Source organism: Micromonospora sp. A200, assembly GCF_029893845.1.
Lineage (GTDB): Bacteria > Actinomycetota > Actinomycetes > Mycobacteriales > Micromonosporaceae > Micromonospora > Micromonospora purpureochromogenes.
Genome location: NZ_JARXXY010000029.1, coordinates 1 through 57,671 on the forward strand (window position 1 = coordinate 1; position 57,671 = coordinate 57,671).

The following is a 57,671-nucleotide window of genomic DNA, read 5'->3' on the forward strand; positions in this document are numbered from 1 at the left end:
GCACAGCGACACGCGCGGTGCGGTGCACGACCCGCTCGGCGGCGGGATCCCGACGGCGAGGCATAAACCGAAGCCAACACCACCCCTACGACATTTTCCCAACCCGACCCCACCCGGCCAACGTTTGTGGACACGGCACTAGCTCGCCGGGTTCGCGGCAGAAGTCGGTGCGGCGGGCGCTCGTTCTCCGGCGCGGGGCGCACCGGCGGCCGCCCGGACCGGCGTCCGGCTCCGCGGCCTTCTCCTCGGGAGTCGCCGGCGAGGGACGACCTGATCCCGCCGATCCGACCTCGAGGGGAGGCGGACCGGCGGGACCCGTCGGTCTCGACAGGTTGCCGCGCGGCAGACCCCGCGGCGATCGCCGGATCAGGGTGCCGACGCGGTCAGCGGGTACGCAGCGGGGCGAGCGCGGTGCTCCAGGACACGACCTGGTCCAGCGTGGTGGTGAGCGCGTCCTGCTGGAACTGGGTCGGCTTGAAGACGCTGAAGTTCTCGAAGTCGGTGAAGAGCGACAGCGCCACCTGCGCGCGCACGTCGGCCATCTGGAGCTCGCCGGCGATCAGGCGGAGGTGCTCCACGGCCCGGGTGCCGCCGGCGGAGCCGTAGCTGACGAAGCCGACGGCCTTGTTGTTCCACTCGGCGTAGAGGAAGTCGATGGCGTTCTTGAGGGCACCCGAGGTGGAGTGGTTGTACTCGGGGGTGACCATCACGAACCCGTCGAACGACGCGATGGTGTTGGCCCAGCGGATCGTGTGCGGCTGGGTGTACTGGCCCATCGCCGGCGGGTACGCCTCGTCGAGGTGCGGCAGCTGGTGGTCGAGCAGATCGACGAGCTCGAACTCCGCGTCGGAGCGCTGCTTGGCGACCTCGAGGACCCAGCGGGCGACGGCTTCTCCGTTACGCCCCGGGCGGGTGCTACCGAGAATGATTCCGATCCTGGTCATGGCGGTGCCTTTCAGAAGTCCTTGACTGGCACCGTGAAGGCTAGCCACTGCTTGCTTGGTCAAGCAATTATCAGGCCCGTGCCAACCGTCACAGCGGCGGCCGGCGATTGTTTGGTCAAGCAACTAGAATGGGTGGCATGTCCGGTAACTCCGCCACACCTCTGCGACCTCTCAGCCCTGACGAGGAGGCGCTGGTCCGCGCCCTGGGCCAGCTGATGTACGTCCTGCCCCGGGCGATCGACGCCGACATGGTCGGCGCACACCAGTTGCCCTTCACCGAGTACAACGCCCTGCGGATCCTCTCCGAGGCGCCGGACCGGCGATTGCGGATGAACGAACTCGCCGCCGCCTGCCAACTCTCCCTGAGCGGGATGAGCCGCACGATCAGCCGCCTGGAGACCCAGGGCCTGGTCGAGCGGGTCCGGAGCGGGGAGGACGCGCGGGGCTGGAACGCCGTCCTCACCGATGCCGGCTTCGCCCGCCTGGAGGAGTCCTGGCCGAGCCACCTGGCCGCCGTGCGGCGGCGGTTCCTGGACCACTTCGAGGGCTTCGACCTCGCCCGGTTGGCCAGCGCGTTCCAGCGCGTCGGCACGGCCGACTGAGCCGCCTCGACGTCGCGATCCCCGGGCCGAGGTGGCACACCGAGCCGCCACCGGCTCCCCCCAGGATCACGCCGACCCCTGGGTGTTGTGGGCCAAGCTCGTCTGGGCGGTGGACGGCGCCGAGGCGGCGATCGCGGTGGCCCGCGAGGCCACCGCCCACGTCGCGCCGGCCAAGAGCCTCTTCTCGGTGTACCAGCAACTCGGCGGTTACCTCAACGAACGGCGGCGTACCCGGGAAGCCATCGCGGCGCTGCGCCAAGGTGTGGACCGCGCCCGGGGCAACACCGAGCGACTGGCCGCGCTGGCCGCCCAGTACGCGGCCGGCGCGCCCACCGACGACCTGCTCGAGGAGGTGGTCGCCTGGTTGCGGGAGAAACCGGAACTCGAGGTCCAGTACCGGTTGGCGCAGGTGTACCTGCTGGAACGCGGGCAGCGCTGGCACCAGGCGCTCGCGCTTCTCGCCGACGGTCGGCGGTTGAGCCCGAGATACATCAACTTCTCCCTGCACGAGGCGCTGTGCCACCTCGCGCTCGGCGACGCCGGGCGGGCCCAGGAGGCCGTCGACAACTACCCCGCCCAGAAGAGCTTCTCCACGTCGTCGGCCTCCACCTGGTGCGCGGCCCTCGTCGCCCTCCAACTCGGCCGGACCTCGGACGCGTCGGAACTGGTCCGGACCTATCTCGGCAGCGACGTCGCCGTCTCGGCTCCGGACGGGATCCGCGCGCTGTTGCTCCACAGTTGGGACACCAGCGTCGGCCGCCTGGACTTCACCTCCCCGCCCTCGTTGGTGTTTCCGATCCTGCCGCCCGCCCTCAGCGGCCTGTCGACCATCGCCATCCGGCCGCAGTACGGCGACCCCGTCCTGCCTCGGCAGCAGCCGGGCGGTGCCGGGGCGACCCGGGACGGCCGGCCGCACGTCCTCGCACTGGCCACCGAGTGGTCCTCGTCGCTCGGCGGCCTGAGCACCTTCAACCGGCAGTTGTGCGGCTCGCTGACCGCGCACGCCCGGGTGACGTGCGTGGTGTTGCGAGCCACCGACGAGGAGCGCCGGGACGCCACCTCGGCGGGCGTCACGCTGATCGAGGCGCCGGAGGCGCCCGGAGCCTCGGACGTCGACCGGCTGTCCCGCCGGCCGCCGCTTCCCAAGGGCACCGTTCCCGACGTGATCATCGGACACGGCCGGTGGACCGGCCCGGCCGCCCACCACCTGGGCGACGACTTCCCGCACGCCAAGCGCCTGCACTTCCTGCACGTCATTCCCGACGACATCGAGCGCCACAAGGCGGACCGCGGGGTACAGGTCCCGCAGGAACTAGTAGTACATCCGCGGCCCGACCGCCACGGCGCGGTCGGCCTCGGCGCTGAGCGCCAGCTCGACCTCCTGCCGTTCCTCGGCGAGCACCCCCGCGTCCAGGCTCGCGGCGTCGACCCGGCGCGGTTGATCCGCTTCGATCCCGGCATCGACCTCGGCGTCGGACCTCCCCGCCAGCCACCACAGGGCCGGCCCTGGACGGTGCTCCTCGTCGGCCGGACGGAGGACGACCGACTGAAGGGGCTCGACCTGGCGGCGCGCGCCTTCAACCTGGCGCGCCGCCGGCGTGGCGCCGGCACTCCCCGGGTCGAACTCCTCGTCCGCGGCGCTCCTCCGGAGACGTGCTCCACTCTGGAGGACCGGATGCGGGGCTGGGCCGCAGACGCGTCGCTGCCGGTGCGGGTGCGCCCGTACTCGACCAGGGCGGAGCGGCTGGCCGCCGACCTACGGGCGGCCAGCCTGCTCCTCATGCCCTCCCGGGCCGAGGGCTTCGGCCTCGTGGCGGTGGAGGCCATCCTCGCCGGCACGCCGGTGCTGGTGAGCAGCGAAAGCGGCCTGGGAGAGCTGCTGGAGGAGCGGCTCGGGCCGGAGGAGGCGGCCCGGATCGTGGTACCGACGACGGGTGACGACGAGCGCGACGTCGAGAACTGGAGCAACGCCATCGACGGCGCACTGCGCAACCGGGAAGCGGAGTTCCCCGGGATCGCCGAGCTTCGCGCCCGGCTGGCCAGGGAACTGCCCTGGTCCACGGCGACCGCCACCCTGCTGAACCGCGTCCTGCACGCGGCGGACACCAGGCCGCCGGCGCCCCGGTCACCCGAGGAGTCGCCGTACGAGCAGCCGGCGGCACCGCGAGCCTGACCGCGAGGAGCCGGACCCGGGTCCGGAGGGCTGCGCCGCACCGGGTCTTGGCCACGAGCGCAGTGTCGCCGGTTTTTGGAATCAGTCAAGATCGTGTACAGGCGGCGTCGCCCACCCCCTCTACAGGTCGTGATCGGCGATCCCAGCCCGAGCCGGCCCGGCCAGAGCCCGCCGGCCCAACCTGCCGTGGAGCGGCGGGCGACCGGGCATGGTCGCGGCCGGATCGGGAATCGCAGGGCCGCCAGCAGGACCGACGGAGGAGACACGCCATGACGGACCCATCGCGCACCGGGTCGACCAGTGCTCGGCCACAGTCCTCGCCACAGGAGCGGGACCTCGGGCCGGCCGGCGGCGGCTTCGCCGTCGTGGAGATGTTCACCTCCCAGGGCTGCAACAGCTGTCCCCCGGCGGAGGAACTGCTGACCGAGATCGAACGCGAGGCCCGACAGGAGGGACAGCCCGTCTACGCCCTCGGATTCCACGTCGACTACTGGGACGACCTGGGCTGGCCCGACCCGTTCGCCGACGGGGCGTACACCACGCGGCAGGGGGCGTACGCGCGCGCCTTCGGCTCCGGGGGGTTGTACACCCCGCAGATGATCGTGAACGGCACCGTCGAGTTCGTCGGCTCCGACCGCCGACGGGCGGCGACCGCGATCGCCGCCGCCCTGACGGAGGCAGCCACCACGCCGCTCGCGCTCTCGGTCGAGGACGCCGCCGGGGGTGACGGGCACCGGGTGGTGGTGGACTACCAGGCCGAGCGACCACCGGGGCGGGCGGTGTTGAACGTGGCGGTCGTGGAACGCGGCCTGGAGAACGACGTCCCCCGGGGCGAGAACGCCGGGCGGACGCTGCGGCAGGACAACGTGGTGCGCGCCTTCACGTCGGTGGGCCTGGACGCCCCGAGCGGCCGGGTCGAACTGGCGGTGCCACCGGACCTCGATCCCGGACATGCCTCGGTGGTCGGCTATGTGCAGCACCACGGCAATAAGGCGATCGTCGGCGCCACGGCCGTCGAGGTCTCGCCCGGATGAGGCGGTGATGTCCCCGCCGTGGGTCATCGGCCGGCCGGCGGCCTGTTGGCCTTGCGCAGCCCGAGCAGGGCCACCAGGGCGAGCAGGATGACGGCGACGGCGTACTCCTTGGCTGTCCGGAGCAGGCCGCCGTGAACCACGAGGAAGCCGGCGATGACGGTGGGCAGGCCGAAGCCGACGTAGCAGACGATGTAGAGCAGGGAGAGCACGCTGGCGCGTTCGTGCGCCTCTACTAGCGGCACGATCGTCTTGAGGCTGCCCTGGAATCCGCCACCGAAGCCGACGCCCCCGAACGCCAGCCCGACGAAGAATCCGGCGACGGATTCGGTGGTGACCGACACCAGCGTGATGATCATGCCCAGGATGAGAGCGCTGATTCCGGTGAGCATCACCGTCCGCGCGGGGGCGTTGCGCAGCAGCAGGATGGCGACGGTCCCGAAGACGGCGAAGACGAAGACGACCAGGCCGCCGGCCACGATCGAGCTCTCCATGAGGGCGCGGGTGAGCGCCGGACCGAGCGCGCCGAAGAAGCCGGCCAGCGCCCAGACGGAGAAGACCACCGGAGCGACGACGAGTACCGGCGCGTGTACGGCGCGGGGCAGGGTGATCTCCGGTCGAAGACTCTGCAGCGCTCCCCTCATCGGCGTGACCGTCTCCCCCATCAGCACCACCCCGACGCCCTGGATCAGCAGGACGACGAGCAGGACGACGTACACCAGGCGGGTCGGCGCGGGGAAGAACTGGATGAGCACCGCCGAGAGCAGGGCACCGGTCCCGGTCCCGATCCCGGGGGCGATCGAGTTCGCGAGCGTGCCGCGTGCGGGGTTGATGTCGAGCATGGCGGCCCCGACGGCACCGGTGGCGGCGCCGGCCGCGAGCCCCTGTACGACGCGGGCGGCCACCAGCGTGGGTACGCCGCCGGCGAAGACGAAGATGACCAGCGCGATCATCTGGATCGCGATCGCGACCAGCAGGACCGGCCGCCGCCCGACGTGGTCGGAGAGCTTGCCGAAGGTGAGCAGGGACGCCAGCACCGCGAGGGCGTAGACGGCGAACACCACCGTGGTGGTGATCGGCGAGAAGTGCCAGCGCTCCTGGTAGATCCCGTACAGGGGGGTCGGGGCCGCCGAGGCGGCCAGGAACGACACCAGGATCGAGGCGAGCAGAAACAGGGCGACACCCGGCGAGAGCCGCCCCTGTCCGGCGTTCTGCATCAGACGTGCTCCTCAGGTGAGCTGCGAGCGGCGGTCCGGCGCGGTCGATCCGGACGCTCTCCCGCTGAAAGGCCGCAGCGGAGTACCCCTTGCGCCACGTCGCACGCGACGTGAATGGCGCATCTCTTCGCGCGACTTCCGCGCGGCGTTGGACAAGGCGGCCGATCCCGGTCAGCCGGGGGTGGCCGCGGCGGGGCGCATAGGCCCGGTCGCCTCGGGAAAATGCTGCGTATGGCCAGGTACACGAAGCCCGAGCTGAGGAACCAGATCAAGGAAGAGCTGCAGGCTTCCGACAAGGGCGGCAGGCCGGGGCAGTGGTCGGCGCGCAAGTCGCAGCTGCTCACCAAGGAGTACCAGAAGCGGGGCGGCGGCTATCAGGGCCCGAAGGATGAGCGGCAGAAGTCTCTGCAGCGGTGGGGCGCCGAGGACTGGCAGACCAGGAACGGCGCCACCCGGGCCCGCAAGGGCGGCGAGACCAAGCGTTACCTGCCCAAGCATGCCTGGGAACGACTCTCGGAGGACGAGCAGCGCGCAACGGACGCCAAGAAGCGCGAGGCGTCCAGGTCCGGCCGGCAGTTCGTCGCCAACACCGCGCCCGCCAAACGCGCGCGCAAGGAGGCCACGTCGGTCGACCGGCTGTCGGAGGTGACGGTCGCCGAGGCGGCCGGGCTGGTCCGTGGTCTCGACACCGACGAGCTCAAGGCGGCGCTGAAGCAGGAACGCGCCGGCAAGAACCGCAAGACGCTCGTCCAACGGCTGCAGTCGGAACTCAAGCGCCGCTGACTCCGGGCGGCGCCGCACCACATCCGGGATATCGCGTACGGCGAGAGCCAGCCCGGGATCCGTTGCGCGGCCACCATACCTAGAACTACTATGCATTGCAGTTCTAGGGTTAGGTGGTCACATGCACATCACCAAGGATCTCGTCGCGGCCTCGGCGACCCCGCTCGTGCTGGGGATCCTCGCCGAGGGCGACAGCTACGGCTACGCGATCCTCAAGCAGGTCAACGAGTTGTCGGGCGGGCAGCTGGAGTGGACCGACGGTCTGCTCTACCCGCTGCTGCACCGGCTGGAGCGGTTGGGGCACGTCGAGTCGGCCTGGGAGACCCCACCCGGGGGCCGCCGCCGCAAGTACTACCGCATCACCGACCAGGGTCGGGCCGAGCTCGCCGAGCAGCGCCGCCAGTGGGCCGCCGTCGTCGACGCCCTGCGGGGCGTCTGGAACGCCACCCAGTCCATCACGCCGATCACGGCACCGGCCTGAGAGGCGGGACGATGAGCGTCAACAGTGACAACGATCTGGAGGGCCAGATCGCCGAGTGGCGGGCCTACACGCACCGCCGCCGGGAGCTGCACCACACCGATGCCGAGGAGCTGGAAGACCACCTGCGCAGCCGGATCACCGAGCTGACCGAGGCGGGCCTGCGTGCCGACGAGGCCTTCCTCATCGCGGTCAAGCGGATGGGCAGCCTCGACGAGCTGTCGCGGGAGTTCGCCCGCGAGCATTCCGAGCGGCTGTGGAAGCAGCTCGTACTGCCCGGGGAGCCGGACACCCCCGCCGCCGCCCGTACCCGGCGGGAACTGCCCGTCATGGTGCTCTGCGCGGCCGTCGCGGCGCTCTCGATCAAGGTGCCGGCCCTGTTCGGCCTCGACCTGGCCTCGGGCGACCACGGCGCCTTCTACGCGCGCAACGTCAGCCTGTTCGCGCTACCGGCGCTGGCCGCCTACTTCGCCTGGCAACGCCGGGTCGGCCCGCGCGTCATCGGGGTGCTCGCGGCGCTGTTCGTGCTCGGCGCGGTCGCCGCGAACGCGTACCCGCTGGCGGACGACTCGCAGACCCTGGTGCTGACGGCGATCCACCTGCCGCTCGCGCTGTGGCTGGTGGTCGGCGTCGCCTACGCGGGTGGCGACTGGCGTTCGGACCGGCGGCGGATGGACTTCATCCGGTTCACCGGGGAATGGCTGATCTACTTCGCCCTCATCGGACTGGGTGGCGGCGTGCTCGCCGCCTTCACGGCGGGCACCTTCAACGCCATCGGCCTCGACGCCGAGGGATTCATTCAATCGTGGCTGATGCCGTGCGGCGCCACCGCCGCGGTCATCGTGGCGGCCTGGCTGGTGGAAGCCAAGCAGAGCGTCATCGAGAACATGGCGCCGGTGCTGACCCGAGTCTTCACGCCGCTGTTCGCGGCCGCCCTGCTGGCCTTCCTGGTCGCCATCGTCTGGACCAGCAACGGCATCGACGTCGAGCGGGACGCGCTCATCCTCTTCGACCTGCTGCTGGTCGTCGTGCTGGGCCTGCTGTTGTACGCCATCTCCGCCCGTGACCTCACGGCCCGGGCCGGTCTCTTCGACCGCCTGCAGCTCGCGCTCGTCGTCAGCGCCCTGGCCATCGACGCCCTGGTGCTGCTGGCGATCACCGGCCGGATCACCGAATGGGGCTTCAGTCCGAACAAGACCGCGGCCCTGGGCGAGAACGTCATCCTGCTCACCAACCTGGCCTGGTCGGCCTGGCTGTTCCTCGGCTTCGTCCGTGGCCGCATGCCCTTCGCCCGCCTGGAACAGTGGCAGACCCGTTACGTGATCGTGTACGCGGTCTGGGCCTGGACAGTCGTCCTCGCCTTCCCGCTCCTGTTCGACTTCGCCTGATCCCGGATCCGATCCCGCTCAACCCCGTCCGGGTACCCGGACGGGGTTGAGCGTCTCAGCCGAGCGTGCCGCAGACGCGGAACGACGGCGGTCCGCCGCTACTCCACCTCCGCCGCCGCTGTCGAGCTGAAGGCAACATCTGCCCCCGTCGACCCTCTTGACCCCGGAATGCCGGTCCGCTTAGGTTCATCAATCAAAAAGGTCTCTTTACTAATTCTCTCCACCGTCGTGGGAGTGCCGATGCGACCGTTCCGTCACCGCCGCCTCACCGCCGTCGTCGCCCTGGCGACCATGCTGGTCACCGCCGCCCCGCCGGCGGCCGCCGGCGCGGACGACAGCAGGAACCGCCGTGCCGGATACCACCGGGTCGGCTACTTCACCCAGTGGGGCATCTACGGCCGGGCCTTCCCGGTGAAGAAGCTCGACACCTCCGGGGCGGCAAGCCGCCTCACCCACGTCAACTACGCCTTCGGCAACGTCAGTGAGGACGGGCGCTGCTTCGTGGACGGCGGGCCGGGCGAGGGTGACGCCTGGGCCGACTACCAGCGTCCCGTCCCGGCGGAGGAGAGCGTCGACGGCGTCGCCGATGCCTGGGGCGAACCGCTCAACGGCAACTTCGGCCAGCTGGCCAAGCTCAAGGCCAAGCACCCCGGCCTGCAGGTGATGATCTCGCTGGGCGGCTGGAGCTGGTCGACGTACTTCTCGAACGCCGCCCGCACCGACGCCTCCCGCAAGGCGTTCGTGGCCTCCTGCATCGACCTCTACCTCAAGGGCAACCTTCCGGTCCTCGACGGTGGCAGTGGCGGCCCGGGTGCCGCCGCCGGCGTCTTCGACGGCATCGACCTCGACTGGGAGTGGCCGAACTGGCCGGGTGAACCGGGCAACGTGGTCCGCCCGGAGGACCGGCAGAACTTCACGAAGCTGGTCGCCGAGTTCCGCCGGCAACTCGACGCCTACGGCCGGACGACCCGCAGGCACCACCCGCTGACCGCCTTCCTGCCGGCCAACCAGGCGGCCATGGACGCCGGATACGAGGGTCGCGAGATCTTCCGATACCTGGACTTCGCCACGGTGCAGGGGTACGACTTCCACGGCGCGTGGGACCCGGTGACCAACCAGCAGTCGGCGCTGCGCGTACCGTCCGGAGCGCCGGACAACCCGGACTTCTCCGCCGAGGTGGCGATCGACGGCTGGCTCGCCCGCGGTGCGCCGCGCGAGAAGCTGGTCCTGGGCATCCCGTACTACGGCCGTGGCTGGACCGGCGTCAGCGGGAGCGGCAACGGTCTCTTCCAGCCCGCGACCGGGCCCGCGCCGGCCACCTTCGAGGCCGGGTACGAGGACTACCGGCGGCTCAAGACCCTGGCCGGCAACGGCTTCACCGTCCACCGCGACCTTCGTGCCGGGCATGCCTGGTTGTTCGACGGCACGACCTTCTGGACGTACGACGATCCGGCGGTGGTGTTGCAGAAGACGCTGTACATCCGGCGGGCCGGCCTGGCCGGAGCGATGGTCTGGTCGTTGGACGGCGACGACGACAACGCGACGTTGACCAAGACGATCGGCCTCGGGCTTGCGACGCCGTAGCCGCGCACCGCGGCGGTCGTAGCGCTCCTACCAGCGGCAATCCCCCGGGACGGCTGGTGCTGCCGGCGGCGGAGACGGGGAGGTGACGTCAGTGGCCCGGCCGGTCGGACGCCCACCGGTCGAATTCTTCGCGAACGGCGGCGGCACCGGCCGGCACCACCTGACTCGCGGTGGCGGAGACGGCGTCCTCCATCTCGTCCGCCAGCCAGGCCGGGCCACTGCCGGCCGCCCGCAGCTGCGTCAGGCCGGCCCGACCCAGCACGACGGCGGCGACGAAGTAGCCCCCGGTGAGTCCCGCGGTGGCCAGCTTGCGGGGCAGGAAGGTCTCCAGCAGGCGCAGCGCGGTCGCCGAGGCAGCCCCGGCTCCCAGGACCACGCACCCGGCGGCGGTCGCGAGCAGCGCCAGGCCGACCCCCGCCGGACGAACCGCCCTCAGCAGGTGCGTGCGTACCTCGCGGACCTCCGCCCGCACCACCTCCGCCACCTCGGAAGCCAAGCGGTCGGTCGGACCGGCCGCCCGTCCGATTCCGCCGGACCGTCCCGCTGCCGCGTCACTCATGGGTCCGCTCCTCCTCCGTTGGGGGCAGCCGCTTACCCATGAACGTCACCGCCATACCTGTCCCGACGCCGTGGGCGGAAGCGGGGACAAAGGTGAGAAGGTGGCTGCGGGAGTCGAGCTGTGCCCGGAAGCGGTCATCCGGCTCAGCGGTGCATGTGCAGGCGGATCGTGGTGGCACCGGGCCTGGTGTGGACGCGCACGAGATCGCAGAGCTGGTTGACCAGGACGAGTCCTCGGCTGCCCGGCTGCCGTGGCGGCACGGGAAGCCGGCCGGCGAGCGGATTCGTGATGTGCCCGGTGTCGGTGAGCTGGCAGATCAGGCGCGTACTGTCGGTCCAGACCGCGAGGGTACCGCCCCCGGTGGTGTGTCTGACCGTGTTCGCCGCCAGTTCGTTGACCGCCAGGGTCAGGTCGGAGACGCGGTCCGGGTGCAGCCCGGCGGCGACGGCGTGCGCGGTCACGAACCGGCGGATGGCCGGGAGAGCGTGCACGTCGATGGCGATGGTGGTCGCCCGGGCAGGCGGATCCGGCAGCGGCAGGTTGAACCCGGCGGCCACCGCGACCGGGTCCGCGTAGTACGGGCTCGCCCACTCCGCACCGTCCTTCTGCAGGACCGGGTGGGTGCGGCAGGCGTCGTCGAGCCAGCTCCGGTCCAGGCGACTGGTGTCGTAGGGACAGAGGATGGTGGCCGGCCGGCCGGCGAACGCCGCGTTGATCAGGGCCTCGTGCTGGGCGCAGGCCGGGTATTCGACAGCACTACGGCCGGCCCAGATGGGTTCGCCGATGATGCGTACCCGCTTGCCCGGATGCGCGGCGGCGAAGGCGAGCAGGACGCCGGGAATGATCCGCCCCGGGTTGCGCCCGGCCTCGCTCATGTCGTGCAACTGCACCCGGTCCGCGTCGACGCCGAGCGCGGTACGGATCTGGTGGAGGTTGTCCCCCGGTACCGCCACCATGACCGGCTCGTCGGCGGCGAGGCCGGCGTGGATGAACGGCACCGTGCCGGCCAGGTACTCCTCGCGGTCGCCGTAGAAGAGGGCGGGGTGGACGAAACTGTCGGTCCTGGTGGCGACCGAGATGCTCATGCGGCAGCCTCCGAGTGCGTGGTCCAGCCGCCTCGTCGGGCCACCGCAGCGTCAGTCCGGATACCTGGTTGGCACCGGTCAGCTGAAAGTGTACGGGCGGCGCGACGTAACGGCCGGTCAGACCCGACCCGGCCCTGGCTGCCGCTGCGGGCCCGGCCCTGGCTGTCGCCGCTGCCGGAGCGGACGAGTCCCGCCGGCGGCGGCCCGGCGTTGACGGTCGACGCCCGGGCCCGGGCGGGACCTGCCGGTTGCCTGGATGGCGAGCAGGGCGATGTCGTCGGTCGGCTGTTCGCCGGCGAGCGTGGTCATGATGCGGGCACAGACCGCTTCGGCGGCACCTGGTTCGAAGGCCGCGCAGAGCCGTTCGATGCCGGTGTCGATGACTTCGCCGCGGCGTTCGACGAGCCCGTCGGTGTAGCAGACCAGCACCGCCTCGGCAGGGAACGCGACCTCGGTGTATCGGCGGGCCGGTCGATCCGGGCGCACGCCCAGTGGAAGATCGACTGGAAGGTTCAGCGTATCGGCCGACTGTCCCGGTGCGGCCAGCACGGGTTGCAGGTGCCCGGCGAGGGACATCCGGATGGTGGTGCGGTCCGGGGAGATCATCGCGTACAGGACCGTGGCGAGGTTCCCGGCCTCGAAATGGTGGATCTTGCGGTCCAGCAGCGTCAGCGCGCTCGCCGGATCGTCGCAGATCAGGGCGTACGCGCGCAGCGCGCTGCGCAGGCGCCCCATCACGACCGCCGAGCGCAGCCCGTGTCCCGACACGTCCCCGATGACGACGCCGAGCCAGCCGGACGGGAGGGTGAACACGTCGTACCAGTCGCCGCCCACGCCGGCGTCGTGGCCGGGCACGTAGCGGGCGGCCATGTCCACGCCGGGCGCATCGGGCAGGTGGGTGGGCAGCAGGCTGCGTTGCAGGGCGAGGGCGGCGGTGCGGTCGATGCTGCTGGCCCGGCTCCGGCTGGCCAGGCTCGCCCGATCGGCGGCGAGTTGGAGCACCTGCACGTCGTCGTCGGTGAATCGGTGCGGCTGGAGGCAGCCGACGTGCAGCACGCCGATCACCTCGCCGCCGGCGAGCATGGGCACACCCAACAGGGAGCAGACCCCTCTGTCGAACAGCGCTGGGTCGTCCGCGGCCGTGACCTCGTCCAGCACGACGGGCTGCTTGTCCCGGGCGATCCGGCCGGCGAACCCGCGGCCGACGGAGATCCGCGAGCCCGGCCGGACCTCGTCCGCCAACCCTCTCTCCGCGGTGGCCACGAACTGCCGGGCGTGCACGTCCAGCAGCAGAATGGCGGCGGTGTCGACCCGCAACACCTCTCCGACCCGGTCGAGGAGTTCGTCGAGAAGATCGTCGACGTCAAGCTTGGACAGCGCCGCGTCGGTGATCGCCTCGATCCGGCGCAGCCGCTCGTCGCTCCCGCCACCCTGCACGCCAATCACGGGCAGAAGCCTAGTCCTTGCCGGGCCCGGAGCAGCCCCTCAGGAGCGCCACCGGCAATGTCATCCTGCTGATCTCGGGGTGGCTCAGCCCGACGAATCGGTCATCGGGGTGACCGGCGCTCGTCCACCCCCGGCAGGTGGTGCGGGCTGATTGGCCGGCTCCGCCGCCGCACCGAGCAGAACGTCCCCTACCGCACATCGACGGAGACCGGCGCGCTGAGTCGGCCCTCGTTCCCGCTGCGATCCAGGCCGGACACGCAGTAGGAGAGCGAGCGGTCCGCGGGGGCGGTGCGGTCGACCCAGCCGGTCCCCCGGGCGGTGCCGACGAGCCGGGCCGCGTCGCCGTCCACCCGGTAGACGGCGAAGCTCGCGGCACCGTCTCCGCGCCAGGTCAGCGCCACCCCGCCGGCGTCGCGCCGCGCGCCGGTGATCGCGGGTACGGCGGGCGCCGCCGCCGGTAGCTGCGCCATCGCGGGCACCAGCGCCGGGCCTGCGTAGTGCGCTGCGCTGTAGCGGCTGACCGCGCCGAGCTTGTCGGCGCGCACCTGGCGGGCGCTGAAGTGCACGCTTCCGCTCACCCCGTGCCGGCGGTTGAGGGCGAGCTGGCGGTCCAGCTCGGCCGGGTCGCGCCAGGCGCCGCGCTCCCCCACCCGGTAGTCGGCCTGGCCGATGTAGAGCTGCACCCGGGTGCCCTGCACCGTGGCCGCCCACCACGGCAGCAGCTTGGCGTAGTCGGCCCGGTCGAACCCGATGTGCCAGTAGAGCTGCGGCACCACGTAGTCGAGCCACTGCTGTCGGACCCAGAGCCGGGTGTCGGCGTAGATGTCGTCGTAGCTCTGCAGACCGGCGGTCGGTGAGCCGGCCGGGTCGGTGCGCTTGTTGCGCCAGATACCGAACGGGCTGATGCCGAACTTGACCCACGGCTTGATCGCCTTGATCCGCTCGCTCATCTCGCGGACCAGCGTGTTCACGTTGTCCCTGCGCCAGGCGTGCTTGTCCGCGAACCGCCGGCCGTACCGGGCGAACGCCGCGTCGTCCGGGAAGTCCTGCCCGGCCTCCGGGTACGGGTAGAAGAAGTCGTCGAAGTGCACGCCGTCGACGTCGTAGCGCTGGACCGCCTCCAGCATCGAGTCCTCGACGAACGTGCGCGCCTCCGGGATGCCGGGGTTGAAGTAGAGGCGACTGCCCGGCCGGTCGGCGCTGGGATAGGTCACCACCCAGTCGGGGTGCCGCCGCAGCGGGTGCGTCGGCGCCAGCTGGTCCAGCCGGGGGCCCGGCCCACCGACGGTGGCCGGCTGCCCGCCCCGGTACGGGTTGAACCAGGCGTGGAACTCCAGGTTGCGGGCGTGCGCCTCGCTGACCATGAACTCCATCGGGTCCCAGCCCGGGTCGCGGCCGTCGCGGCGTCCGGTCAGCCACTCCGACCAGGGCGCGTACTTCGACGGCCAGAGGGCGTCCCCGCTGGGCCGCACGTGCACGAAGACGGCGTTGTGGTTGCGCCGCACGGCCAGGTCGAGCCAGCCCCGGAACTCCGCCCGCGCCGCCTCGGCCGGCAACCCGCGCCGGCTCGGCCAGTCGATGTTGTTCACCGTCGTGATCCACATGCCGCGCAACTCGCGCGGCGCCCGCGCCGCCCGGTCGGCGCAGCTGGGAGCGGCGGGCGCCGGGCCGAGGGCGGCCACGGCGCCGCGATCGTCGTCGACGACCCGCTCTCGCACGGACCAGGCGCCGACCGCGACCGCCAGGGCGAGCGCGGCGACGACGGCGATGAGTGCGCGGGTACGACGGCGGTGAGCGGGCGGATCGGCGGCGGGCATTGCCCCAGTCTGCCCAGTGCTGCCCTGCGGGGTGAACCGGGTGGAGGGTTACTTAACGGTCAGCTAAGGCCGGTGGGTCCACCGGGAAGTCGTCCCGGAGGTTTCCGGCGTCACCTCGCCACGCTGCTACCCGACCACAATTCCGGTGGCGGTCCGGGACCGGCCGTTGCGAGACTCTGCTCTGTGCGAGAGCCGGACCGTTTCCGCGCCGCCGTCCGCACGTGGGCAGCCGGCGGCACGGACGCCGTGGCGGCGGCCGCGGTGGCCCGCGAACTGGCCGAGGACGGCCTGGCAACGGTCGTCCTCGTCGAAGGGGTCAGCGACCGGAGCGCGGTGGAGGCGCTGGCCGTCCGGCGCAACCGGGACCTGGCCGGCGAGGGCGTGTGCGTCCTGCCGATCGGCGGCGCGATGAGCGTCGGTCGCTTCCTGCGACTCTTCGGCGCGCAGGGGCTCGCCGTGACCATCCGGGGGCTCTGCGACGAGGCCGAAGAGGGCTACTTCCGGCGCGGGTTGGAGCAGGCCGGCCTCGGTAGCGACCTGACCCGCCCCGGAATGGAGGCGTTGGGCTTCTACGTGTGCGTCGCCGACCTGGAGGACGAGCTGATCCGCGCGCTGGGCACGGCCGGGGTCGAGCGGGTCCTGGCGGCCGAACAGGATCTGGCCCGCTTCCGGGTCTTCCAGAACCAGCCCGCGCAGCGGGGACGCGCGATCGAGCGGCAACTGCGCCGCTTCATGGGTACGACCAGCGGTCGAAAATCCCGGTACGCCCGCGCGCTCGTCGACGCCCTCGACCCGAACCAGGTACCCCGGCCGCTGGATCACCTACTCGGGTCCCCCTCCTGACCCCCGATCCGGCCCGCCTGCGCGGTGGACGCCCCCGAGGGACGTACCTCAGCGCAGCCGCCGGGCGGCGAACCTGGCGGGTGGCGCGGCGATCGCGTCCTGGGCCGCGATCAGCTGGATCTCCCGGGTCCCGGCCGCGAGGGTCGCCTCCAGTACGGCGAAGACGGAGGCGATGGTGCGTTCCAACGCCGTGGCGGGCGAACCCGTCGTCCACAGGTGCGCGAGGTACAGCGCCGCGGTGACGTCGCCGCCGCCGTTGGGGCTGATCGGCAGCAGCGGGGTGGTCACCGCCCAGGCGCCCTCGTCGGAGACGGCCACCACCTCCAGCGACCCCACCGGCACGTCGCCGTGGAGGACGCTGGTGACCAGGACGTGCCGCGGTCCCGTCTCGCGTACCACGTCGACCGCGTCCAACAGCTCCGCCAGCGAGTTGGTCGCCCGGCCGGCGAGGAAGTCCAGCTCGAAATGGTTCGGGGTGATGATGTCCGCGCGCGGGACGACGGTGTCCCGCAGGTACTCCGGAATGCCCGGCCGGACGAACATCCCGCGGCCGGCGTCGCCCATCACCGGATCGCAGCAGTACACCGCGTCCGGGTTGGCGGCCTTGACCTTGTCGACCGCGTCGAGGATCACCGCGCCCATCGCCGGGTCACCCTGGTAGCCCGACAGCACCGCGTCGGCGGTGCCGAGGACCCCGCGGTCGCCGATACCCGCGACCACCTCGGCCACGTCGGCCGGCGCCAGCAGCGGCCCGCGCCACGCGCCGTACCCGGTGTGGTTGGAGAAGTGGACCGTCACCACCGGCCACACCTCGTGCCCGAGCCGCTGCAGCGGGAAGGCGGCCGCGGAGTTGCCGACGTGGCCGTAGGCGACCGAGGACTGGATGGAGAGGATCTTCACCGGCTCATCATGGCGCTTGGCGCCGGCACCGCCCGTACGGCCCGCCGGTTCTGTCGGGTGACCCACTCACCGGACGGACCGGCTCAGCGACGCCCTGTTGGCCGGCGCGCAGCCCTGTCGGGCGCCGGCTATCGGACCTTACGAGTGGATCGCACCACGATGTCGTCGTACTCGGGGTGCTTGCCCAGCCACTTGTCGAGGAACGGGCAGATCGGCACCACCGTCCGGCCCCTGGCCCGCGCGTCGTCCATCACCGCGCGAGCGAGGGTCGATCCGAGGCCCCTGCCCTCGAACTGCGGATCGACCTCGGTGTGCGTGTAGGCGATGATGGTGCCGGTCAACTGGTAGGTGACCACGCCGGCCAGCGCACCCGACTCGTCCCGCGCCTCGAACCGCTCCCGCTCCGGCGCGTCATTCACGGTGAACTCCACTCCACCATCGAAGCACGGCTGCCTGCGGAACCGGGTGTGAGGCCGGCAACGCTCCCGGGCACCACGGCCCGGACGAACCGGGTCGTCGGTGCTGGCTCACCGGGGCGTCAGTGCGCTGCCACGACCACCGCTTCCGGCGCCAGGCCGGCGAGCCGGGCCGGCCGCACGACGACGAGCAGCACCGCCATCGCCGCCACCATGCCACCGGCGACGACGAGAGCCATGGCCACCGCGCCGGTGCCCAGCACGCCCACCAGGGGCGCGGCCAACGCGCCGACGCCGAACTGCACGGCGCCGAGCAGGGCGGAGGCGGTACCGGCCGCTTCCCCGTGCCGGGACAGGGCCAGGGCCGGCGCGTTCGGCATCGCCAGGCCGGCCGCCGCGAGCACCACCCACAACGACACGAGCAGGCTCGGCAACCCGCCGAGGCCGGTCGCGGCGAAGGCGAGCAGCGCCAGTCCGGCCACGGTTCCCACGCCGAGGGCGACGACGAGGATCCGCTGCGGCGAGTGGCGGCGCAGCAGCCGTACGTTGAACTGGGTCGCCGCGATCAGTCCGACCGCGCCCGCGCCGAAGGCCAGCCCGAACTGCTGCTCGTCCAGCCCGTACTGCTGTTGCAGGACGAACGAGGAGCCGGCGACGTAGGCGAACAACGCCGCCATGGCCAGCCCGGCGACCAGCACCAGACCCACGAACGTCCGGTCCCGCAGCAGCCCGCCGTACACGGTGAGCGTCGCGGCCACCCCGCCGCGCCGACGACGCTCGGCCGGCAGCGTCTCACGCAGGCCGAGCGCGGCGACCACGACCAGCAGCACACCGAAGGCGGCCAGGGCCACGAACACGCCACGCCAGTCGGTCCAGCGCAGCAACCCGCCACCGAGGGTCGGCGCGAGGATCGGCGCCGCCCCCATGACCAGCAGCAGCCGGGAGAGCAGCTTGGCGAAGGCCGCGCCGTCGAACAGGTCCCGCACCACGGCCATCGCGACGACCGAGGCAGCCGCGACGCCGAGGCCCTGCACCACCCGCAAGGCACCGAGAACCGCGACGTTCGGTGCGACGACGCAGAGCATCGACGCCACGACGTGCAGCGCGATGCCGGCGATCAGCGGCGCGCGTCGGCCGACGGCGTCGGACAGCGGGCCGATCAGCAACTGGCCGACGGCGAGGCCCGCCAGCGTGCCGGTGAGCGTCAGTTGGACCGCCGCCGGCGTCGTCCGGAAATCGGCGACGATCGCGGGCAGCGCGGGCAGGTACATGTCGATGGTCAGCGGACCCACCGCGATCAGCGACCCGAGCACCAGGACGAGCCGCAGGCGTTGTCGAGGGGTCATCAGGTCGCCCGGTGTCAGCGGGACCGCCCGCCGCTTCGGGGCGTCGACGGTCATCGGGTCGTCTCCGATCGGCCGTCACGGAGCCGGGCGGGGTGCGGGGCAGGAGTCACACCTGAATCCAAATCCGGATCCGGTGATCTGATTCCCCATCGCCGAACAGGTAACGCAGGTCACAGCCGGGCGACGGCGGTCAACCGGCGATCCGGCAGCGGATTCCGGTGGGTCAGGCCAGGTTGGCCCGCCTCGCCGCCTGGCGCCGCAGTTCGTGGCGGGCCAGGGCGTTCTTGTGCACCTCGTCGGGTCCGTCGGCGAAGCGCAGGGTGCGGATGCGGGCGTAGGCGCCCGCCAGCGGGAAGTCCTGGGAGAGGCCGGCGGCGCCGTGCACCTGGATCGCCTTGTCCAGGATCCACAGGACGGTCTCGGGGGTGGCGATCTTGATGGCCTGGATCTCGGTGTGCGCGCCCTTGTTGCCGACGGTGTCCATCAGCCAGGCCGTCTTGAGCACCAGCAGTCGCAGCTGCTCGATCCGCACCCGGGACTCGGCGATCCAGTCGCGGATCACCCCCTGCTCGGCCAGCGGCCGGCCGAACGCGGTCCGCTGCTCGGCGCGGGCGCACATCAGCTCGACGGCCTGCTCGGCGACGCCGATGGAGCGCATGCAGTGGTGGATGCGCCCGGGGCCGAGCCGGGCCTGCGCGATCGCGAAGCCGTCGCCTTCGCCGCCGATCAGGTTCTCCACCGGCACGCGTACGTCGTGGAACTCCAGCTCGGCGTGCCCGCCGTGGTCGTGGTCGTCGTACCCGAACACCTCCATGCCCCGCTTGATCACCAGGCCCGGGGTGTCCCGTGGGACCAGCACCATGGACTGCTGCCGGTGCCGCTCGGCGTCCGGGTCGGTCTTGCCCATGACGATGAGGATCCGGGCGTTCGGGTTCATCGCGCCGGTGATCCACCACTTGCGGCCGTTGATCACGTACTGGTCACCGGACCGCTCGATCCGGGTCGAGATGTTCGTGGCGTCCGAGGACGCCACGTCCGGCTCGGTCATGGCGAACGACGATCGGATCCGACCGTCCAGCAGCGGCTCCAACCACTGCTTGCGCTGCTGCTCGGTGCCGAACATCGCCAGCACCTCCATGTTGCCGGTGTCCGGGGCGGCGCAGTTCAGGGCGGCGGGCGCCAGGTGGCTACGCCCGGTGATCTCCGCCAGCGGGGCGTACTGCAGGTTGGTCAGGCCGGCTCCGTGCGTACCCGGCAGGAAGAGGTTCCACAGCCCGCGCTTCCGCGCGGCGGCCCGCAGCTCCGCGAGCACCGGCACCGCGTCCCAGGCCCAGCGGTTGCCGAGCTGCCCGAGCTGCTCGTGGAAGGCGTGCTCCGCCGGGTAGACGTGGCTGTCCATGAAGTCCAGGAGGTTGTCCCGCAGCCCCTCGGTCCTCGGGTCCAGGGCGAAGTCCATCAGTGCTCCTTGAGGTAGGTCAGGCCCGCGTCGAGCAGCAGCTCGGTGACCTCGCCGAGGCGCTCGAAGCCGGAGCCGACGGTCTGGCCGCGCAGGTGCCGGTAGTGGATGCCCTCGAGGATCGCGGCCAGCTTGAAGGCCGCCAGCCCGAGGTGGAAGCCGAGGGGCGGGAGGGGGCGGGTGCTGCTCGCCGCGTACCGGTCGAGGATCTCGTCCTCGGTCAGGAAGCCGGGCGCGGACGAGGCGTCGGCGACGGCCACTCCGACGAGCCGCCCGAGGCGCTGGTAGAGCACCAGCAGCGCCAGGTCGGTGAGCGGGTCGCCGAGGGTGGCCATCTCCCAGTCGATGACGGCCGCGAGGCGGTCGCGATCGTCGGTGAGGACGTTGTCGAGGCGGTAGTCGCCGTGCACGATGCCCGGCGTCGACTCGCTCGGTACGCCGGACGCCAGGCGGGCGTGCAGCTCGTCGGCGGCCGGCAGGTCCCGGCAGTACGACGCGTCGAGCTGCTTCTTCCAGCGACTCACCTGCCGAGCCAGGAAGCCGTCCGCCCGGCCGAAGTCGGCCAGCCCCACGGCCACCGGGTCGACCGCGTGCAGCGCGGCCAGGGTGTCGACCAGCCGGGTCGAGATGACCCGGGTACGTTCCGCACCGAGCCGCTCGAGCTCGGCCGCGTGCCGGTACGCCGTGCCGTCGACCCGCTCCATCACGTAGAACGGGGCGCCCAGCACGTCGGCGTCGGAACAGAGCGCGTACGTCTTCGGCACCGGCACGTCGGTCGTCCACAGCGCCGACATGACCCGGTACTCCCGGCTCATGTCGTGCGCCGTGGCCAGCACGTGCCCCAACGGCGGCCGCCGGACGATCCAGGTCCGCCGCCCGTCACCGACCTCGTAGGTGAGGTTGGACTTGCCGCCGGCGACCAGCCGGGCGGTGAGCTGCCCGGCCGCCTCGGGAACCGCGGCGGCGAACCAGTCGGCGAGTCGGGCCAGGTCGAGGCCCGGCGGGTCGGGCCGCTCGTCGGCGGTCACGGCACCAGGATGCTGACGGTCTCGACCACGCACGCCGGCTTCTCGGCGCCGGCCAGCTCGACGGTCACCTTCGCCGTGAGCTGGTAGCCACCGCCGCCGGGCAGCAACGACAGCAGCTCCACTCCGGCCCGCACCTGGGAGTCGACGGGGACCGGGGAGGGGAAGCGGAGCTTGTTGGCGCCGTAGTTCACGCCCATGCTGAGCCCTTCCACCTTGTACACCTGCCAGACCAGCATCGGCACCAGCGACAAGGTCAGGTATCCGTGCGCGATGGTGCTGCCGAACGGGCCGTGCGCCGCCTTCGCGGGGTCGACGTGGATCCACTGGCGGTCACCCGTCGCCTCGGCGAAGGCGTCGATCTGCTGCTGCGTGACGGTGTGCCAGTCGGAGTAGCCGAGGTGGGTGCCGACCGCCTGCTCCAGCTCATTGATGCCGTGGAAGACCTTCATCATCTCTCCTTTCCCGGTCAGGCCTTCGGCCCGCCGGCGACGTACAGCACCTGGCCGGACACGAAACCGGCCCCCTCGCTGGCGAAGAACGACACGGCGTGCGCGATGTCCTCCGGCGTGCCGGTGCGGGCGACGGGGATCTGCGCCGCGGCGGCGTTCTTGAAGTCCTCGAAGGCCATGCCGACCCGCTCCGCGGTGGCGGCGGTCATCTCGGTCTCGATGAAGCCGGGGGCGATCGCGTTCGCCGTGACCCCGAACTTCCCGAGTTCCAGGGCGAGCGTCTTGGTGAAGCCCTGCAGGCCGGCCTTGGCGGCCGCGTAGTTGGCCTGACCCCGGTTGCCCAGGGCCGAGGTGCTGGACAGGTTGACGATCCGCCCCCAACCGGCCTTGGTCATGTAGCCCTGCACGGCACGGCTCATCAGGAACGAGCCACGCAGGTGCACGTTCAGGACGGCGTCCCAGTCGTCGGCGGTCATCTTGAACAGCAGGTTGTCGCGGGTGATGCCGGCGTTGTTGACCAGCACGGTCGGCCCGCCCAGTTCCTCGGCGATCCGGTCCACGGCGGCCTGCACCGCCTGCTCGTCGGCGACGTTGGCGCCGACGGCCAGGGCTCGCCCGCCGCCGGCCTGGATCTCCTCGACGACCGGCTTGCCCGCCGCCTCGTCCAGGTCGACGACGGCGACGGCGAAGCCGTCCTGGGCAAGGCGCTTGGCGACGGCGGCGCCGATGCCACGGGCCGCTCCGGTGACGACTGCGGTGCGGGTGACGGTCATGGGGTCAACTCCTCGGTGCGGGCGGGATGGGGCAGGTCGGCTCCGGGCCGCGGCCGTGGGAGGCCGTTGCGGCAGGCGGGAAGCAGCTCGGCGATCGCGGCCCGCGTGCTGTCGGCGTCGGTGTGCAGCAGCGCCCGCAGGCCGACCGCGCGGGCGCCGAGCACGTTCGGTTCGGCGTCGTCGACGAAGAGCACCCGGTCGGCCGGCAGCCCGAGCCGCTCCAGGGTGAACGCGTAGATCGGGGCGAGCGGCTTGCGCAGGCCGACCTCGCCGGAGATGACGACGGGATCGAAGAGCCCGTCGATCAGCTCGCGCGGGTACGTGTTGCCCCAACTGTTGGAGAGCAGGCCGACGCGCACGCCGGCGTCGCGCAACTGCCGGGCCAGGTCGAACATCGCCGGGTCGGGGCGCATCCCGGCGAAGAGCCGGGCCAGGACGCCGACCGGATCGACCGCACGCCCGTCGAGCGTGGTGAGTTCGGCGGCGAGCAGCGCGTCGAACTCGTCGACGCTCAGCGCCCCGGTCTCCAGCCGGTGGACGGGGGTGCCGTCCGGGGCGGCGCGGGACAGCCAGGCCTTGAGCGTGCGCGAGAACGAGGCCGGGTCGATGCCGTCGGCGTGCAGCCACGCGGCGATCGAGTCCCGGACCGGTCCGGTGAGCACCCCGCCGTAGTCGAAGACCACGGCGTCAACCTGGTTGGCGGTGCTCACGAGACGTACACCACCCGGCCGACGGTGACGCCGTCGGCGAGCTCCTGCACCCCGTCGGCCACCTCGTCGAGCGCGAGGCGTTGGCTGACCAGGGGTCGTACCGCGCCCTGGGCGGCCAACGCGGTGAGGGCCCGATGGCATTCGGCGACGGCCGCCGGGTCGTAGCGGTGGTACAGACCCCAGTGCAGGCCGACGATCGAGTAGTTCTTCACCAGGGCATGGTTGAGCGCGGCGGACTGGATCTGGCCGCCGGCGAAGCCGACCACGAGGATCCGGCCCTCGAAGGCGACGCACTTGGTCGAACGCTGGTAGGTGTCGCCGCCGACCGGGTCGTAGACGACGTCGGCGCCCCGACCACCGGTCTCGGCCTTGACCACCTCGACGAAGTCCTCTTCCCGGCGGTCCACGACCACGTCGGCGCCGAGCGCCCGGGCCACCGCCGCCTTCTCCGGACCGCCCACGACGCCGATCACCCGGGCGCCGGCCGCCTTGCCCAGCTGGACGGCGGCGCTGCCGACGCCGCCGGCCGCGGCGTGCACCAGCAGCGTCTCGCCCGCGCGCAGCCCGGCCCGCCGGTGCAGGCCGAACCAGCCCGTCTGGTACCCGATGTAGAGCGCGGCCGCCTCGGCGTCGTCGAGCTGCGCGGGCGCGGGGAACGTGGCCGCCGCAGCCAGCAGCGCGAACTCCGCGAACCCCCCGTACGGCAACGTCGCGCCGCCGAGCACCCGGTCGCCGACGGCGAACCCGTCGACACCTTCGCCGAGCGCGACGACCTCGCCACACAGCTCGACCCCCGGGGTGAACGGAAGCTCCGGCTTGACCTGGTACTCGCCCCGGCACATCAGGACGTCCGGGAAGTTGGCCGGAGCGGCCAGCACCCGCACCACGAGCTGCCCGGGGCCCGGCTCCGGCTCGGCCACGTCGACGAGCCGCAGGACGTCGCGGGGCTCACCGAGGTCGACGACCCGCCATGCCTTCATCGGGCTGCCCCCTGGTCCTCGAGTCGTCGCTGGAGCTTGTTCATCCCGTTGAGCCAGCGGTCGGTGTCGGTGGCGCGGTGTGCGTAGTAGGTGGCCACCTGGGGATGCGGCAGGACGAGGAACCGGTCGTCGTGGAGGGCCTGCCACGTCGCCTCGGCGACGTCCTCGGGGGTGAGCGCCGCATCGTGGCTGAGCAACTCCTGCAACGGCCGGGCGTTGTCGAGCATCCGGGTCCGCACCCCCTGCGGGCAGATCGCCTGCACCACGACGCCACGGTGCCGGTAGGTCAACGACAGCCACTCGGCGAACGCCACGCAGGCGTGCTTGCTGACCGAATACGTCGGACTCCCGATCATCGTGAGCAGCCCGGCCGCCGACGCGGTCACCACGAACCGACCCGAGCCGCGCTCGACCCAGCCGGGGACCAGCAGTCGCGCGGCCCGTACGTGGGCCAGGACGTTCACCTCGTGGCTGGCCGCCCAGTCCTCCTCGGTGGCCAGCAGCCCGGTGCCCCGGTCGATTCCGGCGTTCCCGACCCAGACGTCGATGCTGCCCAGGTGGCCTCGGGCCGCCTCGACCAGCGCGGCGACCCCCTGCTCGGTGGCGGCGTCGCCGGGAGCCGGGTACCCACCTATCTCCCCTGCCACCCGGACGGCCGCCTCGGCGTCGAGGTCGTTGACGACGACCCGGGCGCCCTCGGCGGCGAGTCGGGTGGCCAGCGCGCGGCCGATGCCCTGGCCGGCGCCGGTGACGACGACGCCCTTGTTCCGTACCGGCATCACACACCCCCGGTCAGGGTGACGCCGCCGTCGACCACCAGCAGCTGGCCGGTCATCCAGGCGGCGTCCGCGGAGAGCAGGAACGCGACGACGCTTCCGATGTCGTCGGGGACGCCGAGCCGCTTGAGCGGGTACGCCGCGGCCACCTGCTCCTCCCGGCCCTCGTACAGGGCGGTGGCGAACTTCGTCTTCACCACGGCGGGGGCGACCGCGTTCACCCGGATGTCCGGGCCGAGCTCGACGGCGAGTTCCTGGGTGAGGTGGATGAGCATCGCCTTGCTGGCCCCGTAGAAGCCGATGCCGGGCGCGGGCCGGAGGCCGGCGACCGAGGCGACGTTGACCACGGCGCCGCCGTGCTCCTTCATCCAGCGCCGATGGGCCTGCTGCACCGAGGACAGGGCGGCCAGGCAGTTCACCTCGAAGATCTTGCGGGCCGCGGCCAGGTCCAGCTCGACCATCGGGCCGTACGTCGGGTTGATGCCGGTGTTGTTGACCAGCAGATCGACGCTGCCGAAGGTGTCGATCGCGCGTGTGACGACCTCGGCCTGGTGGTCGGCGTCGTCGGCGTGGCCGGCGATGCCGAGCGCGTGCTCCGGGCCCAGCTGGGCGACGGCCTGGTCGAGCGCCTCCTGCTTGCGGGCGGTGATGACGACCTTGGCGCCTTCGGCCACCAGCCGCTCGGCGATGGCCAGGCCGATGCCTCGGCTGGCACCGGTCACGATCGCCGTTCGTCCGGTGAATCTCGTGGACGTCGCTGCAGCTTGGGACACGGGCCTCCCCTTCAGGGTTACTAAGCGCTTGCTTACGTTAGGCTCGATGAAGTGTGCGACGCCGCGGCGGCTGCCGTCAACAGGTCCGGCCCGGTGGTCGACATCCGGCCGGTCCACCGGGGCGTTGTGGTATCAATGCCGGCCAGGCAGAAGGAAGGATGGACGCGGGTTGACCTACACCGCCGATCACTCTCGCGCCGACGCGACCCGCGCCCGGCTGCTCGAGGCGGCCGTCGACGCGTTCGCCGAGCGAGGCTTCCACGGCACGACGACACGCGACATCGCCGCCGCGGCCGGGCTGAGCCCGGCCGCGCTCTACGTGCACCACAAATCCAAGGAGGAGCTGCTCTACCTGATCGCACGATCAGGACACGACCATGTGCTGCGCCTCGTGCAGGAGGCGATCGCGTCGTCCGAGGACCCGGCCACGGCGCTGCGGCGGGCGGTCCACGACTTCGTCGTCTCGCACGCCCGCGACCACACCCGCACCCGGGTCGTGAACTACGAGCTGGCCGCGCTGAGCCCCGAGCATCTCGCCGAGATCCGTGCCGTGCGCCACCGGATCGAGCAGGCGTTCCGCCAGCTCGTGGAGGCGGGCGTCGCCGCCGGTGTCTTCGACACCCCGGATCCCCGGATCGCGGGAGCGGCCCTGCTGTCCCTCGGCGTCGACCTCGGCCGGTGGTACCGGGACGACGGCGGCTGGAGCCCCGAGTACATCGCCACCCAGTACGCCGAAATGGCGCTCCGTATCGTCGGCGCCCGCTGAACGGTACCGAGGTTCGGAGTAGGCGTTGCCGTCGGCGTCCGTGGGGGCCGATCCTGATTACCGAGACCCGCCTCCGACCTCCTTTGGTGACGGTGGTCGCGCCACGCCCGCGATCGGGTGAGCGCCAGCAGGCGTGTCGGGTTGGGGAGCGCGTATGCCTGGTGGGCGATATACCCCAGAGGCATAAATATGACTCAGGGGCATATCACTCATAGCCGGGTCTGTGTCCGTGCGACCACGTGAGTAGCGGCCGCCCGGGATGTCGCGGGGCGCCGGGCCACGGGTGCGCTGCACCGCGGGCCTCACCGTGCCAGTGCCACTCGCCCGGGTGGCGTGTGGATGGTGTCGCCGGGTCGGATCTCGATGATCTCGCCACCACGGGACTGGATCAGGCCGACGCCGGCGGTGACGTGCAGGGTCTGACCGACGGCATGGCAGTGCCAGGCGGTGCGGGCGCGCGGCGCGAAACGGACGGTGTTGACCCGCATCCGGGAGGGCTCCTCGCCCTTGGCGATGACGTCGAAGTAGACATCGCCGGTGAACATCTCCGCCGGTCCCTTGACGGACGGCTGCACGGGCAGGACCTCCACTGGCTTCTCCTTGTCGATGGTCGGGGCGCCCCGGCCGCCGGGTTCCCGCCGCCGGTCGACCGGCGATGGTCGAGCCGGCAGGCGGCGACGGAGGAATCCCCCAGGGAGCGCAGCCGACCGTCGGCTCAGGTGCCCACCTTTCCCAGTGCCTCGGCGAGCTGCTTGAGGTCGAGGCCCGCCAGGTGGTCGAGGAAGTGCCGGCGTACGGCGGCCAGGTTGGTGGGCCAGGCCTGCGTCAGGCGGGCGAAGCCGGCGTCGGTGAGGACGGCGTTCCAGCCGCGGGCGTCCTGCGCGCACCTGACCCGCTGGACGTACCCCTGCCGTTCCAGCCGCTGCACGACGCGGCTCATGCCGCTGAGCGACATCTCGCAGGCGGCGGCGAGTTCGCTCATGCGCAGTCGCCGGTCGGGCGCCTCCGAGAGATGCATCAGGGTCTCGTACTCGATGCTGGGCAGTCCCTGCTCACGAACGAGGTCGGCGTCGATGGCGCGGGGTAGGGCGTGAATGACGCGCGGGAGCGCCCGGACGACGGCCTCTTCGTCCGGGTTGAGAGGTTTCGGCCCGTGCGGTGTGCCTGGCGGCTGTGATGTGACGGTGGACATGCCTCAACCATACTTGCTTGACGAAGCAATTACCAGCGCTATGGTTGCTTCGCGAAGCAAGGGCATCCGGAGGGTGTCCGGTCACCACGGAGGAGCAGCACCTGACCAGGATCGGAATCATCATCGGCAGCACCCGGCCGGGGCGTAACGGCGCCGCCGTGGCCCAGTGGGTCCACGACGTCGCCCGGCAGCGCACCGACGCCGACTTCGAAATCGTCGACCTGCTCGACTACAAGCTGCCGCACCTCGACGAGGTCTACCCGCCGTCGATGGGGCAGTACCAGCAGCCGCAGACGCTGGAGTGGGCCAGGAAGATCGCGTCGTTCGACGGGTTCGTGATGGTCACGCCGGAGTACAACCACTCCACGTCCGGCGCCCTGAAGAACGCAGTCGACTTCCTCTACAACGAGTGGAACAACAAGGCCGTCGGGTTCGTCAGCTACGGCTCGGTGGGCGGCGCCCGGGCGGTGGAGCATCTGCGGCTCATCGCCGGCGAACTGCAGATGGCCGACGTGCGGTCCCAGGTGGCGCTGTCGCTCTTCACCGACTTCGAGAACTTCAGCACCTTCAAGCCCAACGACTTCCAGCGGGACGCGCTCACCGCGGCCCTCGACCAGGTCGTGGCCTGGAGCGAGGCCCTGGAGCCGCTGCGCACCAAGTGATCGACCGCAGGTACCGGTAGCCGTCGCTACCGGAACTGAGCTTCGAATGGGGAAAGGGACGGACAATGCGTGGACTCACAGGCAAGGTCGCCCTAGTCGCCGGTGCGGCGCCGGGCAACATCGGCGGCGCGACCGCGATCCGGCTCGCCGAGGAGGGCATGCTGGTCGTCGCGGCGGATCTGAAGCAGGCCGCCGCCCAGACCGTGGTCGACGAGATCACCGCGGCCGGCGGAACGGCCGTGGCCCGCGGCTTCGACATCGCCGACGAGCAGTCCTACCGGGACTTGATCGACTTCACCGTCGAGCGGTTCGGCGGTCTGCACGGCCTGTTCAACGTGGCCGCGGATCTCTCGCCGAACAACATCGGGCGCGACAGCGACGTCACCTCGGTGCCGCTCGATGTCTGGCAGCACACCATCGACGTCACCCTCACCGGCTACATGTACGGTCTCCGGCACGCCCTGCCGATCATGATCAGGCAAGGCCAGGGTGCCATCGTCAACACCATGTCGAGCGCGGTGTGGCTGGGAGAGACCGAGCGCGTCGCCTACCAGGCGGCCAAGAGCGGGCTGATCGGCCTGACCCGGCACACCGCCACCCTCGGTGGCAAGCACGGCGTTCGTACCAACCTCGTGTCGCCCGGCGTGATCCTCACCGGCGCCGCGCTCGAGACCACGACCGTCGAGTTCCGTGAGCAGATGCTCGCGATGGTCCGTTCGCCGAGGTTGGGGAAGCCGGAGGACCTCGCCGCGATGGTGGCGTTCCTCTTCTCCGACGACGGCGCCTACGTCAACGGCCAGTCGCTGCTGGTCGACGGTGGCGCCAACTTCACCTGATCCCACCAGATGCCGGCGCGCGCTCGATCCGAGCGCGCGCCGACGTGCACCTGCCACCGGGCCGCGACCGGGCAGCCCGCCACCACTTCGGTCCTGTCCAACAGGTCAACCGCACCCCTACGCTGCGCGCGTGATTCACGTTGTCCCGGTCCGGCGGCCGTACCCGCTGCTCGCCGCCGCGATCGTCCTGGTGTTGCTCGGCGCGGGCGTGGCCTGGGGCGGCGGGGACGCGCTCGGGCTGAGCCACACCCCCGCCGCCGTGCCGCGCGAGGACGTCGCCGCCGCGCCGCAGCGGGTGGCCGCACCCGCGCCGCCGCTGGCGTCCATGGTCGTGCCGGACGAGCCGCGCACCATCAAGGCCGCGGCCGCCGTCGCCGACGCGCTCGTCGCCCGCGGCCTGCCCCGCCCGGTCGTCAACCCGGCCGTGCCGGGCCGCACGCCACCGGCCAGGACCGCGACCACCGCGCAGCCAGCCGCCGGTACGCGGAGCACGGCCGGACCGGCCACGGGCACCCGGTCTACGTCACCGTCGCGTTCGCGGCGTTCTGCTGGCTCTTCGTGGCCACCGCCGTGGTGCTGCGCGACCGGTACGGTCTGCGGCGCCGCAGCGCCGTCGGGCTGACCCTGACCGCCGCGGGTGTCCCACTCGGACTGCAGTCCGGGCTGGTCGCAGCGGTCGGGCTGGAGCGCGCGCTGACGGTGTGGAACGACCAGCTGACGCTGCTGCCCTGGGGCCTGTCCCGCATCCTCGGCATCACCGTCTACCTCGGTATTCCCGCTGGCCTCCCGGGGTACGCCGCCGTGGCCGGCGCCGCCCTGACCGCCGTCGGTCTGCTGCTGTCGATCGGCCGCGGCCGGCGGACAGCCTGACCGACTCGCGCCCGGGACTTTTGTTAAGGCTCTTGACAGCTTTGTCATGCGCCACGAACGCTGACGAAATCTCCAACCGGGTGCGCGACCGTCGCATTCGGTCGTCCTCTCTGGAGGTTTCCGCATGAGGCGTAGTAGACGCAGATTCCTGGTGCCGGTCGTGGTGGTGGCGAGTCTCGCGGTTCCCGCCGTACCGCTGCCCGCGCTGGCGGCCGAAGCGCCCGCCACCGACTTCTCCACCTCGCTGGAGGCCGGCGATCCCCAGCCGACCTGGATCAACACCAGCGAGACCGACGCCGGCGGCGCCGAGAAGACCTCCGGGGTGACCGGCAGCCCGGTCAAGGGAATCCCCGGCAACCTGGCGGGCCGGATCACCGAGGTCCCCGCCAACGGGGAGAACCCGCCCAGCGAGACCGCGGACCGGGTCATCGACGGCAATGTCAGCACGAAGTGGCTGACCTTCACGCCGACCGGCTGGGTACGGGTCCGACTCGACGCCCCGGTCGCCGTCGTGCACTACGCGCTGACCTCCGCCAACGACGCACCGGAACGCGACCCGAAGGACTGGACCCTGCAGGGCTCCGCGGACGGGGAGAACTGGACCACCCTGGACACCCGGACCGGGCAGCAGTTCACCGAGCGCTTCCAGACCAGGGAGTACCGGTTCGACAACGCCACCGCGTATCCCTACTACCGCCTCAACGTCACCGCGATCGGCGGGGGCGGCATCACCCAGCTCGCCGAGCTTCAGCTCTCCAACGGCGACACCACTCCCCCGCCGCCGAGCAACATGCGCACCATGAGCAGCGGCGGCCCGGTCAACGGCCCGACCATGAAGCCGAACGTCGGCTGGACCGGGGTCCGCGCGCTGCAGTACTCCGGCGGGCAGACCGTCAGCGGGCGGGGGTACGCGTACAACAAGGTCTTCGACGTCGACCTGACGGTGACCGACCGGACCGAGTTGTCGTACGTCATCTTCCCGGAGCTGACCGGGCAGGACCTGGACTACCCGAGCACCTACGCGGCGGTGGACCTGGCCTTCGACGACGGCACCTACCTCAGCGAGCTGGGCGCGGTGGACCAGCACGGGTTCGGGCTGAGCCCGCAGGCCCAGGGTGAGTCCAAGTCGCTCTACGCCGACCAGTGGAACCTCAAGCGGTCCCGGATCGGCGCGGTCGCCGCCGGCAAGCGCGTCGACCGCGTCCTGCTGGCGTACGACAGCACCACCGGGACCGGCCTGTTCAACGGCTGGGTCGACGACATCCGGATCACCGGCAACCCGGCCGAGGTGGCCAAGCCGCGCCCCTCCGACCACGTGCTCACCACCCGCGGCACCAACTCCAGCGGCAGCTTCTCCCGGGGCAACAACATCCCGGCGACCGCGGTGCCGCACGGCTTCAACTTCTGGACCCCGATGACCAACGCGGGCTCCATCAGCTGGCTGTACGACTACCAGAGCCGCAACACCGCCACCAACCGCCCGGCCCTGCAGGCGTTCACCGTCAGCCACGAGCCGAGCCCGTGGATGGGTGACCGGCAGACGTTCCAGGTGATGCCGTCACCGGCCACTGGGGTGCCCGCCGCCGGCCGGTCCGCCCGGGCGCTGCCGTTCGGGCACGAGAACGAGGTGGCGAAGGCGCACTACTACGGCGTCACCTTCGACAACGGCCTCCGGACGGAGCTGGCACCGACCGACCACGCCGCGCTGTTCCGGTTCACCTTCACCGGCGACCAGGGCAACCTGATCTTCGACAACGTCAACAACAACGGTGGCCTCACCCTCGGCGCCGACGGCGTGGTCAGCGGCTACTCGGACGTGCGGAGCGGGCTGTCCAACGGCGCCGGCCGGATGTTCGTCTACGGCGTCGTCGACGCCCCGGTCACCGCCAGCGGCCGGCTCGCCGGCGGCGGTGGGGCCAACGTCACCGGCTACCTGGCCTTCGACACCCGGCAGACCAAGAGCGTCGAGTTGCGGATCGCCACCTCGCTCATCTCCGTGGAGCAGGCCCGGCGCAACCTCGAGAACGAGATCGGCCGCGACGACACCCTCGAGACGGTCCGCGAGCGCGCGCAGCGGCTCTGGGACGACAAGCTGCGGGTGATCGAGGTCGAGGGGGCCACCGAGGACCAGCTCACCACCCTGTACTCCAACCTCTACCGGCTCTCGCTCTACCCCAACTCGGCGCACGAGAACGTGGGCACGCCGGAGGCGCCGGTCTGGAAGCACGCGGTGCAGTCGACCACGTCGAGCACGATCCCGGCCGGCACCACCTCCACCCGGACCGGCGCCCCGGTCGTGGACGGCAAGGTGTACGTCAACAACGGCTTCTGGGACACGTACCGCACCACCTGGTCGGCGTACACGCTGCTCGACCCGGACACCGCCGGCGAACTGGTCGACGGGTTCGTGCAGCAGTACAAGGACGGCGGCTGGGTGTCGCGCTGGTCGTCGCCCGGGTACGCGAACCTCATGACCGGCACCAGCTCGGACGTGTCCTTCGCCGACGCGTACGTCAAGGGCGTGCGCGACTTCGACGTCAAGGCCGCGTACGAGGCGGCGGTGAAGAACGCCACGGTCAGCCCGCCGGGCAGCAATCCCAACAACACCAGCGTCGGTCGCAAGGGACTCCAGACGTCGATCTTCCAGGGGTACACCGCGTCGGACGTACCCGAGGGGGTCTCCTGGGCGCTCGAGGGCTACATCAACGACTTCGGCATCGCGAACATGGGCGCGGCCCTCGCCGACGACCCCGCCACCCCGGAGGCCGACCGGGCCCGCTACCGCGAGGAGTCGGAGTACTTCCGCGACCGGGCGCAGAACTACGTGCACATGTTCGACCCGCACGTGGACTTCTTCCAGGGGCGGGACGCCGCCGGGAAGTGGAAGTCCACGCCGGCGGAGTACGACCCGCGGGTCTGGGGCCACGAGCACGACTACACCGAGACCAACGGTTGGAACTTCGCGTTCCACGTCCCGCAGGACGGTCAGGGCCTGGCCAACCTGTACGGCGGTCGGCAGCAGATGGCCGACAAGCTGGACGAGTTCTTCCGCACTCCGGAGACGGCGAAGTTCCCGGGCTCCTACGGCGGCACCATCCACGAGATGATCGAGGCGCGGGACGTCCGGATGGGCATGTGGGGCTTCAGCAACCAGGTGGCCCACCACATCCCGTGGATGTACACGTACGCGGGACAGCCGGCGAAGACGCAGGCCAAGGTCCGGGAGGCGCTGTCGCGGATGTACCTCGGCAGCGAGATCGGCCAGGGCTACGCCGGCGACGAGGACAACGGCGAGACCTCCGCCTGGTACCTCTTCAGCGCACTCGGCTTCTACCCCCTGCAGGTGGGCAGCGCGGACTACGTGATCGGTTCACCGCTGTTCCGCAAGGCGACGGTGCACCTGCCCAACGGCCGGCAGATCGTCGTCAACGCACCCGGGAACAACGCCCGCAACGTCTACGTGCAGGGGTTGAAGGTCGACGGGCAGACCCACCGGAAGTCCTCGATCTCGCACGGCGAGCTGGCCGACGGCGCGGTGCTGGACTTCGAGATGGGCGAGTACCCGTCGTCCTGGGCGACCGCGGCCGAAGACCTGCCGACCTCGCTCAGCAAGCCGGGCCCGGTCGCCCGGCCGCTGGCGGACGTCACCGTCACCGGCGGGGCCGCCGCGCTGCGGGACGACAGCTCGGGTACCAGCGTCGCGGTCGACGACCCGGTGCAGTGGAAGGTCTCCGGCACGCCGGAGAAGGTCACCCACTACACGCTCACCTCGGGCAAGGTCGCCGGCGACTTGCACGGCTGGCAGCTCAAGGGGTCGTACGACGGCCGTAACTGGACGGTGCTCGACGACCGGGCCGGCGAGTCGTTCCCCTGGCGGTCGCAGACCCGGTCGTTCCAGGTCGACCAGCCCGGCCGGTACGCCCACTACCGGCTGGAGGTGACCGCCGCCGACCCGGCCGCCACGCTCGCGGAGGTGGAGTTGTTGGCGAAGCCGTCGCCGGCCTGCACCTCGACGATCAGCGGACGGCGGGACGCCGCGCTGACCGTCACCTCCGGCTTGACGTGCCTGACCGGCGCGACGGTCAACGGGACGGTGACCGTGCAGCCCGGGGCCGCGCTGTACGTGCGGGGTGGCGTGCTCTCCGGCGGGGTGTCGGCCAGCGGTGCCGACGCGGTGGTGCTGCACGGCGTGACCGTGCGGGGTGGCGTCACCGTGGTCGGTACCACCGGCGAGGTCGCCATCGAGGCAAGTCAGGTTGTCGGCGCGGTCGGCCTCGTCGGCAACGCGGATCCGCTGCTCGCCGCCAGCACGGTCACCGGCGCGCTCTCCTGCGCCGACAACGTCCCGGCGCCCCGCGACAACGGGCTGCCCAGCACGGTCACCGGTGGCTCCTCGGGACAGTGCGCCCCGCGCTGACCGGCGAAATCGGGGCGCCCGGCGAACCGCCGGGCGCCCCGAACCCTGCCCGCCGGCCGGCGACAGGTCACCGGCCGCCCTCGGCCAGCTCGGCGAGCATCCCCTCGCAGCTGCGGACGACGACCTGCGCGCCCCGCCGCTGGGAGAGCCGGAGCAGCGGATCCTCCGCGCGGTTGCGCCACTGCCACTGCGCGTCGGCGGCGACCTCCCAGAGCCGCTGTACGGGCGCGTCGTGCTCCAGGCCGAGTCGGGCGGCCAGGCCGACCCCGTCACCGCCGACCAGGCGCTGCGCCTCCGCCGCCAGCTCGGCGTCGAACCCGAGCCGGGTGGTCCGCAGCGCCGCGAGCAGGCGCAGCTCCCGGAACTCGTGGGCACCGGCGAGGATCTGCTCCACCGCGCTGAGCAGCTCCTCGGTGCCCGGGCCGGGCTCGGCCTGCAGCAGCGCCTCCACCGCGGCGAGCGCGGAGCGCGCCTTGAGCGTGTCCCGTCGGTCGACGAAGAACCGGCTGATCGACTCGCGCAGCTCGGTCAGGCCGCTGCGCCGGATGAGTTCGGCGGCCAGCTTGCCCCGGCTGTCGCAGCCGGTACGGACCAGGGTGGTCGCCAGCCGGACTCCGATCAGGCCGAGCCGGTTCAGCAGCGCGGCGCGTACCTCGGTGTCCAGCCGTACCGGCAGCTCGGCGCGGACGAAGCGGTCGGCGGAGAGCAGGTGCGGGTCCAGCTCCTCCCGCGACACCTGGGCCAGCTGCGCGAGCGCGGCGAAGTCCGACTCGCTGAGCACCCGTCCGGCGAGACCGAGCAACCCGCTGCACGCCACCAGGTTCACGCAGAGCGCGTTCACCCGGGGGTCGCGGTGCTGCCGTCGGGCGAGCTGGCGGGCGGTCAGCAGCCCGTCGATCCGTCCGCCGCCGGTCTCGTCCACCCGGGACAACACCAGGATCACGTTCACCGGGGCGGCCTGCCCGACCCGGCTGTCCCGGGTGGACTCCAGGATCCGCAGGTCGGTGCCGCGACCGTCGCGGGTCAGGTACAGCACCGCGTCCGCGTCGCGCAGCACCCGGTCCATGACCGGCGCCCGGCCGTGCTCGTCGGCACCGACGATCGCGGGCGTGTCGATCAGGGTGACCTGCCGCAGCGCCCGGGTCGGCCACTGCACCACGATGTCGCGCAGCTCGCCCTCCCGCCAGCCCACGAGGTCCACCCGCATCCCGGTCGCCGACTTGAGCACCGTCAGCTCCTGCGGGGGTTGGCTGCTGGAGTAGGCGGTGGCGCGCGGCTGCGGACCGTCCTCGTACCAGGTGAAGATGCCGCTGCCGTCCGGGCCGTCGATCGGCGCGACCTCCTCGCCCATGATCGCGTTCAGCACGGTCGACTTGCCGGACCGCCACGGGCCGGCGACCGCGACCCGCAGCGGTTGCTCCAGCCGGGCCAGCTGGTGCCGGAGGTGACCGGTCGCGCGGGGGTTGTCCCGGTAGAGCTGGAGGGCCTGGTGCAGCAGCCCCCAGACCGCCTCGTCCAGCCGCAGGCCGACCGTCATGCCCGGGGCTCCAACGGCGCCGGGGCGGGCCGGGCGGCTGTCAACTGCTGGGCCTGCTCGTAGACGGCGGCCAACCGGCTCATCTTCAGCCGGATCTCGCGCTGGCGCTGGTCGCGGGCGGCCGCGTCGGTGTCGGCGGCCTGCTTCGCGGTACGGAACGACTGGACGATGGCCTCCTGCAACTCCTCGGTCAGCGCGGTGAAGTGGTCCCGGAGCATCCGCTGCACCTGCCGAGCGGTGTCCCGGCAGTCCTTGGTCGTCCGGACGAAGAAGTCGTCGACGTGCCGCTGGATCGCCGTCTTGACGCTCGCCTGGCGGCGGCGGAGCAGCTGCCTGCTCTCGTCGCGGATGCTCTTGCCGCCGAAGAGCGCACCGGCGCCGATCGAGACCGGGTTGATCATCGGCATGCCGGCGAGGGTCATCGCCAGGCCGAACATCAGCAGGCCACCGTACGAGCCCTTCATGCCGGTGATCACCTTCTGGCTCGCGGTGAACCGGTCGATGGTCGGCCGCTCCATCTCCGGCAGCCGGTCCACGAGGTCCTCCGGCACCCTCATGGACCAGGGCGGCAGCACGTCGTAGCCGTACCGGGCGAAGTTGCCGGCGACCCGCCGGGCAGCAAAGTCGCAGCGCTGGGCCAACCACTCGTGGTTGGCCTCGGCGGCCTCGACCAGGCTGCGCTGCAACCACTCCTGGAAGGTGTCCCAGGAGACCAGCGGGTCGGCCGTGTCGAACGCCTCGTCGACCATCCGCAGGATCTGCCGGGTCCGGTCGCGCAGGTCGTACTCGATGTCGGAGAGCAGGTCGGCCATCTCGTCGGCGAGGGTGTTCTGCCAGCGGGTGGAGCAGCGGCGCAGCTCGTCGACCTCGCGCTGGGCCGCGTGCAGCCGGGAGATCGGGCCGGACTGCTCCTCCGCCTCCTGGCTCTCCAGCTCGGCGCGCAGCGGCGCGGCGAGCTGCTCCACCACGGTGCGGGCGATCATCGCGACCGAGGCCCGGGCCAGCACGTCGCCCTTGCCGGCCAGATCCCGCTGCAGACGGGCGATCAGCTGCGGGAAGCCCGACTCCGCGTTGAGCCCGTGGTCGTCGGTGACCGCCGCGCGCAGGCGCAACGCCGCCGAGACCGGGATCAGCGCCGCCGGTACGCCCGCCTCGGCCAGGTGCTGCCGGTTGCGTTCGGCGACCGCGCGCCAGTCCGGCACCAGGTCGATCTTGGTCTGCACCAGCGCCACGTTCGGGTGCGACCGGGTGACGTGCAGCAGCATGTTCAGCTCGGCGACGGAGAGTTCCCGGGTCGAGTCGGAGACGACCAGCACCGCGTCGGCGCGGTTCAGCGCGGCGGCCGGGGCGCCGGCACCGATCAGGGCCACCTCGTCGGTGCCGGGCGTGTCCACCAGCACCAGTCCCGCGCCGAGCAGCGCGCGCGGCAGTCCGATCTCGACGTACGCCGGGCCGCCGCCGGACCGCCGCCCCAGCGTGCCGGCCACCCCGGCCGCGATCTGGTCCAGCGGTACCGGGGTCCGCTCGGCGGTCGTCGCGACGGAGCCGCCGGCGGGTCGCCCGGGGGCGGAGGCCGCCTGGACCACCGTGGCCGACGCGACCTCGGCGTGCTGCACCACGGTCGGCAGGACGGTGGTGCGGCCGTCGCCGACCGGGCACACCGGCGCGTTCACGATCGCGTTGACGAGCTGACTCTTGCCCTGGTGCGGTTCGCCCACGACCAGGACGCGCAGCTTCGGGTCGAGCAGTTGCGCGCGCTTCTGCCGGACCGCCTGGAGCAGGTCCGCCCGCCCGTGTTCGCGGCACGTGCGGGCGATCCCGTCGAGCGCGTCCAGCCAGATCCCCGCCATCACCGCACCAAGTGTGCGGGTTTCGGATTAATTATCAAGTGGTGAATTGAGCAGGATCAGGTGGAAAGCCGGATCGCCAGTGGCGATCCGGCTTTCCGTCTCCGCTGAACCCCGATCAGAGCAGGCCGTCGCCGAGACCCAGCAGCCCGCCGCCGGCCGACGCGGAGGCATCGGCGTGGACCCCGGAGTCGCCGCTCACACCGCCGTTGACGTCACCGGTCACGCTGCCCACCGTGCCGGTGACGCCGGAGACGACGCCGTCCACCTGGTGCGTCACGCCGCCCACCGTGGACGACACGTCGACCTGCGGGACCAGGCCGCCGGAGCCGCTGACGCCGAGCCCGCCCAGGGTGTCGGTCACGCCGAGCCCGCCGAGGGTGTCGTCGACGCCGAGCGAGTCGACGACACCGCCGACCTGGCCGTAGGTGCCCGAGAGCGGGCCGCCGAGCAGGCCGTCCGGGGTGCCGAGCAGGCCGGCGTCGGTGCCGTCGAGCAGGGCGTCCGGGTTGCCGGCGATGCCGGCCACGTCACCGACCGCCGGGTCGGCCACGGTGTTCACCGCGCCCACCACGTCGGCGTCGAGGGTGTGCGCCACGTCGTGCATCCCGGTCGCGTCGGTCTCGATGCCGCTCGGCCCGATGCCGAGGCCGATCCCGGGCAGCACCGTCGCGCCGGCGGCGATGCCCGTCGGGTCGACGGCGATGGCGCCCAGCACGCCGGCCTTGACGTCCACTCCGGAGTAGGAGCTGCTGATGGTGATGTCCTGCGGCACGGCCTGGAGCTGGGCGACCACGTCGGTGGTGTCGGCCAGCAGGGGGTCGAGCCCGAGCTGCCCGGCCACCGGCGCCACCGGTGCCAGCCCGTGCACCGGGGCGTAGTCGACGACCAGCGGAACCACGTCCTGCACGTCGGCGGCGGTGATGTCGGTGAGCCCGGCGGCCTGGAGCGCGCCCTCCGGGTCGAGGTCGAACGCCGACTTGGCGTCAGGGTTGGTCAGCAGGTTGAGCACGAAGTCGTGCAGGGTCTGGTCCATGTGCCGGTTTCTCCTCGGACGTTGGCGTCAGCGACCGTGATCGTCGACAGGGACGCTATGGCCGCGGGCGGCATCCGGTCATCGGGGATCGGCCCGCAATCCGCCCCGCCGGATTAGGGTGCCCACCGCCTCGTACGTTAGGGGGACTGGGGGAACCGGGCCGGCCAGATTTAGGGTCCCGATGCGGGAGCGATCTCTGGTACGAACGTAGGAGCCCACGGGGTGTCGCCGGGGGTGGGTCGCCGCACGTGCCGACACCGTCGCCACCGGCCGGCCAACTCACGGTGAAGGAAGATTGCGGATGCCGTACGTCCTGGGGATCGACATCGGAAGCACCAACACCGCGGCCAGCGTGGCCCGGCGACGGGGTGCGACCTGGGCGCGACCCGAGGTGGTCGCGCTGGACGGCGGGTCGGTGACCGTGCCGTCGGTGTTGCACCTGGCAGCCGACGGGACGCTGGTGGTCGGTGAACCCCCCGTCGAGGACGGGAGCCGGATCGCACGCGGGTTCGTCCGCCGGGTCGGCGACGACGTTCCCCTGCTGCTCGGCGACGAGGCCTGCCCGCCGCAGATGCTGACCGCGCTGCTGGCGGCGTGGGTGGTGGAACAGGTCCTCGACCGGGAGGGTGAGCCCGCCGAGGCCGTCGTGCTCAGCCACCCCGCGGGCTGGGGTCGGCACCGGCGCGAGCTGCTGCACGAGGCGCTGTGGCAGTTCGGCCTGGGTAACGTGACGCTGCTGCCCCGTACGGTCACGGTGGCGGAGAGCCACGCGGCACGCGGCTTCCCGGGCAGCGCGGCGGCCGTCTACGCCCTGGGCGGCAACACCTTCGAGGCGGCCCTGGTCCGCCGCACCCCCCGCGGCACGTACGAGACGTTCGGCCTGCCGCAGGAGCTGGACTGGATCGGCGGCGCCGACTTCGACGAGGCGCTGGCCGAGCACGTGCGTACCGTGCTCGCCCGGGAACTCGCCGCGGCCGGACCTCGGCAGACGCACGCCACGCTGCGCGCGCTGCTGCCCGAGTGCGACCGGGCCAAGCGGGAACTGACCGTCGGCACGGAGACCGACGTGCTGCTGACCCTGCCGACCGGGCCGGTCCGGGTGCCGGTGAGCCGGGTGCGGTTCGAGGACATGATCCGGCCGGCCGTGCAGGCGACCGTCGACCTGCTGACCCGGACCGTCCACTCCGCCGGGCTGCTGCCGGCGCAGCTCGACGGCGTCCTGCTCGCCGGCGGCTCCACCCGGATCCCCCTGGTGGTCGAGCTGCTCGCCGCGGCCTTCCCGGTACCGGTGGAGGTGGAGCCCGATCCGCAGCTGACCGCCGCCACCGGCGCGGCGCTGGCCGCCTGCCAGGTGGTGTCGCCCCGCCCGCGCCGGCCGGAGCCGGACCGCGGGCCCGCCCCGGCCGTCGAGGCCGGACGGGCCACCGCGCCGGCCGTCCCGGCGCAGCGTGGACCCGACCACGACCGTTCCGCCCGCAGCGAGCCACCACCCCGTCCCCCGGTCCGGATCACCCCGCTGGAACTGCCGAGGGCCTCCCGCCTGGTGCTGGCCCGCGGCCGGGGACGTGAAGGATGACCACCATGATCATGAGCAGCGTCGCCGGGTCCCGGCTGGTGCTGGACCGGGGACCGCAGGCCCTGCTCGACGCGGTCGCGGCCGATCCGGACGCGCCGCTCGCGCTCGGCGTGACCGGGCCGGGCGGTCACGGCCGCAGCGCGTACCTCCAGGAGCTGGCCCGGGTCCACCGGCGGGCCGGCAACACCGTGCTGGAGAGCGCCCCCGACCGACCCGAGGAGATCGAGCCGGACGCCGTGCTGGTGGTCGACGACGCGCACCTGCTCGACGACGCCCGGCTCCGGGCGCTGCGCGAACTGGTGGTCACCCGCCGGCACCGCCTCGCCGTCGGCTACCGGCCGTGGCCCCGGCCGGCGGCGCTGGTCGAGTTGGCCGACGCGCTCCGGCGGGACGGGCACCTGGTGCTGCTCACCCCGTTCACCCGGGAGCGGACCGCCGCCTACCTCAGCGCGGTGCCGGAGGTCGGCCGGCGGCCCGACCTGGTCGACTTCGTGCACGGGCAGACCGCCGGCGTCCCCCGCGACGTCGAGCGGCTGGTCCGCGGCCTGCGGGGGACGGAGATCCCGGCGGGCGTCCCGACCGAGCCGCCCCGGCAGGCCGTCCTCCAGTTCGGACCGGACCTGGAGGACCTGGCGCCCGACGTCCGCCGGCTCCTGCTCGCCGTCGCCGCCGGCGTACCGCTGCCGGTGGACCTGCTCGGGGCGCTGCTGGGCCGGGAGCCGGGTGACGTGGACGAGCTGATCGCCGCGACCCGGGCGGCCGGCCTGCTCGGCGCGGACGGCCGGCTCGCCCCGGTCGTGCGGCGCGCGGTGACCGCGCTCAGCCCGGCCGCGGACCGCGGCGCGGTGTGGCGCCGGCTCACCGAGCTTCAGCTCGCCCGGGGTGGGCCGGTGCTTCCGCTGGTCCGCTCGCTGTACGCGGCGCACGTGGCCGCCGACTGTCCGGCGCCGACGCTGGCGGCCGCGGCGGAGGAGGCGCTGGCCGGCGAGCCGGCCCTCGCGGCGGAGCTGTTCGCGGCGGCCACGGCCGCCGGGCGGCCGGCCGCGGTCCGGCAGGCCGTGGCCGCGGCCCTGGCCGGCGACCTGGACACCGCCCTCCGGCTGGCCGACCGGCTCCTCGCCACGGCCGCCCCGGCCGACCGGGCGGAGGCGGCGGCGGTCGCCGCGACCGCGTTGGCGCACCGCGGTCAGGTCGGTCGCAGCGTCGAGCTGTACCGATGGTCGGGTACATCCTCGGCGGAGTCCTTCGCCGCCGTCGGCGCGCTCGCGGCCGGCCGCCCGGCCGACGGGACGCCGCCGCCCGGGGACGACCGGGCGGATGGACCGCCCACCCTGCACGCCAGCGCTGCCCGGCTGATGGCCGAAGGAATCCGGGACAGCGTCGCCGGCCCACCGACCGCCGCGCTCTCCACCCTCGTGCAGGCGGCCGCACTGCTGGAGCCGGCCGGCCGGGCGGCGCTCCTGCCGGACAGCCCGGCGGCGCTCGCCGCGTTGACCGGCCTGCACTGCGGCGAACTGGACATCGCCGAGCGGGTGCTCGACCGCGCCACCACCAGCGGGACGGGCGGCCCCCTGATGGCCCGCCGCCACCGGTTGCTGCAGGCGTGGATCGCGATGGTCCGGGGCCGTACCGTCGTCGCGGCCGACCACCTCGCGGCGGTGACCGGCGACGGTCGGCCGCTCGAGTCCCGGGACCTGCTCTTCGCCTCCGCGCTGGAGCTGGGGATCGCCCGGCGCAACAGCGACCTCGGCGCGCTCCAGCGCAGATGGGGCCACGCGCTGGAGGCCGTCGTCCGCCACCCCGTCGACCTGTTCACGCTGCTGCCGCTGGGCGAGCTGGCCATCGCCGGGGCCCGGCTGGGCGACCTCGGCCGGCTGGAGCCGTACCTGCGGGAGGCACGCCTGCTGCTGGCCCGGCTCGGCGACCCGCCGCTGTGGAGCACGCCCCTGCACTGGAGCGGCCTGCACGCGGCGATCCTGGCCGAGGAGCCGGCGGTCGCGGACGGCCACGTGGCCGCCCTGCTCGCCGCCGCGGACCACAACCGGTACGCGGCCGTGGTCGCCGCGGCCGCCGCCGCCTGGGTGGACGTGCTGCGCGGGATGGTCGACCCGGTCCGGGTGGAGGCCGCCGCCCGCGGTCTGCACGACGCCGGTCTGTGCTGGGACGGCGCCCGCCTCGCCGGGCAGGCAGCGATCCGCACCTCGGACCGGCGGGCGATGACCACGCTGCTCGACTGCGCCCGGATGCTGCAGGGTCGGCCGGCGGGGGCGAAGGCCGGGCAGCAGCCGGCGTCCGTCGACGCTCTCGCCGGTCCGGCCCCGCACCGGCTCAGCGACCGGGAACGGGAGGTCGCCGAGCTGGTGCTGGCCGGGTTGACCTATCGGGAGATCGGGGACCGGCTGTTCATCTCCGCCAAGACCGTCGAGCACCACGTCGCCCGGATGCGGTCCCGGCTCGACTGCGCAAACCGGACGGAGCTGCTGGCCCTGCTGCGGACGATCCTGGCCGACCGGTCGCGCCAGGCGGCCGGGCAGCCCTGGCCGGAACGGTCCGCGTCGTGAGCCGGCCCCGGACCGGCGACCACGGCATGCGGACCCGGCTCGCCGCGCTGGCGGTCGTTCTGATCACGCTCTGGTCGTACGCGGCGTATCTGACCGGCCGGGACGCGGCCGACCTGCTCCGGGTACGGGCGCTGGCCCAGACCCTCGGCCAACCCACCGACCGGCTGATCCTCGAACTTCAGGTCGAGCGCCGGCTCACCGCCCGGACGGTCGCCGGGGGCGGGCGGGCGGGTTCCGCGCTGGCCGGGGCACGCGACGGCACCGACCGTGCGGTCGCCGGGCTGCGCGCCTCCGTCGCCGACGACCTCGGGCTGCTCACCGCCGGCGGCCGGGAGCGGGCCGACGAACTCATCCGGCAGCTGGGTGGGTTGGCCGGCCTCCGGGCGGTGGCCGACGCCGGCCGGGCCGACGCGGTCGCCGGTTACGACCGGCTGATCGACACCGCCTTCACCGTGTACGGCCCGGAATGGAGCGTGCGGGACAGCGAGTCGGCCGCCGAGACCCGTGCGATCGTCGCGCTGGCCCGGGCCCGGGAGCTGCTCGCCCGGGAGGACACCCTGCTCACCGCCGCGCTGGCCGGCGACCGGATCACCGCCGACGACCGGCGCCGCCTCGCCGAGCTGGTCGCGAACCACCGGTACGCCCGCGGCGTGGCCGTCGCCGGACTGCCGGCGGTCGACCGGAACAGCTACCAGGCGCTGGTGGACGGCACCCGCTTCACCGGCCTGCTGTCCCTTGAGGACGCGCTGCTCCGCGCCGAGGACGGCCAGCCGGTGGTCACCGAGGAGGACTGGCGCGCGACGGCGGACGCGGCCCTGACCGGGCTGCACGAGTTCGTGCGGGCCACCGCCCGCGACAGTGCCGAGCGGGCCACGCCGGACGCGGTCCTGGTGGTCGTCCGCACCGGCGCCGTGCTGGGGCTCGGCCTGATCACGGTGCTCGCCCTGCTCCTCACCTGGACCGGCACCGTCCGCCGGCTGATCGGGCGACCGGACCCGCCCGCGCTGCCGGCCGGACCCGACCTGACCGAGCACGCCACCCGGGAGCTGTTCCTGCGGCTCACCCAGCGCAACCAGGTGCTGCTGCGCGACCAGCTCACCCTGCTCGACGCGATGGAGCGGCGGGAGTCCTCGGCGGCGGAGACCGGCGACCTGTTCCAGCTCGACCACCTCGCCGCCCGGCTCCGGCGCAACGTCGAGAAGCTGATCATCCTCGGCGGCGCGACGCCGGCCCGGCGCTGGCGGCGGCCGGTGCCGCTGCTCGAGGTGGCGCGCGGCGCGATGGCCGAGGTCGCGGACTACCAGCGGGTGCTGGTCGCACCGCACTGGCCCTGGTCCCTCGCCGGGCCCGCCGTCACTCCGGTCGTCCACCTGCTGGCCGAGCTGATCGAGAACGCACTCCGGTCACCGGCGGACACCACGGTGCGGGTCGCCGGTGAGCCCGAGGCGGAGGGCTGCGCCATCGTGGTCACCGACGACGGACCGGGCCTGAGCGTGACCGACCTGGCCGAGGCGAACGAGCTGCTGGCCGACCCGCCCGCCACCGGCCCGCCCGTCGGCCGGGCCGGGCTCCACGCCGCCGCGCTGCTCGCCGCGCGCTGCGGCGCCCAGGTCTCGCTGCGTTCCGGCTCGCGCGGCGGCACGGCGGCGGTCGTGCTGCTCCCCGCCGGCCTGGTCACGCCGATCGCGCCACAGCAGGCAACCGCCGGGCCGCACCTCGCTTCGATACGGGAGTCAGGTGAGCACGGCGACGAACTGCCGGTGCCGGCCCACAGTGGACCGCCGCCGCCCCGGCCCGACATCGCCGACCCCACGCAGATGCCCACCACGACCGCAGCAGAGGACCACAGATGATCCCCCACAATGGCGCCCGGGACGACCTGGAACGGTCCTCGACGGCGACGAGCGGAGACACACATGCCGACCGCCGGCGACCCTGACGAGGCCTGGTACGACGACGACACCGGGCTCCTGGCCCGGCCGTACGTGGTGACCCGTGCGGCCGGCGCGGACGACGGCGGGCGTCTCGACCTCATCACCGTGGTCGTGGCCCGGGCCGCGGTTCCCGCGGCCACGCCGCTCTTTCCCGAGCAGGCGCGAATCCTCGAGCTGTGCCGGCATCCACTGTCGGTGGCGGAGGTCGGCGCGCAACTGGACCTGCCGCTGGGTACGGTTCGGGTACTGCTCGGTGAGCTGCTGGACGCCGGGCTGATCGAGACGCACGTGTCGCCGACGCTGTCCGAGCTGCCGTCCCGGGAGCTACTCGAAGCGATGCTCACCGGGCTCCAGGCGCTGTGACCGACGGCGTGAGCCGGGGACGCGCGTACGGTGAAGGATCTGAGGGAGAAGCGCACGTGCCGTCATCACCGCCCCAGCCACGGCGGACCGTAGCGGTCATCCTACTCGACCAGACCGTGGCCCTGGCCGGGCACGCGCGGCGCGCCATCGGCGGCCTCGGGGCCTCGTCCCGGCGTACCCGGGTCCTGCTGGCCGCCACGCTGGTGGTCCTGGTCGCGACGACGGCCTCGGTCGTCCTGGTCCTGCGGACGCCGGAACGGCTGGCCCCGGTGGCCCTCGACCCGCCGCCGGACGTCGCCCTGCCCGCGGACCCCGCGGTCGGTGGGCCCGACCCGCAGGCCAGGCCGGCCGCCTCCAGCCCCGCGGCGGCGAGGCGGACGACGGCCGCAGCCGGCCCGCCGGTCGGCGCGGCGGCCCCGCCGGCGACGGCACCGTCCGCGCGCACCCCGTCAGCGGCGGCGGGGTCGAGCACCCCGGCCGCGTTGCGCGCCGCCTTCGCCATCGAGGAGCGCGCCCTGCTCAGCTACGGCGCCGAGGTGACCATCAGCAACGCCGGTCGGACGAGGGTGACGAACTGGATCCTGGTCATCACCCTGCCTCGGGAATCCCTCGAAATCTCCTCGGTCACCGGCGCCCGAGCCACCCGCGCGGGCGCGACCTGGACCTTCGTGCCGGACGAGACGACCGCAGAGGTGGCGGCCGGCAGCTCCGTTCAGGTCACCTTCCGGGTCAGCGGCGCGCCGATCAGCTCGACTCCCACGGCCTGCACCATCGACGGCGCGGCCTGCACCGGCCTGCCCGACTGACGGACGATGCCTTCGCGGGAGACGGCCTGGCCCCAGGGCGATCGGCACGGCTGCTGGGACGGTGATTGCGGAGCGGCAGGTGATTGACCGGCAGGTCGTCCCGTCTCAGCTGATGTCGACGGCCGAGGCACCGCGCCCTCGCACCGAACGGCTGGTCATGGGGCCGCCCGTCCAGAAGTAGCAGCGCACGCCGCGGTCGCCGCGCGCCCAGCCCTGCTCCGACGGCAGCCGATACAGGGTGCCGGTGCGGACCTCGCCGCCGACGGGCACCCTCGCGAACCGGTAGACCAGCTCCCGGCACCGCGCGTGCACCGCTTTCTGGTCGCGTCCGGCGTCCTCTCGCCTTTCCAACGGGGAGGTCCAGATGCCGACGTACTCGTAGCGGTGCGGGCTGGCGCAGGTGACCGGGTCCAGCTGGTACCAACCATCAAGATCGAAGCAGGTGTGCGCCAGCGGGGAGGGTCCCTTCAGCGCGTTGCGCAGGCTGTCGAACTGCTTCATCGGCGCATCGTTCGTGCCGTTGGCGCTGCTCTGGGCGCCGAGCACGAACACATCGCACCGGAACCAGCGGGCCCCGCCCTGCCAGCCCTGGATCGACGGGGGTACCGCCTGCACTGCCAACCGCCCGTTGCGCCAGTCCTGGCCGACGAACTCACGCGCCTCGGCGTCGCACTCGCTGAATGCTGGACGCATGGCGGTCGACCAGAAGCGGGGCGGGGTCTGACGATCAGCAAGGGCACCGGTGAACGTACCGACGTGGATCGTCTCCAGGACGTGGGTTCGCCGGCAGTCCACCGGTTCGTAATTCTCCGGAACGGTGGGATCGGAGACAGCGTGGCAGTCGCCGACCCTGGGCGTGAACTGCTTCGCGGCCGCCAGCGAGCGCCAGTCGTCGATCAGATCGCCGTCGGTGCCCGCGGGCGGCGCGGCGCACCCGGCAACCAGGGCGGTGATCAGTACGGTGGCGAGAACCACCGGCAGCCGACGGCTCATGTGCCGCCCTTCCGTCGGGGTGGGGAATTGGTGAGACGCGCAGCATAGGGCAGAGCCGGCCAGGTCAGGGTGATCGCCCGCCTCCCGCGCACCCGCCATTCGATCCCGGCGTACGGGCCGCCCCGGTCGGGTGACGCCGACCGAGCAGACGGCGGTGCGCCGTGATCGCTGGCTAGGCTCAGCGACGTTGCGTCGCGGCAACGGAACACCAGCTGACCGCTCCGCTCGCACGGTAGCCGCTTGCCTGACCCGGCTGCACGGCGGCGACAGCCGCCGTCGATTCCTCTGGTGGATGCGGAGGGCGTCTGATGGACCCGGGCATGTTCCCGGCTCCGCTCTGGGCCTGGGCCGCGATCGGGGCCGTCATCGCCGTCATGCTCGCGGTGGACGTGCTCTCCCACCGCGACAACCACGTGATCGAGCTGCGGGAAGCGCTGATCTGGAGCGCCGTCTGGATCGCCGCCGGACTGGCCTTCGGCCTGATCGTCTGGGTGGGGTGGGGCGGCGAGCCGGCGGTCGCGTACTACTCCGGCTACCTGCTGGAAAAGGCGCTCTCCGTCGACAACGTCTTCGTCTTCGCGCTGCTGTTCGGCTACTTCCGGGTGCCCGAGGAATACCAGCACAAGGTGTTGTTCTGGGGTGTGGTCGGCGCGCTCGGATTCCGACTGGTCTTCATCTTCGCCGGAGCGGAACTGCTGCACCGGTTGGCCTTCGCCGGGTTCGTGCTCGGGGCGTTCCTGATCTGGACCGGGTGGCGCCTGGCGGTGCGCGGCGAACCTGACGTCGACCCCGACCGCAACGTCGTGGTCCGGTTCTTCCGACGGGTGGTGCCGACCGAGCAGCGGTACCACGGCGGCCGGTTCACCGTCCGGGTCGACGGCCGGCGGCATGCGACGCTGCTGCTGGTGGCGCTGGTGGCGATCGAGGCGACCGACGTGGTGTTCGCGATCGACTCCGTGGCGGCGATCCTGGCCATCACCACCAACACCTTCCTCGTCTGGACGGCGACGGCGTTCGCCGTGCTGGGGCTGCGCAGCCTCTACTTCTGTCTGGCCGGACTGCTGCGGCACTTCGGCCACCTGCGCTACGGGCTGGCGGTGCTGCTGGCGTTCGCCGGGGCGAAGCTGATCCTGGCCGAGACGCCGGTGGGCACGCTGCCGCTCTGGCTCACCCTGCTGGTGGTGGTGGTGACCCTGTCGGTTTCGATCGGCTGGAGCGTGCTGTCGGCCCGCCGGGACCGGCGCCGCCACGCCGGCGGCTGAGGAGCTGTGCGTCACCTGGCGTAGTAGAAGTCGGCGGCCTCCCCGGCCCGCGCCGGCGCCTTGATCTGTTGCGCCTTCCCGTGGCCGCTCATCGTGGTGGTCATCGTCAGCTTCGGGCCCTCACTGGGAGTGAGCTCCACCCTGATCGAGGTGACCCAGCCCCGGTCGTCGGTCGTGATCGTGAACGGCGACAGGGGCATACCGATCGAGACGATGCTCGGCGCGCCCACGGGGAGAAACGACTCCACGTCCTCACCGTCCGGGTCGAAGCGGCCGGTCCAGGAGTGCGGGCCGGTCCGCTGCGCCGAGGTGATCGTCGAGGTGAACGTCTTCAGGCCGGTCGGGTCGGCCCAGTCGAAGCGCAGGAAGGGGTCGTCCCGCTTCACCCGCTTCAGGTCGACGTGCACCCAGTCCTTCTCGTCGGACGGCCGTACGTAGCTGTCGGTCCCGATCACGATCCGGCTACCCGCAGAGGGGTACTTCCCGCCGGTGACCGCGATCGTCGACTGGAAACGGCGCGCCTTCGGGTCGAAGACACCGGTGCCCTTGACGGTCTCCCCCTCGGGCAGGTCGCCGCGCACCGCGTACCGGTGGGCGACGCCCTGCGACCGCTGCAACGCCTCGACCAACTCGGCCCGAGCGGTGTCGGGCGTCGGAGACGGCGCGGCATTGCCGGCCCGGACCGTCGGCTCGGCCCGGGTGGGCTCCGTCGACCCGGTACACCCGCCCGCGACGAGCAGGACGCCGGCCAGACCCAGCGTGAACAGCGTGGTGCGGTGCTTCATGGTGATTCCCCCGTGCGGCCGGCCGGGTGGCCGGAACGAGGGCACGATAGCGAGCGATCGTTGCCGGTGATGGCCCCCGGCCCGGGTCGTACTCAGTCCGCCGCCTGCTCCGCGAGCCAGTCGTCGAAGGTCGTGTCTGCTATCCGGGCGTCCGGTCCCGGCAGTAGCACGTTTCCTGCCATGTCCGCGCCGAGGATCGCCTCCCAGGTGGGGACGATCTTCAGGTCACGTCCCAACACCTGGTGGGTCCGGCGCGCCATGTCCACGAGGTCGTGACGATCGGGGCCGGCCACACCAGGATGGCGTCCCTGCGGTGGGCCACCTGCGGCCACTGTCAGGAATTCGGCGACGTCAGCCGGCGCGATCGGCTGGACGAGCAGTGGCGCGAGGTAGGCGGTGCCGTCCCGTTCGGTCCATCCGGCCACCGTGGCGGCGAAGTCGAAGAACTGGGTGGCGGGCACGATGGTCCACGGCACCGGTCCGGTGGACACCAGGCGCTCCTGCTCGCGCTTGCCGGAATAGTGCGCGGTTCCCGCGATGCGGTGTACCTCGACGATCGAGAGCACCACGTGGTGTCGTACCCCCGCCTGCTGCTCCGCTCGCAGCAGGTTCTGCGTGGTGGTGGCGAAGTAGCTCGCCGTGGCCTCGCGGTCGGCGGGTGGTGCGCTGATCGCATCGACGACGACGTCGACGCCGCTCAGGGCCTCGTCCAGCCCCCGTCCGGTCAGCAGGTCGACGCCGTGCGACCGGCTGATGGGTACCGGGTCGTGCCCGTGACGTTGCAGGGCCGTCACAGTGAGGGACCCGATGTTGCCGGATGCGCCGGCGACCGCCACCCGCATGGTGCGCTCCTGTCTCAGACCGGATGCGAGGCGCCGCGGACTTCCGAGCGGGCTCGATGCGATGACAGCGCGGTGGTCAACGGCCTCGCCCTGACCTACAAGGTAGGGGCGGTCGAGGTGCGGCGCGGCGCGAATCGGGATGCGCGGGGATCGGGCATGACAGTGACCCAGGTCACACGGGGTGAACTTTCACCCACCGGTCACGTCCGGAGCACCTGGATACCTCTCGCGTTCATCCAGGGAGAATGATGCGCTCAATTCACAAGATATCGGCGCTGGCACTGCTGGTGCTCGGCGTCTCGGCGGCGGCTCCGGGGGGTGTGCCGGCATCGGCGCAGTCCGGGGCCGCGAAGCCGACGACCACACCCAAGGTCGCGGCCGAGCCCCGGAAGATCACTCTGCTCACCGGCGACACCGTCCACCTCGGCAACGTGAACGGCCAGACGACTGTCGACGTGGTGCCGGGCAAGGGACGGGAACAAATTCCGTTCATCACCCACAACGCCGGCAAGGACGTGCGGGTCATCCCCGCGGACGCCGTCGGCCTGCTCAACCGGGGCAAGCTCGACACGCGGCTCTTCGACATCTCGAAGCTGGTCGAGTTCGGCTACGACGACACCCGGGCCACCCTGCCGCTCATCGTCCAACACGGCGGCGGCGGCGCCGCCGGCCTCGCCGGCGCCCGGACCACCCGGCAGCTCTCCGGGGCGAGCGCTGTCGCGGAGAGCCGCGCGGACGCGGTGTCCTTCTGGAACACCGTCACGTCCGCCGGGAGCGGCACGGAGCGGCAGCTGCGGGCCGGATTCGACAAGATCTGGCTCGACGGGCTGCGCCAGCCGACCCTCGACGTCAGCGTCCCGCTGACCGGCGCGCCGCAGGCCTGGCAGGCCGGCTGGACGGGAACGGGGGTGAAGGTCGGTGTGATCGACACGGGCGTCGACCAGACCCACCCCGACCTGGCCGGCCGCGTCGCCGCCGCCGAGAACTTCACCGCCGAACCGGACGCCCTCGACCGGGTCGGCCACGGTACCCACGTCGCCTCCACCATCGCCGGCAGCGCGGCCGCGTCGCAGGGCCGTCACAAGGGCGTGGCGCCCGGCGCGACCCTCTACAGCGCCAAGGTCTGCATGGCGGAGGGCTGCCCGGAGTCGGCGATCCTGGCCGGCATGACCTGGGCGGCGGAGCAGGGCGTCAAGGTCGTCAACATGAGCCTCGGCGGCCCGGACAGCCCGGGGACCGACCCGGTCGAGGCGGCCCTGACCGACCTCACGTCCCGCTACGGGGTGCTCTTCGTCGTCTCCGCGGGCAACAGCGGCGAGGCCGGCGAGTCCACGGTGAGCTCGCCCGGCGGTGTGGCCGAGGCGCTGACCGTGGGCGCCGTGAGCAAGACGGGTGAGCTCGCCGAGTTCTCGAGCCAGGGTCCGCGCGCGGGCGACGCCGGCATCAAGCCGGACATGACCGCGCCCGGCGTCGGCATCGTCGCCGCCCGCAGCTCGACCTCCGACCTGTGGCCGGACGACGAGAACCCGCAGTACGCCAGCCTCAACGGCACCTCGATGGCGGCGCCGCACGTGGCGGGCGCGGCGGCGATCCTGGCCCAGCAGCACCCGGACTGGTCGCCTGAGCGGATCAAGTCCACGCTGATGGCGGCCGCGCAGCCGAACGCCGGCATCGGTGTCTACGAGCAGGGCGCCGGCTTCCTCGACGTCGCCCGGGCCATCCAGCAGACCGTCACGGCGAGCCCGGTCAGCGTCGCCTTCGAGCGGACCACCGCGGCGCAGCAGCACACGATCACGTACGCGAACAGCGGCTCTTCCGCCCTCACCCTGGCCGTCTCCCTCGACGCCAAGGACGCCGAGGGCGCCCCGGCGCCGGCCGGCCTGTTCAGCCTCAGCGCCTCCTCGGTGACGGTCCCGGCCGGCGGCACCGCCACCGTGACCGTCACCGTGCAGGCCGGCGCCGACCTGCCCGACCGCTACTTCGGCGGTGAGGTGACCGCCACCGGCGGCGGCACGCAGGTGCAGACCCCGGTCGCGCTCGACATCGCCCGCCACGATCTGGCCCTCAAGCTCATCGGGCCGGACGGTGGAGCGCCCACGCCCGAGCAGGGCTGGGTGACCGTCCTGACCGACCTGGACCGGCAGACCATCCAGGTGTTCGGCGACCTCGCGACCACCGGGTACCGGGTCCGCGCGGGCCGCTACCTGGTCCAGACCTACCTGGTGAGCGGCGACGACGTCATCACGCTGGTACGCCCGAGCCTCGACCTGACCACGGACCAGGCGCTCACGATGGACGCCCGCCTGGCGAAGCCGATCGCGGTGTCGGTGCCGAATTCGAAGGCCACCGCGGTCCACCAGGAGTTCGGCTGGACGATCCGGACCGAGGAGCCGCAGATCTGGGGCAGCAACGACCTGTACGGCGTGCTGATGAACATCCCCTTCGACCACCTGCGGACCGCACAGATCGGGGCCGGCGAGACGCCCGGCTTCGTTTCCTACGTCAACGGCATGTGGGGCCAGGTGACCCCGGAGTTCACCCTGCACAACAGCCCGTACGCCTACCGGGTCTACCTGTACGAGCCGAAGAAGATGATGACCGGGCTGACCCGCAAGCTGCGCGCGGGCGACTTCGCCACGGTCCGCTCCCAGATCAGCGCGGACGTGGCCGGCGTGCCGGTTGCGCGGACCGCGGTCGCGCACGCGCCCGGCAACTCGCCGATCTACCGCGACGAGCGCAACATCCCGCCGAGCTTCACCTACGACGCGCCGAGCACCATCACCGAGTACTACAACCAGGACAAGCAGGCGGTGTGGAAGTCGACCTCGGCCCAGCTGAGGTACACGTACTACGAGTCGCCGTGGACCAGCTTCCGGCCCGGGCGCACGTACACGGTGAAGTGGGCCAACGCGGTGGCCGGGCCGGTCTTCCCGGAGCCGAACTTCGGCCAGCAGTTCGCCACCCGCTACTGGGGCGACCTGATCGGCGGGCCGGGGCCGCTGCACGGCGACGGCACCGGGCACATGGGCTTCCGGCATGTGCGCGGCGGCAGCGTGGAGGTCAACCTCTACCGCAACGGGGTCAAGGTCGGCGACGCGAACCAGACGCCCTGGGTGTGGAACGTGCCGGCGGAGACGGGTGACTACCGGCTGGCGGCGACGTTCCGCAGCGACCCGGCGTTCACCCTGTCGACGGTGGTCGACGCGGAGTGGACCTTCAAGTCCGGGCACGTGGGCGACGGCGAACTGGTGAAGCTGCCGATGACGGCGATCCGGTACACCCCGGAGCTCGACATCGACAACCGGGCGCCAGCCGGCCGGATGTTCGCGATCCCGGTCTCGCTCGACCGTCAGGTCGGGGCGGCGCCGGGCCAGACCACGGCGCTGACCGTGGAGGCGTCCTTCGACGACGGCAAGACCTGGCAGCCGCTGACCGTGCGGCGGTCCGGCGAGAAGGCGGTCGCCTCGGTGCGCAACCCGGCCGGCACCGGCTTCGTCTCGCTGCGCGCCGCTGCAACGGACACCAGCGGTAACACCGTCAAGCAGACCGTCATCCGCGCCTACCGGTACTGAGAACGGCCCCCGGACGCGGCGCCCACCGGCGCCGCGTCCGGGATCACCGGTGCCAGAGCAGCCGGTCGCGGATCCGCCGGGCCATTGGCGAGTCCGTCCCGTCGAGCTCGGCCAGGGCCTCGCTCCACGCCTGCCCGGCCAGGGCCGGGTCGCCGTCGGCCGAGTGGAAGTCGCCGATGGAGACCAGCACCTCCGCGGTGTGGTGGGTGGCCCGGGCGTCGCGGAAGATGTCGATCGCCTGCTGCCAGGTCGCCATCGCGTGCGGCACGTCGTCGATCATCGAGTACGTGTGCGCCAGCCAGGCCTGGGTGGTGCCCGTCCCGTGCAGGTCGCCGAGGGCCTCGAACTGCCGGCGCGCCTCGACGAACATGCCCAGCGCCGCGGCGTGCCGGCCGAGCCAGCCCTGTGCCCGCGCGATGACCAGCAGGGCGTTGGTGGCGCCCCGTACGTTGCCCTCGGCGCGAAAGAGCGCCCGCGCGGCCTCGGCATGCCGGATCGCCTCGTGGTAGCGCCGCTGGTCCAGCCGGATCTCGGCGATGTTGTTCTCCGCGTGGCCCTGCTCGGTGCGCCGGCCGAGCCGCTCGAAGAGCGCCCGGGCGTGCTGCAGGTGCGACAGCCCGCGGTCCAGATCGGCCAGGAAGTAGCAGGCGCCGGCGAGGCTGCGGTGCAGCAGGGCCTGGGCGGCGGGGTCGTCCCCGGTCGCGGCGAGGCCGGTGCTCATCGTTGCCGCCCACTGCCGGAACTGCGCGGTGTCCTGGAAGAAGTTCTGCAGGGCCAACGCGATCTGCCAGGCCGTACGCGGCCGGCCGCGCTCCGTGGCCCGCGCGACGATGGCGGTCAGCACCCGCTGCTCGGCGGCGAACCAGGCCATCGCGTCGGCCCGGCCGGTGAAGCCGCGCCCGGTGACCCCGCGCTCGGAGGGCTCCGGCTCCGGCAGCGGCACCTGCGGCTGCAAGGGCAGATGCGCCGCGTACGCACTGAGCTGGTAGTAGTCGTAGACCCGCTCGATGGCGGCGTCCCGCTCGGCCGCGTCGTCGTGCTCCTCCCCGAGCTCCACGGCGTAGGCGCGCAGCAGGTCGTGCATCCGCCACCGGCCGTTGCCGGGCTGGACCAGCAGCTGCGACCCGAGTTCGGCGAGCAGGCCGCGGGCGGCGCGCAGGGACAGGCCGCCCAGGGCGGCCGCCGCTTCCGCGCTCAGCTCCCCGGCCGGGTGCAGGGGCAGCAGCCGGAAGAGCCGGGCCGCCTCGGCAGTCAGGGCCTGGTAGGACCAGGAGAAGATCGCCTCCAGGTCGGCGTGGGTGTCCCCGAAGCCGGCCAGCCGGCCGTCGGCCTCGGCCAGCTCGCCGGCGACCGCGGGCAGGCTGAGCCCGGGCCGGCCGACGCTGCGGGTGGCCACCAGCGCCAGGGCCAGCGGCAGTCGGCCGCACCGCGCGATGATCTCGTCGACGGCGGCCGGGTCGGCGGCGGCCGCGTCGCCCAGCCGGCGGGTGAGCAGCTCGCGGGCCTCGGCGTGGGTGAGCAGGTCGAGGTGCAGCGGGTGGGCGCCCGCCTGGCCGGCCACGCCGGTGATCCGGCGGCGGCTGGTGGCGATGACGAGACTGCCGCCGGTGCCGGGCAGCAGGTGCCGGATCTGGTCCCAGTCGCGGCAGTTGTCGAGCAGGATCAGCATCCGACGCTCGGCCAGGATGCTGCGGTAGAGGCCGGCCTGGGCGTGCAGCTCGGCCGGGATGGCGGCCGGCGCGACCCCGAGGGACCACAGGAAGCCGCGCAGCGCCTCCGCCGGTGTCATCACCGAGTCGCCGGAGTCGAACCCGCGCAGGTCCGCGTGCAACTGCCCGTCGGGGTAGCGGGCGGCCAACTGGTGGGCCAGGTGCACCGCGAGGGTGGTCTTCCCGACGCCGGGCATTCCGTCGATGACCAGCGCGCTGGTCCGCCGGTCCCCGGCCAGCAGCTCCTCAGCGGCGGCCAGGACGTCGCGGCGGCCGGTGAAGTGGGGGTGGTCGGCCGGCAACTGCGCCGGCGGCTCCGCCCGGGTCGGCTGCGACAACTCCAGCTCGGCGCGACCGACGCCGCGCCGCGACCTGGAGCCGTCAGCCGGGGCGTCGTGGTCGAGCACGCTGTCCCGGGCCGCGCGCAGGTCGCCGCCCGGCTGGATGCCAAGTTCGTCGGCGAGCCGGTGCTCGATGTCGGCATAAGCCGCGAGGGCCTCCGCCCGCCGGCCGTCCGCGGCGAGCGCGAGCAGCAGCCGCGCCTGCAGTGCCTCGTCCAGCGGCTCGTATTCGGCGGCCAGCCGGATCGCGGGCAGCACCGCGTGGACGCACCCGGCCCGCAAGGCGGCGTCGGTCGCCGCCCGGACGGCCGCGAACCGCTCGCCGTCGACAGCGACGAACTCCGGATGGGCCCGACCCCCGGGCTGCAGGCCCGAGGCGCACCGGTCCCGCCACAACGCCAGCGCCTCCCGGTAGAGCTCGACCGCCGGTTCGCCGGAACTGCCGGCGGCCTGGGCGACCAGGCGCCGGAAGCGCAGCAGGTCGAGCGCCTCCCCGTCGATCCGCAGCCGGTATTCTGCGCCGTCGCGGATCAGCACCGAGCCCGCTGCCCGCGTCGGCAGGCCCGGCTCGAACCGCCGCCGGAGCATCCCGACGTGCCGGTGCACCACGTTGACCGCGCTGGGTGGGGGGTCGGACTCCCAGAGCAGGTCGACGAGTTCGGCGACGCTGACCGCGCCGCCGGCCCGGGCGAGCAGCAACGCCAGGATCAGCCGCTGCTGCCGGGTGCCCAGATCGACCTCGGACTGGCCGCGCCAGGCCCGCACCGGGCCGAGCACGGCGAAGGAGAGCGGGGTGGTCATCTCGATGCGATCCACACAGGGCTGGTTGCCACGATCGCCATAGCATGGCAGGGCCCGCGCCGCCCGACGGGCGCGCGGCGGCAATGTGATCTTCGACTCAGCGGCGCTGATCGCCGGTCGGCGGAGTCGTCCCTGTTCAGGCCGCCTTGAGGCCGGTGCGCAGGGCGCGCAGCGCATAGTGGGTCCGGGACTTCACCGTGCCGATCGGCACCCCCAGCCGGCCCGCGACCTCCTCCGGTGACCGCCCGACCAGGTAGACCTCGGAGAGCAGACTGCGCTGCGCCGGGCTGAGCCGGCTGAGCGCGTGCCGGATGGCGTGCGACGCCAGCGCGCTGCCGGTGGTGTCGTCACCGGCGGGAATCCAGGTCATGTCGACGAGATGGACCTCGGCCGGGCGGCCCCGCCGCAGCCGGACCCCGTCGATCACGAGCCGCCGGGCGACGGTGCAGAGCCACCGGCGGGCGGCATCGGGCTCGGCCGGCACCGAGTCGAGGTGCCGCCAGGTCCGCAGCATCGTCTCCTGGAGCAGATCCTCGGCGGTCTGCCGCTGACCGTGGGTCAACACCAGCAGGAGACGCAGCACGGCACGGGCGTGGTCCGCATGCAGCGCGGTCATGCGCTCAGCCCGGCCGACCGGCGAGTCGTCGAGTGCCCGGAGCACCATGTTTCCCCCACAGGCAGGAGCAACGGTGAATGAGGCACGAGCCTAGGGACGATCGATGCGAATAAAATGACGCGTAAGTGCGGATCGAGTGCCGTCGCCGATCGCAACCGGTCACGGACGCGACGTGACCGCCACGAGCAGGCCGGCCAGCCGCCGACCGGTCCCCGGTCTGCGCGTACGGGATCAGGGCCGGCAGCGCAGGGCGTCGCCGTGGCCGGCGAAGCGCAGCGGGGCCTCGCCGGCCCCGGCTCGATCATCGGGTTGGACCGGCGTAGGCCAGCAGCCCCCGGTGCGCCGGTCAGCCGCTGCCGGCTGGAACTGCCGGCAGCGCAGCTCCGCGGCGACGCGCTCGGCCGGGCTGTCGTGCTCCTCACCGAGCTCCGTGGCATAGGTCAGCAGCAGGGCATGGGTGCGGTAGCGGCCCGGCAGGTCCTCGCTGATCAGGTGCACGCGGCTCAGCTCGCCGATCAGCGCCCGCCCGGTCCGCAGCGGGACGCCGGCCAGGGCCGCCGCCCCGGCGATCGAGATGTCGGGGCCGGGATGGACCGGCAGCAGCCGGAAGAGCCGGGCGGCCGGGGCGGAAAGTGCCTGGTAGGACCAGGAGAAGGCGGCACGCAGGCCGGTCTGCGGGTCGTCGCCGTCGAAGCCGTCCAGGCTCCCGGGCGCCTGGGCCAGCTCGGCGGCGATCTGTGCCGGTGGTGTCGGCGGCAGGCTCACCATGCGGGCGGCCACCACAGCCAGC

The 57,671-nt window shown here is 72.6% G+C and carries 49 protein-coding genes (1 of these 49 running past the window's edge); 21 read left to right on the top strand and 28 right to left on the bottom strand.

Translation table 11 applies throughout. From position 1 onward, the window contains the following. Positions 1-383: 383 nt before the first annotated feature. A complete protein-coding gene (locus tag M2302_RS24415) occupies positions 384-944 on the bottom strand; it encodes an NAD(P)H-dependent oxidoreductase (protein ID WP_280840180.1) in 561 nt (186 codons plus the stop codon). 137 nt (positions 945-1,081) lie between these two features. Here M2302_RS24415 and M2302_RS24420 point away from each other — a divergent pair, with 137 nt between their 5' ends. From M2302_RS24420 to M2302_RS24430, 3 genes are all read left to right on the top strand, one after another. Next, complete coding sequence (locus M2302_RS24420; protein WP_280840181.1) at positions 1,082-1,546, top strand: MarR family winged helix-turn-helix transcriptional regulator; 465 nt, start codon at positions 1,082-1,084, stop codon at positions 1,544-1,546. A gap of 31 nt (positions 1,547-1,577) precedes the next feature. Continuing rightward, a complete protein-coding gene (locus tag M2302_RS24425; protein WP_280840182.1) occupies positions 1,578-3,719 on the top strand; it encodes a glycosyltransferase family 4 protein in 2,142 nt (713 codons plus the stop codon). 269 nt (positions 3,720-3,988) lie between these two features. Then, complete coding sequence (locus M2302_RS24430) at positions 3,989-4,753, top strand: DUF1223 domain-containing protein (RefSeq protein WP_280840183.1); 765 nt, start codon at positions 3,989-3,991, stop codon at positions 4,751-4,753. A gap of 23 nt (positions 4,754-4,776) precedes the next feature. Here the strand turns inward: M2302_RS24430 and M2302_RS24435 are convergent, their stop codons facing one another. Beyond that, on the bottom strand, positions 4,777-5,967 hold the full coding sequence (locus tag M2302_RS24435) for an MFS transporter (RefSeq protein ID WP_280840184.1): 1,191 nt from the start codon (positions 5,965-5,967) through the stop codon (positions 4,777-4,779). A gap of 231 nt (positions 5,968-6,198) precedes the next feature. On the opposite strand from M2302_RS24435, the gene M2302_RS24440 reads away from it, so the two are divergent. The 4 genes from M2302_RS24440 (at position 6,199) to M2302_RS24455 (ending at position 10,200) form a co-directional block, all read left to right on the top strand. Beyond that, positions 6,199-6,750, top strand: coding sequence for a DUF5872 domain-containing protein (locus tag M2302_RS24440; RefSeq protein ID WP_280840185.1), 552 nt, complete (start codon positions 6,199-6,201; stop codon positions 6,748-6,750). A gap of 121 nt (positions 6,751-6,871) precedes the next feature. Beyond that, on the top strand, positions 6,872-7,231 hold the full coding sequence (locus tag M2302_RS24445) for a PadR family transcriptional regulator (RefSeq protein ID WP_280840186.1): 360 nt from the start codon (positions 6,872-6,874) through the stop codon (positions 7,229-7,231). A gap of 11 nt (positions 7,232-7,242) precedes the next feature. Further along, on the top strand, positions 7,243-8,616 hold the full coding sequence (locus M2302_RS24450; protein WP_280840187.1) for a permease prefix domain 1-containing protein: 1,374 nt from the start codon (positions 7,243-7,245) through the stop codon (positions 8,614-8,616). 240 nt (positions 8,617-8,856) lie between these two features. Next, entirely contained in the window at positions 8,857-10,200 is a 1,344-nt protein-coding gene (locus M2302_RS24455; protein WP_280840188.1) for a glycoside hydrolase family 18 protein, read from the top strand. Positions 10,201-10,288: 88 nt separating this feature from the next. Here the strand turns inward: M2302_RS24455 and M2302_RS24460 are convergent, their stop codons facing one another. From M2302_RS24460 to M2302_RS24475, 4 genes are all read right to left on the bottom strand, one after another. Continuing rightward, positions 10,289-10,759 (bottom strand): phage holin family protein, encoded by a 471-nt coding sequence (locus M2302_RS24460; RefSeq protein ID WP_280840189.1) that lies wholly within the window; start codon positions 10,757-10,759, stop codon positions 10,289-10,291. 143 nt (positions 10,760-10,902) lie between these two features. Further along, complete coding sequence (locus M2302_RS24465) at positions 10,903-11,844, bottom strand: sensor histidine kinase (protein ID WP_280840190.1); 942 nt, start codon at positions 11,842-11,844, stop codon at positions 10,903-10,905. 117 nt (positions 11,845-11,961) lie between these two features. Further along, on the bottom strand, positions 11,962-13,290 hold the full coding sequence (locus M2302_RS24470) for a SpoIIE family protein phosphatase (RefSeq protein ID WP_280840191.1): 1,329 nt from the start codon (positions 13,288-13,290) through the stop codon (positions 11,962-11,964). Positions 13,291-13,478: 188 nt separating this feature from the next. Continuing rightward, complete coding sequence (locus M2302_RS24475) at positions 13,479-15,107, bottom strand: family 10 glycosylhydrolase (protein ID WP_280840192.1); 1,629 nt, start codon at positions 15,105-15,107, stop codon at positions 13,479-13,481. Positions 15,108-15,290: 183 nt separating this feature from the next. Here M2302_RS24475 and M2302_RS24480 point away from each other — a divergent pair, with 183 nt between their 5' ends. After that, complete coding sequence (locus M2302_RS24480) at positions 15,291-15,950, top strand: TOPRIM nucleotidyl transferase/hydrolase domain-containing protein (protein ID WP_280840193.1); 660 nt, start codon at positions 15,291-15,293, stop codon at positions 15,948-15,950. A gap of 48 nt (positions 15,951-15,998) precedes the next feature. Here M2302_RS24480 and pdxY read toward each other — a convergent pair whose 3' ends face one another. The 11 genes from pdxY to M2302_RS24535 form a co-directional block, all read right to left on the bottom strand. Next, complete coding sequence (gene pdxY / locus M2302_RS24485; protein WP_280840194.1) at positions 15,999-16,850, bottom strand: pyridoxal kinase PdxY; 852 nt, start codon at positions 16,848-16,850, stop codon at positions 15,999-16,001. 128 nt (positions 16,851-16,978) lie between these two features. Continuing rightward, a complete protein-coding gene (locus tag M2302_RS24490) occupies positions 16,979-17,269 on the bottom strand; it encodes a GNAT family N-acetyltransferase (RefSeq protein WP_280840195.1) in 291 nt (96 codons plus the stop codon). Positions 17,270-17,388: 119 nt separating this feature from the next. Beyond that, a complete protein-coding gene (locus M2302_RS24495; RefSeq protein WP_280840196.1) occupies positions 17,389-18,666 on the bottom strand; it encodes a multidrug effflux MFS transporter in 1,278 nt (425 codons plus the stop codon). Between the two features lie 169 nt (positions 18,667-18,835). Then, complete coding sequence (locus M2302_RS24500) at positions 18,836-20,068, bottom strand: acyl-CoA dehydrogenase family protein (RefSeq protein WP_280840197.1); 1,233 nt, start codon at positions 20,066-20,068, stop codon at positions 18,836-18,838. After that, the gene (locus M2302_RS24505; protein ID WP_280840198.1) at positions 20,068-21,096 is read right to left on the bottom strand and encodes a phosphotransferase family protein; all 1,029 of its coding nucleotides are present in this window, start codon (positions 21,094-21,096) and stop codon (positions 20,068-20,070) included. Before M2302_RS24505 ends, M2302_RS24500 begins: the two co-directional genes overlap by 1 nt. After that, complete coding sequence (locus tag M2302_RS24510) at positions 21,093-21,545, bottom strand: MaoC family dehydratase (protein ID WP_280840199.1); 453 nt, start codon at positions 21,543-21,545, stop codon at positions 21,093-21,095. The genes M2302_RS24505 and M2302_RS24510 overlap by 4 nt, the downstream gene beginning before the upstream one ends. 17 nt (positions 21,546-21,562) lie before the next feature. Then, positions 21,563-22,318 (bottom strand): 3-oxoacyl-ACP reductase FabG, encoded by a 756-nt coding sequence (fabG, locus tag M2302_RS24515; RefSeq protein WP_280840200.1) that lies wholly within the window; start codon positions 22,316-22,318, stop codon positions 21,563-21,565. After that, a complete protein-coding gene (locus tag M2302_RS24520) occupies positions 22,315-23,028 on the bottom strand; it encodes an HAD family phosphatase (protein ID WP_280840201.1) in 714 nt (237 codons plus the stop codon). Before M2302_RS24520 ends, fabG begins: the two co-directional genes overlap by 4 nt. Beyond that, a complete protein-coding gene (locus M2302_RS24525) occupies positions 23,025-24,008 on the bottom strand; it encodes an NADPH:quinone oxidoreductase family protein (RefSeq protein WP_280840202.1) in 984 nt (327 codons plus the stop codon). The genes M2302_RS24520 and M2302_RS24525 overlap by 4 nt, the downstream gene beginning before the upstream one ends. Next, positions 24,005-24,787, bottom strand: coding sequence for an SDR family oxidoreductase (locus M2302_RS24530; RefSeq protein WP_280840203.1), 783 nt, complete (start codon positions 24,785-24,787; stop codon positions 24,005-24,007). Before M2302_RS24530 ends, M2302_RS24525 begins: the two co-directional genes overlap by 4 nt. Further along, the gene (locus tag M2302_RS24535) at positions 24,787-25,557 is read right to left on the bottom strand and encodes an SDR family oxidoreductase (protein WP_280840204.1); all 771 of its coding nucleotides are present in this window, start codon (positions 25,555-25,557) and stop codon (positions 24,787-24,789) included. Before M2302_RS24535 ends, M2302_RS24530 begins: the two co-directional genes overlap by 1 nt. 169 nt (positions 25,558-25,726) lie before the next feature. On the opposite strand from M2302_RS24535, the gene M2302_RS24540 reads away from it, so the two are divergent. Continuing rightward, entirely contained in the window at positions 25,727-26,323 is a 597-nt protein-coding gene (locus tag M2302_RS24540) for a TetR family transcriptional regulator (protein WP_280840205.1), read from the top strand. A 302-nt stretch (positions 26,324-26,625) separates the two neighbouring features. Here M2302_RS24540 and M2302_RS24545 read toward each other — a convergent pair whose 3' ends face one another. Together M2302_RS24545 and M2302_RS24550 are read right to left on the bottom strand one after the other, a co-directional pair. After that, on the bottom strand, positions 26,626-26,913 hold the full coding sequence (locus M2302_RS24545; RefSeq protein ID WP_280840206.1) for a cupin domain-containing protein: 288 nt from the start codon (positions 26,911-26,913) through the stop codon (positions 26,626-26,628). A 125-nt stretch (positions 26,914-27,038) separates the two neighbouring features. After that, a complete protein-coding gene (locus M2302_RS24550; RefSeq protein ID WP_280840207.1) occupies positions 27,039-27,515 on the bottom strand; it encodes a MarR family winged helix-turn-helix transcriptional regulator in 477 nt (158 codons plus the stop codon). 101 nt (positions 27,516-27,616) lie between these two features. Between M2302_RS24550 and M2302_RS24555 the strand changes: the two genes are divergently transcribed. The 5 genes from M2302_RS24555 to M2302_RS24575 all read left to right on the top strand — a co-directional run bounded on the left by M2302_RS24555 (position 27,617) and on the right by M2302_RS24575 (position 34,300). Then, on the top strand, positions 27,617-28,177 hold the full coding sequence (locus M2302_RS24555; protein WP_280840245.1) for an NAD(P)H-dependent oxidoreductase: 561 nt from the start codon (positions 27,617-27,619) through the stop codon (positions 28,175-28,177). 65 nt (positions 28,178-28,242) lie between these two features. Further along, positions 28,243-29,013: an SDR family NAD(P)-dependent oxidoreductase gene (locus M2302_RS24560; RefSeq protein ID WP_280840208.1), complete on the top strand. Its 771-nt coding sequence runs from the start codon at positions 28,243-28,245 to the stop codon at positions 29,011-29,013. 130 nt (positions 29,014-29,143) lie between these two features. Then, positions 29,144-29,635, top strand: coding sequence for a hypothetical protein (locus M2302_RS24565; RefSeq protein ID WP_280840209.1), 492 nt, complete (start codon positions 29,144-29,146; stop codon positions 29,633-29,635). Next, on the top strand, positions 29,572-29,883 hold the full coding sequence (locus M2302_RS24570) for a hypothetical protein (RefSeq protein WP_280840210.1): 312 nt from the start codon (positions 29,572-29,574) through the stop codon (positions 29,881-29,883). Before M2302_RS24565 ends, M2302_RS24570 begins: the two co-directional genes overlap by 64 nt. A gap of 124 nt (positions 29,884-30,007) precedes the next feature. Then, positions 30,008-34,300 carry a GH92 family glycosyl hydrolase gene (locus M2302_RS24575; RefSeq protein ID WP_280840211.1) on the top strand — a complete coding sequence of 1,431 codons (4,293 nt, stop codon included), beginning with the start codon at positions 30,008-30,010 and terminating at the stop codon, positions 34,298-34,300. Between the two features lie 67 nt (positions 34,301-34,367). Here M2302_RS24575 and M2302_RS24580 read toward each other — a convergent pair whose 3' ends face one another. The 3 genes from M2302_RS24580 to M2302_RS24590 form a co-directional block, all read right to left on the bottom strand. After that, on the bottom strand, positions 34,368-35,837 hold the full coding sequence (locus M2302_RS24580; protein WP_280840212.1) for a dynamin family protein: 1,470 nt from the start codon (positions 35,835-35,837) through the stop codon (positions 34,368-34,370). Beyond that, positions 35,834-37,687, bottom strand: coding sequence for a dynamin family protein (locus tag M2302_RS24585; protein WP_280840213.1), 1,854 nt, complete (start codon positions 37,685-37,687; stop codon positions 35,834-35,836). The genes M2302_RS24580 and M2302_RS24585 overlap by 4 nt, the downstream gene beginning before the upstream one ends. 115 nt (positions 37,688-37,802) lie before the next feature. After that, entirely contained in the window at positions 37,803-38,720 is a 918-nt protein-coding gene (locus M2302_RS24590) for an IniB N-terminal domain-containing protein (protein ID WP_280840214.1), read from the bottom strand. 301 nt (positions 38,721-39,021) lie between these two features. On the opposite strand from M2302_RS24590, the gene M2302_RS24595 reads away from it, so the two are divergent. The 5 genes from M2302_RS24595 (at position 39,022) to M2302_RS24615 (ending at position 45,960) form a co-directional block, all read left to right on the top strand. Next, on the top strand, positions 39,022-40,296 hold the full coding sequence (locus M2302_RS24595; protein ID WP_280840215.1) for an Hsp70 family protein: 1,275 nt from the start codon (positions 39,022-39,024) through the stop codon (positions 40,294-40,296). A gap of 5 nt (positions 40,297-40,301) precedes the next feature. Next, positions 40,302-42,857: a helix-turn-helix transcriptional regulator gene (locus M2302_RS24600; RefSeq protein ID WP_280840216.1), complete on the top strand. Its 2,556-nt coding sequence runs from the start codon at positions 40,302-40,304 to the stop codon at positions 42,855-42,857. Continuing rightward, positions 42,854-44,710 (top strand): nitrate- and nitrite sensing domain-containing protein, encoded by a 1,857-nt coding sequence (locus M2302_RS24605; protein ID WP_280840217.1) that lies wholly within the window; start codon positions 42,854-42,856, stop codon positions 44,708-44,710. Before M2302_RS24600 ends, M2302_RS24605 begins: the two co-directional genes overlap by 4 nt. Before the next feature lie 63 nt (positions 44,711-44,773). Further along, complete coding sequence (locus tag M2302_RS24610; protein ID WP_280840218.1) at positions 44,774-45,154, top strand: DUF742 domain-containing protein; 381 nt, start codon at positions 44,774-44,776, stop codon at positions 45,152-45,154. Positions 45,155-45,210: 56 nt separating this feature from the next. Then, positions 45,211-45,960 carry a cellulose binding domain-containing protein gene (locus M2302_RS24615; RefSeq protein WP_280840219.1) on the top strand — a complete coding sequence of 250 codons (750 nt, stop codon included), beginning with the start codon at positions 45,211-45,213 and terminating at the stop codon, positions 45,958-45,960. Positions 45,961-46,065: 105 nt separating this feature from the next. Here M2302_RS24615 and M2302_RS24620 read toward each other — a convergent pair whose 3' ends face one another. After that, on the bottom strand, positions 46,066-46,953 hold the full coding sequence (locus tag M2302_RS24620) for a septum formation family protein (RefSeq protein ID WP_280840220.1): 888 nt from the start codon (positions 46,951-46,953) through the stop codon (positions 46,066-46,068). A 308-nt stretch (positions 46,954-47,261) separates the two neighbouring features. Between M2302_RS24620 and M2302_RS24625 the strand changes: the two genes are divergently transcribed. Beyond that, entirely contained in the window at positions 47,262-48,215 is a 954-nt protein-coding gene (locus M2302_RS24625; RefSeq protein ID WP_280840221.1) for a TerC/Alx family metal homeostasis membrane protein, read from the top strand. Positions 48,216-48,226: 11 nt separating this feature from the next. On the opposite strand, the gene M2302_RS24630 is transcribed toward M2302_RS24625, so the two are convergent. Continuing rightward, positions 48,227-49,000 carry a hypothetical protein gene (locus M2302_RS24630; RefSeq protein ID WP_280840222.1) on the bottom strand — a complete coding sequence of 258 codons (774 nt, stop codon included), beginning with the start codon at positions 48,998-49,000 and terminating at the stop codon, positions 48,227-48,229. Positions 49,001-49,092: 92 nt separating this feature from the next. Then, positions 49,093-49,842, bottom strand: coding sequence for an NAD(P)H-binding protein (locus tag M2302_RS24635; protein WP_280840223.1), 750 nt, complete (start codon positions 49,840-49,842; stop codon positions 49,093-49,095). A 248-nt stretch (positions 49,843-50,090) separates the two neighbouring features. On the opposite strand from M2302_RS24635, the gene M2302_RS24640 reads away from it, so the two are divergent. After that, positions 50,091-53,414 (top strand): S8 family serine peptidase, encoded by a 3,324-nt coding sequence (locus M2302_RS24640; RefSeq protein ID WP_280840224.1) that lies wholly within the window; start codon positions 50,091-50,093, stop codon positions 53,412-53,414. Positions 53,415-53,457: 43 nt separating this feature from the next. On the opposite strand, the gene M2302_RS24645 is transcribed toward M2302_RS24640, so the two are convergent. The 3 genes from M2302_RS24645 to M2302_RS24655 form a co-directional block, all read right to left on the bottom strand. Next, positions 53,458-56,280 carry a BTAD domain-containing putative transcriptional regulator gene (locus M2302_RS24645; RefSeq protein ID WP_280840225.1) on the bottom strand — a complete coding sequence of 941 codons (2,823 nt, stop codon included), beginning with the start codon at positions 56,278-56,280 and terminating at the stop codon, positions 53,458-53,460. 121 nt (positions 56,281-56,401) lie between these two features. Next, complete coding sequence (locus tag M2302_RS24650) at positions 56,402-56,881, bottom strand: sigma-70 family RNA polymerase sigma factor (RefSeq protein WP_280840226.1); 480 nt, start codon at positions 56,879-56,881, stop codon at positions 56,402-56,404. Between the two features lie 231 nt (positions 56,882-57,112). Further along, a protein-coding gene (locus M2302_RS24655; protein ID WP_280840227.1) for a BTAD domain-containing putative transcriptional regulator crosses the window boundary here: on the bottom strand, positions 57,113-57,671 show its final stretch. Its footprint extends 1,430 nt past the window's final position; only the last 559 of its 1,989 coding nucleotides appear in the window; its start codon lies off the right edge, out of view; its stop codon occupies positions 57,113-57,115.

Coding starts and splice junctions, on each gene's coding strand:
- M2302_RS24510 (WP_280840199.1), bottom strand. CDS start 21,545: ATGAAGGTCTTCCACGGCATCAATGAGCTGGAGCAGGCGGTCGGCACC.
- M2302_RS24600 (WP_280840216.1), top strand. CDS start 40,302: ATGATCATGAGCAGCGTCGCCGGGTCCCGGCTGGTGCTGGACCGGGGA.
- M2302_RS24440 (WP_280840185.1), top strand. CDS start 6,199: ATGGCCAGGTACACGAAGCCCGAGCTGAGGAACCAGATCAAGGAAGAG.
- M2302_RS24640 (WP_280840224.1), top strand. CDS start 50,091: ATGCGCTCAATTCACAAGATATCGGCGCTGGCACTGCTGGTGCTCGGC.
- M2302_RS24445 (WP_280840186.1), top strand. CDS start 6,872: ATGCACATCACCAAGGATCTCGTCGCGGCCTCGGCGACCCCGCTCGTG.
- M2302_RS24590 (WP_280840214.1), bottom strand. CDS start 38,720: ATGGACCAGACCCTGCACGACTTCGTGCTCAACCTGCTGACCAACCCT.
- M2302_RS24580 (WP_280840212.1), bottom strand. CDS start 35,837: ATGACGGTCGGCCTGCGGCTGGACGAGGCGGTCTGGGGGCTGCTGCAC.
- M2302_RS24475 (WP_280840192.1), bottom strand. CDS start 15,107: ATGCCCGCCGCCGATCCGCCCGCTCACCGCCGTCGTACCCGCGCACTC.
- M2302_RS24610 (WP_280840218.1), top strand. CDS start 44,774: ATGCCGACCGCCGGCGACCCTGACGAGGCCTGGTACGACGACGACACC.
- M2302_RS24595 (WP_280840215.1), top strand. CDS start 39,022: ATGCCGTACGTCCTGGGGATCGACATCGGAAGCACCAACACCGCGGCC.
- M2302_RS24435 (WP_280840184.1), bottom strand. CDS start 5,967: ATGCAGAACGCCGGACAGGGGCGGCTCTCGCCGGGTGTCGCCCTGTTT.
- M2302_RS24650 (WP_280840226.1), bottom strand. CDS start 56,881: ATGACCGCGCTGCATGCGGACCACGCCCGTGCCGTGCTGCGTCTCCTG.
- M2302_RS24560 (WP_280840208.1), top strand. CDS start 28,243: ATGCGTGGACTCACAGGCAAGGTCGCCCTAGTCGCCGGTGCGGCGCCG.
- M2302_RS24530 (WP_280840203.1), bottom strand. CDS start 24,787: ATGCCGGTACGGAACAAGGGCGTCGTCGTCACCGGCGCCGGCCAGGGC.
- M2302_RS24450 (WP_280840187.1), top strand. CDS start 7,243: ATGAGCGTCAACAGTGACAACGATCTGGAGGGCCAGATCGCCGAGTGG.
- M2302_RS24460 (WP_280840189.1), bottom strand. CDS start 10,759: ATGAGTGACGCGGCAGCGGGACGGTCCGGCGGAATCGGACGGGCGGCC.
- M2302_RS24465 (WP_280840190.1), bottom strand. CDS start 11,844: ATGAGCATCTCGGTCGCCACCAGGACCGACAGTTTCGTCCACCCCGCC.
- M2302_RS24635 (WP_280840223.1), bottom strand. CDS start 49,842: ATGCGGGTGGCGGTCGCCGGCGCATCCGGCAACATCGGGTCCCTCACT.
- M2302_RS24625 (WP_280840221.1), top strand. CDS start 47,262: ATGGACCCGGGCATGTTCCCGGCTCCGCTCTGGGCCTGGGCCGCGATC.
- M2302_RS24585 (WP_280840213.1), bottom strand. CDS start 37,687: ATGGCGGGGATCTGGCTGGACGCGCTCGACGGGATCGCCCGCACGTGC.
- M2302_RS24495 (WP_280840196.1), bottom strand. CDS start 18,666: ATGACCGTCGACGCCCCGAAGCGGCGGGCGGTCCCGCTGACACCGGGC.
- M2302_RS24455 (WP_280840188.1), top strand. CDS start 8,857: ATGCGACCGTTCCGTCACCGCCGCCTCACCGCCGTCGTCGCCCTGGCG.
- M2302_RS24550 (WP_280840207.1), bottom strand. CDS start 27,515: ATGTCCACCGTCACATCACAGCCGCCAGGCACACCGCACGGGCCGAAA.
- M2302_RS24420 (WP_280840181.1), top strand. CDS start 1,082: ATGTCCGGTAACTCCGCCACACCTCTGCGACCTCTCAGCCCTGACGAG.
- M2302_RS24620 (WP_280840220.1), bottom strand. CDS start 46,953: ATGAGCCGTCGGCTGCCGGTGGTTCTCGCCACCGTACTGATCACCGCC.
- M2302_RS24575 (WP_280840211.1), top strand. CDS start 30,008: ATGAGGCGTAGTAGACGCAGATTCCTGGTGCCGGTCGTGGTGGTGGCG.
- M2302_RS24500 (WP_280840197.1), bottom strand. CDS start 20,068: ATGGACTTCGCCCTGGACCCGAGGACCGAGGGGCTGCGGGACAACCTC.
- M2302_RS24525 (WP_280840202.1), bottom strand. CDS start 24,008: ATGAAGGCATGGCGGGTCGTCGACCTCGGTGAGCCCCGCGACGTCCTG.
- fabG (WP_280840200.1), bottom strand. CDS start 22,318: ATGACCGTCACCCGCACCGCAGTCGTCACCGGAGCGGCCCGTGGCATC.
- M2302_RS24430 (WP_280840183.1), top strand. CDS start 3,989: ATGACGGACCCATCGCGCACCGGGTCGACCAGTGCTCGGCCACAGTCC.
- M2302_RS24415 (WP_280840180.1), bottom strand. CDS start 944: ATGACCAGGATCGGAATCATTCTCGGTAGCACCCGCCCGGGGCGTAAC.
- M2302_RS24630 (WP_280840222.1), bottom strand. CDS start 49,000: ATGAAGCACCGCACCACGCTGTTCACGCTGGGTCTGGCCGGCGTCCTG.